We start from the raw sequence: 57,671 nt of genomic DNA on the forward strand, positions 1-57,671 counted from the left end.
CCTTGCTCACGTTCTTCACTTCTTCGGCGACGTTCGCGGACGTTTCGAAGCCGACGAACGAGTAGTAGGCAAGCAACGCAGCTGCCAACACTGCGAGTGCGGGTGATCGGCTGTCGTCGAATTCGACGACGCGGCTGAGGGTTCCGCCGCCGTGCCCGAGAACTATGCAGGCAAGGACCACAACCAGGACAAGGCCGGTGACCTCGACGACTGTCATGACGACGTTGGCGCGCATCGACTCCTTGATGCCTCTCGCATTGAGAAGTCCCACCAGTAGAAGGAAGACGAGCGCTGCCGGAACGGTCGGGACGTCGATGAACGCTTTGAGATAGTCGCCCGAGAATGCGAGAGCGAGTCCCGCTGCACTCGTGACACCGGCCGCCAGCATCGAGAAGCCGACGAGGAACGAGATCAGTGGTTTCCCATACGCCCGCTGGGCGAACACGGCAGCACCGCCCGCGCGCGGATATTTGGTGACCAGTTCGGCATACGACGTTGCTGTCAACAACGCCATGACCAGCGCTACGAGCAGCGGGACCCAGACGGCTCCACCCACCTCACCGGCGATGACGCCCACCAATGCGTAGATACCGGCACCCAGAACATCTCCGAGGATGAACACGAAAAGGAGTGGGCCGGTTATCGCCCGGGTGAGAGTGTTCGTACCGCCGCTTTCGTCGCGGCGTGCGGTTTCGTCCACGTTCTCGGCCCTCGCGGCGCGTCGCATGTGCAAGGTTCATCCTGTCTTCATGGTGACGTGCCGCCACCTCAGGAGCAGTCATGTACCCAGTGACCGAAGTTTCAAACGTAGGTCGCCCGCCTTTCCGTGCTTTGCTTGTAGGGGAATCACAGAAGTACTGACTGGAGGACGAAGTGGCCGAAACGACGGTTGCCGCGGTGATGGACGAGTTGGCTGCTCTCGAAGATCCGAAGGCGCGTGCGGTGAACGAGAAGCACGGTGACGATCACGGCGTGAACCTCACAAAGCTGCGCGCTGTTGCGAAGCGATTGAAGACTCAGCAGGAACTCGCACAACAGCTTTGGGCGACGGGTGATACCGCGGCGCGATTGTTGGCCATTTTGATCTGTCGCCCGAAGGCGTTCGAGCGTGACCAGTTGGACGTCATGTTGCGTGAGGCCCGCACTCCCAAGGTGCAGGACTGGCTCGTCAACTACGTGGTGAAGAAGAATCCGCACGCCGACGAGTTGCGGGTGGCCTGGACCGCGGACCCTGATCCTGTGGTCGCGAGCGCCGGGTGGGCTCTGACCACCGAACGTGTCGCGAAGAAGCCTGAGGGACTTGACCTTTCAGGGTTACTCGACGTCATCGAGGCGGAGATGAAGGATGCGCCTGATCGCCTGCAATGGGCGATGAATCACTGCCTGGCTCAGATCGGGATCGAACATGCCGAGTATCGCGCCAGGGCAATCGACATCGGTGAGCGGCTGCGAGTGCTCGAGGATTACCCGACGCCCCCGAACTGCACCTCGCCGTTTGCGCCCATCTGGATCTCGGAGATGGTGCGGCGACAGGCCGCCGAGTAGAGAGGCCAGCTCTTCCCGCGGCGGCCCGGTGACGGCAAGCGTCAGTTACACAACTATCGGTGTTCGGAGCTATCGGGTCGCAAGACTGTTCGGCGTGTTTTCCCTTCCTGTGGCTACCTCGACCGTGAAGCCTTCAGTTCGAGAATCGTTTCGCGGAAAGCGATGTGCAACTACGGAGCCGAGAATCTCCCCTGCACGGACGGCCACGTTCGACAGAAGTGACGCAGTCAGCCCGTGTGTCTTTTCGGTGCCGCCTTGCAGGTAAATGCCCGCCCGGACTTCCGGTTTCGTGGTGAGGCGGTAATCCCGCGCCACTTCCGTCGCCGAATCACCCACGGGTGCGAGGTCACCGAGGATCTCTCGCAGCGGCATCGGCGTGAACCCGGTTGCGAGCACGACAGCGTCGCAGGAAAGCGTGTCGGTGACGCCGTCGAGAGTGCTGCGGACGCTGACGTCGATACCGTCCTGGCCCTCGATCACGTTCGTGATGTACGACGCCTTGCGCATGAACAAGCGCCGCTTGCCGCGGACGATCTCCTGGTATTCGGTCGTGTAGAGCTCGTTGATCAGCTCGATGTCGACTACGGAGTAGTTGGTTCCCTTGTGAAGGGAGAGTAGGCGCTCCCGTTGTTCCGGTGTCGTGGCATGCAATTCGTCGACGGTCGAGGGGTCGAAAATCCGGTTGGCGTACGGGCTGTCGTCGGCGGGGCTGTAGCCGTAGCGAGAGAAGACGCTGTGCACCTCGGCATTCGGATAGTGCCGGTGCAGGTACTGCACTACCTCTGCGGCGCTCTGTCCGGCTCCGAGTACGACGAAACGCTGATGGCGCAGTTCGGGGAGGTTCTGGAGGTGGAACAGGAACTGGTGATTGTGGAAGCACCGGGGTGACGGGGCTGCCCATTCAGGCAGCCGCGCACGCAGACCCGCACCGACCACGACGTTGCGTGTCCGCAGGATCTCGCCCGCGGACGTCTCGACGCTGAACTCGTCGACAGTGCCGCTGGAGGATCTGGATCCGGTGATCCCAGTCACAGTGGCGCCGTATTGGACGTCGGCGTCGACTCGATCGGCCGCCCACCGGAGGTAGTCGTCGAACTCGTGGCGAGTGGGGAAAAAGGTTTGGTGATTGACGAAGTCCACAAGTCGACCCTTGTCGAACAGGTAGGTGAAGAAACTGTAGGAACTCCTGGGGTTCCGAAATGTCACCAGATCCTTCGGGAACGCGATCTGCATCGTTGCTCCGTCGAGGAGCATGCCTGGATGCCAGGCAAAGGCGAGTTGTCGTTCGACGAAGCGGGCGCTGATGCGATCGGCGGGGATACACGTCGCGTTGTGCTCCTCGATCGCAATCGCCAGAGCCAGGTTCGAAGGTCCGAAGCCCACCCCGACGATGTCGAGTGCGCCGGGTGTCGAATCTTCTTTCGCCCGAGTCGAAGTCATGGCATCAGTCCATCCTCGCCGTTGGCGGCGGTACGAATATGTCGTCGGCCCGGTCTCGGCCAAGTAGTAGTGCAGCCTAACCTGATTCTGCGTTGCGGTGGGGTCCGCGTGCTTCGTCCGGTCCGCGTTCCGGAGTCTCGGACGTTTGTCCATGACGGTTTCACGAAAGGCCCTGTGCAGCACGGATTGTCTCTGGCCCTGGGGGTTCGCCGGCGGGCCCGGCAGATCGCACCGCACCGGTCCCATTTGGTGGAATTGCTACAACCCACCGATTGCTTGGGATAGGCTACCCTTCTGAACGTGAATCGAATCATGCTCTCAGGGAAGATCCACCGTGCAACCGTCACACAGGCCGATCTGCACTACGTCGGATCGGTCACGATCGACGTAGATCTCATGGAGGCAGCCGATCTACTCGAGGGGGAACAGGTCCACATAGTCGACATCGACAACGGCGCGCGGCTGGAGACCTATGCGATCGCCGGCGCACGCGGTTCTGGCGTAATCGGCATCAATGGCGCTGCTGCGCACCTTATTTCACCAGGTGACTTGGTGATCATCATGTCCTACCGACACCTCGACGATCGCGAGTTGGCCGATTTCGTGCCCCGAGTAGTGCACGTCGACTCGGCGAACACGATCGTCGAGCTGGGATCGGACCCAGCCGAGCCGGTTCCCGGCGCACAGGACCAGTACGCCAGTCGCTGACAGCCGGGTCGCTGAATCTTTCACGCGGGGTTCGGAATCAAGTCTTTTTCTTTACATTTTCATGGGGATTACGAGGGATCGAAGGGTTGGGCTGTGCAGCGACAGGCGACAGGGATGGACGACGTTCGAGCAGTCGTGGCGGAAGCGATCGGTGTCGCGCCGTCCACAGTCGGTGACCATGTCAATCTCTTCGAGCTCGGCCTCGAATCGCTGGTCGTCATGCGGTTGGTGGGGCGCTGGCGCCGCAGCGGGCTGACCGTGACGTTTGCCGATCTGGCTGAGGTTCCGACTGTTGCACACTGGTCGACGATCCTGACCGAGACGAACGAAGTCGAGACAGCCTCGGCGGCATCGGACGTCCGCGCGGGCAGCGACGCTGCCTTCGATCTCGCAGTCCTACAGCACGCCTACTGGGTGGGCCGCGGTCACGACCAGTTTCTCGGCGGCGTCGCCCCTCACCTTTATACCGAATTCGACGGTCCGATCGTCGATCCAGAACGGCTTCGAAGCGCCTTGGCGACGGTCACCGCGAGGCATGGAATGCTTCGCGCCCGGATTACCGACAACGGGCAGCAGGTAATCCTGCCGAGCCTCGATCGCACCCTGCTCACCGTCGCCGATCTCACGGCAGCTGCTGAGTCCGAGATCGACGCCCACCTCGACGCCACTCGTCATCGACTTTCCCATCAGATGCTCGACATCGAAGCTGGGCAGGTCTTTTCGGCCGAGTTGACCGTCCTGCCTGGTGGCCGGTCGAGATTGCATCTCGACGTCGACATGATCGCCGGAGATGCCGTGAGCTACCGCATCCTTCTCGACGACATCGCCCGGGTGTACGGCGGAGAGACGCTGCCGCCCCTCGGCTACGACTACGGTAACTACCTCGCCGACCGCCCGACGGAGCGCCGCGAATCCCGTTCTGCTGCACAGTCCTACTGGCAGGCACGCCTCGACGATCTGCCGGGTGCGCCGACTCTGCCGCTGGTGGACGGGGATTCCGGTTCCGCCGCTGCGACCCGGATGTCGTTCCACCTCGACGCCGACGGATACGACCGGCTTCGCATTGCTGCCCGAGCCAACGGAGTGACGCCGGCAGTCGCGGTGGCCACGGCGTTCGCCGAGGTAGTCGGCGCGTGGTCTCGTGAATCGCGTTTCCTGTTGAACGTTCCGATGTTCGACCGCGCCGACACCCACCCGGACGTCGCTGCACTGGTCGGCGACTTCTCCAGTTCGGTGATGCTCGACGTCGATCTCACCGAGACCGTGTCCTTCCTCGAACGGGCCAAGGCCGTTCAGGCGACCCTCCATGCGGACGCCGCCCATGCCGACTACTCCGGTGTCGAGGTCCTGCGGGATCTGAGTCGTTCACGGGGAGAGCAGGTTCTGGCACCGGTGGTGTTCACCAGTGCACTGAGTCTGGGGGAACTCTTCCATCGCCGGGTCCGCGAGACGTTCGGCGATCCGGTGTGGATCATCTCCCAAGGCCCTCAAGTGGTTCTGGACGCGCAGATCACCGAACTCGACGGCGGACTCCTCGTCAACTGGGACATCCGCGCCAACGAGTTCCTTCCTGGAGTGCCCGAGGCGATGTTCGGCGCCTTCGAACATCTGGTGTCCTCGATCGTCGACGGAGGGAAATCATTCTGGGACAACGCAGTTCCCGCACAGACTGCGCCTGTCGGCGCCTGGAACTCTGACGTCATGAACTCTGACGTCATAGAGGCGCCGGTACCGGAGGTCCCGAACACGGCCTCGTCGCTGCTGCATGCCGCATTCTTCGAGAGGGCCGCAGCCACCCCGGATGCGATCGCGCTGACGTGGGCGTCGGGCACCACGATGACATACGGCGCGCTCGCCGACAGCGCGCTGCGGATGGCGGCGGCACTCGTCGGGGCCGGAATCGCGGTTGGTGACACCGTCGGAATCACCCTACCCAAGGGTTCTGACCAGGTCGTCGCGGTCCTGGGCGTCCTCGCGGCTGGGGCCGTGTACGTACCGGTGGGCGTGGATCAGCCACACTCGCGCGCAGATCTCATCGCCGACGCCGCAGGATTCCGCACGGTAATCGGGCGGGACTTGTCCGTAGCTGCGGCCCTTGCACACGATCCGATCGCCCAGCCGCATCTCGGATCCCCCGACGACCCGGCGTACATGATCTTCACCTCGGGATCGACCGGTCGCCCCAAGGGCGTCGTGGTTCCTCATGTCGCGGCGATGAACACGATCGGTGACATCGTCGACCGGTACCGCTTGGACGAGTCGTACCGTCCACTGTGCCTGTCCGAGTTGGACTTCGACCTGTGCACCTTCGACTTGTTCTCGTGCCTGTCCGTCGGAGGCACCGCCGTGCTGATCGAGGAACACGAACGGCGCGATCCGCAGCGCTGGGCCCGGATGATCGTCGAGCACCGGGTCAGCGTCCTCAGTTGCGTACCTCCGCTTCTCGACATGATCCTGTCCACCGGCATCGATCTCGGAGCCACGTTGCGAGTGGTGATGCTCGGTGGGGACAAGGTGACAACCGATCTGTACCGTCGGTTGACTGCAGCGATACCTGGATGCCGGTTCGCCGGACTCGGAGGCGCTACCGAGACTGCGATTCACAACAGCATCTGCGAGGTGCGGACTGTCGATCCGCGATGGCGCACGGTCCCTTTCGGAACGCCACTGCGGAACATGAAGTTCCGCGTGGTCGACAGGCACGGGCGTGACGTTCCCCAGTGGGTCGGCGGCGAACTGTGGGTGTCCGGCATCGGCCTGGCCACCGGCTATCTCGACGACCCGCAACGCACGGCAGAACGGTTCGTCCAAGCATTTGGTCGTCGCTGGTACCGCACGGGCGACCTCGTTCGCTACGTCGAGGACGGCATGGTCGAATTCATCGGCCGTATCGACAACCAGGTGAAGATCAACGGTTTCCGGATCGAACTCGGCGAGGTCGAGTCCGTGATGAACCAGGATCCCGATATCGTCTCCGGTGCTGCTGCTCTCGACGTCTCCGGTTCGCCGAGTCTGGTTGCTGCCGTCGTACTCGAGGACGGCGCTACAGCATCGGACGCTACGGCATCCGTCGACATGATTCTGGAGCGTCTGTCCACTGCACTTCCGGCACACATGGTGCCCGACCGGATCGTGGTCACCACTGCGCTGCCGGTCACGATCAACGGCAAGATAGACCGGGACGCAATCGTCGCCGCCGCCCGCACCTTGTCCGACACACAGCGCCGCGCCGCTCACGTAGCTCCCCGTACTCCGTTGGAGGAGAACATCGCCGACGTGTGGCGATCGGTGCTCGGTGTCGACCGTGTCGGTGTCACCGACACCCTCTTCGCGCTCGGTGGAGACTCGGTCCTCGCCACCACGATCGTCGCGCGACTGCGCGATCGTCTGAACACGGACGCGATAACCGTGCGGATGGTGTTCGCGGCGCCCACCGTAGCCGGCCTCGCCGCTCGGATCGACGCATCGGGCGGGCTCGCGGAACGGGCAGCGACAGTCGCATCGGATGCGCCGCTGCTCAGCCTGACCGACGACGATCACGCTGCGATCGCCGACCGGTTCGGCGACGTCGAGGACATCTGGCCACTCTCACCGCTCCAACGTGGGCTGTACTACCAGATCAGCCTCGACCCGGCCGCGGCCCTGCTGTACACGGTGCAGAACGTCGCCGCCCTCGACCGGCACCTCGACGACGCACGCATCAACGCTGCAGTGTCCACCGTGATCTCCGAAAACCCCACCTTGCGAGCGGCATTCACGGTCACCGCCCTCGGCGAACCGGTGCAGGTGATCCGTCGCCGAGTCGACGCCGCCGTCCGTGTGGTCGACCTGACCACACACACCGACGCCGATCGACAGGTGATCCGCGAGCTCGCTGAGGACCGGGCGGCAGGCTACGACGTCGACGCACCGCCACTGTTCCGGGTGACCCTCCTGCATTTGCCCGGCAACGAAGACCGGCTGGTAGTCAACTACTGGTTCGGGGCCTTCGACGGTACCTCGTCGTGGCTGCTGGCAGACCGTATTCTCGATCTCCACGACAACCGCGCCGCGCCGGCACCCGAAACGAGCTACCGAGATCATCTCGCGTGGCTGACACGTCAAGACCGCGCCGCATCGTCGGCGGCGTGGCGAGATATGTTCGCAGACTTCGATTCTCCGACACTCCTTACCAACCGCACCGCTGATCGCGCAGGGGCAGCGTTGCCGCAGCGCCTCGAACGGCTCCTGCCCGGCGCCACCTCGGCTCGTCTGGCCGACATCGCTCGGACCGCCCAGGTCACTCCGTTCACCCTTCTCGCCGCTGCATGGGGAGCGGTCCTGACAGCGGTCACCGGACGCACGGACGTCGTATTCGGCACCGCGCTGTCCGGACGCCCGATCGAGGTCGCCGGCAGTGACCGGACGATCGGCGCCTTCATCGACACTGTTCCGGTGCGCGCGTTCGGTCGTGGATCCGACACTGCGGCGACGCTGGCGAGACGGATCCAGGATCAGCGCCTCGATCTGATGCCTCACGATCACCTCGGGCTCGGCGCCGTCCAGAAGGCGATCGGACTCGGAGAGTTGTTCGACACGCTGCTGGTTCTGCGGAATGCGGCCGCGCAAGATTCGGGTACGACGCCGCGCCTGCGGCATCTGTCGACCGTCGACGGCTCGGAATTCCCGATCTCCATCGCCGTCGACCCCGGTGACCGACTCAATCTCAGCGTCACCTACCTGCCGGATCTGGTCGACGAGTCCACCGCCCGCGATCTGCTCGACCGATTCCACGACGCCCTCGAGACGATCGCCGACGAACCTGATCGGCCGCTCGCCCGGTGGGCAACCCGTCGAATTCCCAGTTACCCGAGCCTGACCGGCACCCCCGACATCACGATTGCCGAACTACTTTCCGAGCGGGCCGAACTCGATCCGGACCGGACCGCGGTAGTTCTGGGCGAGGAGTCGGTGACCTTCGCCGAACTCTCCTCGCGTATCGACTCGTTCGCTGCTGCACTGATCCGCCGGGGAGCCGGGCCCGAACGTATCGTGGCGCTCGCTCTGCCTCGCACCGTGGAGACCGTGGTGGCCTTGTTCGCAGTGCTGCGTACCGGGGCGGCCTATCTGCCGCTCGAACTCGATCACCCCACGGACCGGCTGAACGTGATACTCGCCGACGCACAGCCGAGCATCCTGGTGAGCACCAGTGCCGTCGTGTCGCGGCCGTTTGTCACCGACGCCGATGTAATGGTGATCGACGACGCAGAAACCGTGGCAGAACTACGCGCCGATCGGGTGCTGACGGCCGCCGACCAGGTGGCATTCGCCCCCGGCGTCCCGGGCAGGCTCGAGCATCCCGCGTACGTCATTTACACCTCCGGGTCGACGGGGGCGCCGAAGGGTGTCCTGACGCCCTATCGGGGCCTGACCAACATGCAACTCAACCACCGCAGCAAGATCTTCGAACCCACGATCGCCGCTGGTGGTGGTCGGACATTGCGTATCGCCCACACCGTCTCGTTCTCCTTCGACATGTCGTGGGAGGAACTGCTCTGGCTCGTCGAAGGCCACGAGGTACACATCTGCGACGAGGAACTACGCCGCGACGCACCACGTTTGGCGGCGTACTGTGCGCAACGGAAGATCGACGTCGTCAACGTCACCCCGACCTACGCGCAGCTCCTCCTCGACGAAGGCATCCTCGAGGGTGACCGCAGGATGCCGCTCGTGCTGCTCGGCGGCGAAGCCGTCCCGGACTCGTTGTGGTCCAGGCTTCTTCACGAACCGGGTGTAGAGGGCTACAACCTGTACGGGCCAACCGAGTACACGATCAACGCGCTCGGCGGAGGGACAAGCGACAGCGAGACGGCGACCATCGGTTCGCCGGTCACCGAAACCCACGCCTACGTCCTCGACCCCTGGCTGCGCCCGGTTCCGGAAGGCACGATCGGAGAGCTGTATCTGGCCGGAGCTGGTCTCGCACGCGGATACCTCGGCCGGTTCGGCACCACCGCAGCTCATTTCGTGTCGAACCCGCTGGCGGACGGTGGCCGGATGTATCGGACCGGCGACCTGGTACAGGTGCGTCCGGACGGTCTATTCGACTACTGTGGCCGCGCCGACGACCAGGTCAAGATCCGCGGCTACCGCGTCGAACTCGGCGAAGTCGAGGCGGCGGTCACGTCCTGCCCGGGCGTGGGGTCCGCGGTGGTCCGAGCGATCACCGCACCGGCAACCGGGACTCGCCAACTGACCGCGTACCTCGTCCCTGACGGGAGCGTCGAAGCGGAAGGGCTGTTTGCCTCCGTCCGAGACCGTCTCGCGTCACGGTTGCCGGACTACATGGTGCCGACGTCGTTCGCGTTACTCGATCGAATTCCGATGACCGTCAACGGGAAACTCGACGTCCGTGCCCTGCCGGAACCCGACTCCAGCGGCAGCAACCATCAGCCGCCGCGCAGTCCGGTCGAAACCGTCCTGTGCGAGATCGTCGCCCGCATCCTCGGCGTCGACCGGGTCGGTATCGACGACGACTTCTTCGGGCTGGGTGGGGACAGCATCACTTCCCTCGCCGTGGCATCTGCGGCTCGAAGCGCCGGCATCGGCCTCACCCCTCGCGCGATCATGCAGAAGCGCACGGTGCGACTGTTCGGGACCGAGTTGACCGTCGAAGAGAACTCGGCGGCTGAGGAACGTGCCGCCGTGACGAGCGTCGAGGTGACGGACCTCAGTGCCGACGAACTCGACGAGTTCGAGAACAGCCTGTGAACGCACAAGCCCGGGCCGAAGCCACAGCAGGCCGATCGAAGATCCTCGAAGTCCTGCCGCTGACGGCGCTGCAGACCGGAATGTACCTGCAGTCCAGCCTGGCGGCGCCGGAGAGCGATCCCTACCTCTCCCAGACGGTGGTGACCTTCCGGTCGGCGGTCGACGCCCGGATCGTCACAGCGAGTATCACCGCGATGCTCGACCGCTACCCGCACCTGAAAGCTGTTCTCCGACAACGGAGCAACGGAACCCTCGTATGGGTCGTGCCACGGGCGACGGTGCCACAGATCTCGCTGTCGGCGGCGGGAGCAGACCTCGAGGAAGCCAGAGCGGTCGATCGCGCCGCCGGATTCGAATTCCTGCGGAGCCCGCTGATCCGGTTCACGGTCGCCGATCGTGCACTGGTGATCACCTACCACCACAGTCTGATGGACGGATGGTCGGAAGCGCTGTTCGTTCGCGAACTGCTGAGCGTTTACGAAGCGGGCGGCACGGCCGATCGGCTCGAGCCTGCGGCCGAATTCGGAACCTTCCTCGGGTGGATGGCGAAGCGGGACGCCGACGCTGCCCGTACGGGCTGGGCCGGCTACCTCGACGGTCTGGACGCGCCCACCCTCGTCGCATCCGGCACCGAGGTGGTGGAGAGTACCCCGGTTCGGCTCGACGTCGTTCTCCCACCCGATCTGGGCGAGCGGGTCACGTTGTGTGCCAAGGACGCCGGGGTGACGGTCAATGTGGTGGTCCAGCTCGCCTGGGCACTTGTCCTCTCCTCCTTGACCGGCAGGCGCGACGTCGTGTTCGGGATGGCCGCATCCATCCGTCCGTACGACCTGCCCGGTGCCGCCTCGATCGTCGGTCTGTTACTCAACACCGTCCCGGTGCGCGTGCGGGTCGATCGGACCGTCACTACCCGTGATCTACTCGCCCACATCCAGTCCGGACACCTCGACCTCGACGACCACCGACATCTCGGCCTGTCCGACATCGCCCGCACCGCCGGTCATTCGACGCTGTTCGACACGACAGTGGTCTACCAGAACTATCCCAGCGCAGTCCCGGACGACGGCGCCAGTGTCGACGACGTCACCGTGCTCGGTGCACCGATGAGTTTCCCCCTCGCTCTGGTCGCGGGCCCCGAGCCCTCGCTGTGGGCGTTTGTCGTCTACCGACCCGAATCGATCCCGGCCGACGTCGCATCCACTGTGGCAAAGCTGTTCACGGACCTGCTCGACGAGCTGACTGCCGATTCGGACGTACCCGTGTCGCTGGCGCTTGCGAACGCGCGGACAAGCACAGAGGTCCACGACACAGGCCAGATCGTCGCCGTACCGAGATTGGAACAGCAACTGGCGCACAGGTTCGCGGAGTCCGCGGCCGAGGTGGCGATCGTGTCCGGTGCCGACACCGTGACCTACGCCGAGTTGGCAACCCGGGTCGCTGACTTGTCGGCGGCACTGCGCGATGCCGGGACAGGGCCGGAATCCACTGTTGCAGTCGCTGTCCCACGCGGACCCGACATGGTCGCTGCACTCCTTGCCATCCTCGACGTCGGTGCGGCGGTGGTACCGATCGACATCCGGTACCCGCGGGATCGCATCGAGTACCTTTTGGCCGACGCGAATCCCCACACGATGATCGTCGACCCGGACACCAGCACCCTGCTCAGCGCACTGGTACCCGCGACCACCCGCATCACGACCTCCGAGATCCCTCAGGATTGTGGGCCGGCGCCTTTCGTCTCCGAGTGGACCGGAGATCTGCCCGCGTACCTCGTCTACACATCCGGCTCGACCGGCGCGCCGAAAGGTGTTCTCGGTACCCGAGACGGGCTTGCGAATCGTTTGCACTGGGCCGTGAATCGATGGGGTCAGCCACGTAGCCGTCTGGCCAAGAGTTCCCTGAGCTTCATCGACGGAACCACCGAACTCTTGACCGGTCTACTGGCTGGGCAACGTGTGATCCTGGCCCTCGACGACGAGTTCACCGACGCCTACGCGCTGGCCCGGTTGGCCACCACTCATCGAGCGGAACAGATGACGGCGGTCGGTTCCCTCGCCGCCGCGCTCTGTGATGCAGCTGCAGCCGACGTCGCGACGGTTACCCACTGGATCGTCAGCGGTGAAACGCTGACGTCGGGTGTGATCGAGTCGATCGCAAAAGCCTGCCCTGCAACACATCTGACCAATTCCTACGGGTCTTCTGAAGTGGTCGGCGACGTCGCCACTCATGACGTGTCGATTCCGGGGAACGATTCCCCGGCGGCCAGCGTCGTCGGTGCGGCAGTGCCGAACACGACAATCCGGGTCCTCGACGAGTTTCTCCTTCCCGTTCCTCGCGGTGTGGTGGGCGAGATCTACGTCGCGGGAATTCAACTCGCTCGCGGCTATCACCGGGCGCCGGCGGCGACAGCCACTCGATTCGTTGCCTACCCGGACGGCGCCGCGGGGGAGCGGATGTACCGCACCGGGGACCGCGGGCGACGGCTGCCGGACGGCACCCTCGACATCGTGGGACGCACTGACCGGCAGGTCAAGATCCGGGGACATCGAATCGAGCTCGGGGAGATCGAAGCTGCGACCGCAGCAAGTGGACTCGTCGACGACGTGGCCGTAATTGCCGTATCCGACGCTGCCGGACGACCGCGACTGGCCGGGTTCGTTGTTCCGAGTAGCGGTGAAGCCGAGCGGGGCGCCGAGAAGTCACACGTCGCCGACACGATCGGCGACGAGATCAGCGTGCGATTGCGTCAGACTTTGCCGGAGTACATGATTCCCGCCTCGTGGATGGTATTGGCTGCGCTGCCGGTCACTCCCAACGGAAAGCTGGACCGGCTCGCTTTGGCTCGCATCGAGATCCCCACGACCTCGACGGGCGGCGCCGCGCCGCAGTCTGCGACCGAACTGGCGTTGGCGGTAATCATTGCCGACCTCGTGGGGATCGACGTGGCCGAGATCGCCGCTGCCGACGACTTCTTCGCTCTGGGGGGCGACAGCATCGCGGCCATCACGTTCGTGCGCCATGCTGCCCGTGAGGGGATCGTGCTGAGCACGGCGGACGTATTTGCCAGGCGCACTGTCGCGGCAATCGCTTCGTGCGCGGACGCCGCAGTTCCCCGTAGCGCTCAGCCCGTGGGCAGGGGAGCCGCTCCCCTGATCGAGCTCGACGACACCGAACGTGCGGAACTCGCAGCCTCGGGAACCGATATCGACGACGTTCGTCCAGCGACCGCTTTGCAGCAGGGTATTGTCTTCCAATCGCTGACCGCGGCCGAGGGCTCGGACGAAATATACATAATTGCAACACAATTCGAGATCAACGGTGCGCTCGAGAGTGTCCGACTCGAGGAGGCGTTGCACGCACTCCTCGATCGACATCCGAGTCTGCGATCGACGTTCACGACCCTGCAATCGGGTCGCACGGTCGCCGTACTCCGACCACATCGCGACATTGAGGTGCGCCGATACACCGTCGGCTCGCTCGACGGTCCGAACTCAGAGTCCCTGATCGCAGCAGACCGACGAACCTTCGACGTCGAGGATTCTGTCTTGATCCGCGTCACCGTGCTCGACGAATCACCGGTCCGCCACCGGGTGGTCCTGACGATGCATCATCTGCTCGTCGACGGATGGTCGGTGGGGACCGTCGGCACGGACCTGTTCCGCCTGTACCAGGGTCGAACCCTCACTGCCCCGGCTTCGTTCGACGACTACCTGCGGTGGTTGACCTCTCGCGAGAGCGCTGCGGCGACAACCGCGTGGCGGAAGGTGCTCGGTCGCGATCCCGAGTCACCTGGAAACCCTGTCCGCCCCTGCCTGGTGTCCGACTCCGACGGCCGTGCCTCACGAGTCGCTGCCGAGGAGATCATCGTCGACCTGTCCGAAGCAAGGACCGGGAATCTCAAATCCTTTGCTGCTCAATCCGGGTCGACGCTCAGCGAACTGGTGCACGCGGCCTGGGCCGTGGTACTCGCGGCCGTCACCGGGCAGAACGACGTCGTGTTCGGATCGACGGTCTCGGGTCGACCTGCCGACCTCGACCGCTCGGCCGACATGGTCGGACTCTTCGTCAACACTGTTCCGGTGCGCGTGGATGTTCCTGCTGCCGCGACAGTGTCCGACGTCCTCGGTCGCCTGCGCGAGCAGACCGTGTCCGTCCTGGATCACCACCACGTGGGACTCGCCGACATCCAGCGGATCGGTGGCGTCGGCCGGTTGTTCGACACCCTCGTCGTGTTCGAGAACTTCGCCGAAGCAGACACCGCCGGTATCGATTCCGCCGACTTCACGGTCCGCGTCGGAGATTTTCACACGATGACGCACTATCCGATCACCGTGACCGTCTTTCCCGGAGACCGCTTGCGGATCGTCGTGGAGTTCCGGCCCGATCTGGTGGACACCCGCAGCGCCGCAATGATGAGTGACGCCCTGCATGCGGTCTTGGCGTCGATGCACACCCCCGAAGCCCACCGTGTATCCGACCTGGCGCTCGTCGACGCCGCAGAGCGCCGACGCATCCTTGGTGAGTTCGCCGGAGCCGAATCACACTATCCGGGTGGCACGTTGGTGGAAGTCTTCGATGCGCAGTGCGTCCGAACGCCCGAGCTTGTCGCCGTCACCGATGCCCGGACCACTCTCACGTTCTCCGCGCTCGACATCCTCGCGAACCGTATCGCCCGAGCACTGCTGCGTCTCGGAGTGGGAGCCGAGGACGTCGTCGTCGTACCCGCGACGCGGTCTGCGCTCACTCTTGCCTCCATCGTCGCGGTGATGCGGTCGGGGGCTGCGTACCTGCCGATCGAACCGGATGCGCCCGCCTCACGCACCCAACGCATTGTCGACAGTGCCCGACCCACCGCGATCGTGACGACACCGGACGACCGCGCCGTCGACAATGCCTTGCTCGACGGATCGGTGACACTGGGGGCGTGCATGATCGTCGACACTTCGACGCTCGCCGAATCCGAAGACGACCACCGCGTCGTCACCGACGCCGAACGACGCACCCCGCTGCACGCTGACTCGCCGGCGTACCTGATCTACACCTCCGGCACCACCGGCGTCCCGAAAGGTGTCGTCGTTCCGCATCGGGGGTTGGCGAACCTGTACTTCAGTCATCGGGATCGGGTGCACGATCCAACGGTCGCACGCACCGGACGCTCTCATCTCAACGTCGGTCACGCCTGGTCGCTGGCATTCGACGCCTCCTGGCAGCCGCAGCTGTGGATGTTCGGCGGCCACGCGGTCCACGTGTTCGACCGTGACGCTGCGGCGGATCCGACCGCGCTGCTCCGTGAACTGCGCCGAGTGTCCGCCGATTTCGTCGAAGTGGTGCCATCGGTCCTCGAACACCTGATTCGCGCCGGGCTCGGCTCCGAGATCAGTGCGCTCGGTGTGGGCGGAGAAGCCGTGACCCGGGAGCTCTGGGACAGGATGCGGTCACTGGATTCGGTTGTGCTGCACAACTTCTACGGCCCGACCGAGGTAACCGTCGACGCCGTCCACACCTCGACGGAATGCTCCGGAGAGCCTCTCATCGGACGGCCCGTCGCTGGTCTGCGTGCCTACGTCCTGGATGCCGGCCTGCGTCCGGTGCCCGTCGGGGTGGTGGGCGAGTTGTATCTCGGTGGCCCCGGCGTTGTGCGCGGCTACCGTGCTGCCCCGGCGCTGACAGCCCAGCATTTCCTGCCGGATCCGTTCGCCGCCGACGGGACCAGGATGTACCGCACCGGCGACCTGGTGTCGTGGACGGACCACGGATTGCTCGACTACACCGGTCGCGCCGATCACCAGGTCAAGATCCGCGGGCACCGGGTGGAACTGGGCGAGATCGAACACTGCCTGCGCGCGCTCGACGGAGTGGCCGATGCCCGCGTCGTAGCCCGCACCGATGGCACTGGCACAGAACGGTTGTCGGCGCACGTCGTGCCGGAACCGCGGCGCACGCTGGACATCGGAGAGTTGCGTGCCGGCGTCGCCGGCCGGTTGCCGTCGTACATGGTGCCTGCCAGCTACACGGTCCTCGACCGGTTTCCGTTGCTGTCCAACGGCAAACTGGACCTCGCTGCGTTCCCCGAGGGCAAGGTTCCCGACCGAGTGCCCAGCCCGCCGGAGACCGACCTGGAACACCGGCTGTGCGCCGAGATCTCCGACCTGCTCGGCATCCCCGACATCGGAGTCGACGACGACTTCTTCGATCTCGGCGGCGACAGCATCATGTCGATGGAACTGTCCGCCCGTCTGCGTGCGCGCGGACTGACGGTCTCGCCCCGAGACGTCTCGACGGGGCGCACCGTACGCGCTCTTGCTGTATCTGCCGAGGCATCTGTTGGTGCACAGGTTGATTCGCGCTACTCCTCACTTTCGCCGTACGGCGAAGTGCCGCTCACTCCCATCGTGGCCTGGCTAGCCGGCGTAGACGGGCCGATAGACCAGATCTCGCAAGCGGTGCTGCTTCGGATCCCGGCCGAGTTCACCGAGCAGAGGATCGTCGCGATGATCGACGCGCTCGCGCGGCGGCACCCGATATTGCGGGCACGATTCGACGGTACCCAGTTGGATATTCCTGAACCCGATGGTTTTCCCTCCGAATGGCTTTCGGTACTGGACATCACCGGTGAGCGCGACGATTCCGCCCGGGAGGCGGTTCGTGCTGAGTCGCGGGCAGCAAAGGCACGATTGCGTCCGGCTGACGGGCGCATGATCGACCTGGTGTGGTTCCGGCGTGACGAAGAGCCCGGCGAACTGCTCATCACCTTGCACCACCTGGTGGTGGACGGAGTGTCGTGGCGGGTGCTGTTGCCCGACCTCCACGTCGACGGTTACGGCTCTTCCACGACGCCCGTGGCGGAACCAGCCCCCGACTCGTTCCGGCGGTGGGCGCATGCGGTGCACGATCACGCGCATTCGGCGTCGATCCTCGATGATCTCGACCGGTGGGCAGCCATCGCCGCACCCGGCGCTCGGATACCGCTGATCCGCCCCCTCGATCCCACTGCCGACGTCGGCGCCACGTTGGACCGGGTGTCGTTCACGTTGACCGAGGACGAGACGGCCGCGCTCCTTGCCGGTGTGTCCACCGTGCTCGGGGGGTCGGTGGACGACGTTCTGCTCGGCACGTTCACCGCCGCGCTCGCGGCCTGGTCCGAGGCCGGAACAGAAGGTGCGGACGCCGAATTCGTCGTCGACGTCGAGGGGCACGGCCGCGGAGACGTCGGCAAGAGCTCTGTCGACGGATCGGGGGTCGTGGGTTGGCTCACCGACGTCCATCCGATCAGGATCACCGCACGCACCGATCGATTCGACGCGGTGCTCACCGGTTCGGTTGCCGCGGCGCGTGAACTCGTCGCCGGGGCCAAGCGCGCACGGTCGGCGGTGCCAGGGGAGGGGATGTCCTACGGGGCGTTGCGTTACCTGAATCCGCAAGGGCGGAAGGTACTCGGTGAATACGACTCGGCAGCAGTGGAATTCAACTTCCTGGGTCGATTCGACCTCGGCGGTGACGACGGCGGTGACGACGACGGCGGCAGGTTCAGGGCAAGCCCGCTGCGCGACAGTATGGATTCCGGACTCGGTGACGCCGTGCCGTGTTCTCATCCCGTGGTGGTGGACGGTTACGTGCACGATCGCCGTGGCGTCGGCGGCCTGACCACCTCCATGCTGGGCGCCACCGTGGCCTGGCCGCCTGCGGTGGTGGCTGAGGTGCCACGGTTGGTCGACGCGTGGGCAGCGGCGTTGCGATCCGTCGCCGCGATCGTTTCCGGTGGTGACGGGGGCTAATGAATCTGAGGCAAGGGTAACCTTCGTGCTACGTTAGGCGCCGTCACCCGCTGGGGGTGTATGAGCAGATCGATCGGTCGAGAGGTGTTGGAGTGAAAAGGATTATGGGAAGAGGGCCGTCAGAGCGGCGCAACCGGAGCGGCGGCAAGCGCGTCCGCGGAATGGTAGCTGTACTGGCGGCATGCGGCCTCGTGGTTGGAATGGCAGCCTGCAGCAGCAACGACGACAGCGGTAGCACCGAGACTTCGTCGGCAGCGAATGCCGCGTTCCCGGTGACGATCAAGTCTGCTCTCGGCACGGCCGAGATCAAGGAGGAGCCCAAGCGGGTCGCAACCTGGGGATGGTCCAACCAGGACGCCCTCCTGGCGCTCGGCGTCGTCCCGGTTGCGATGCCCACCTTCGCCGGACCTCAGTACGGGGCCGACGACAAGGGCATTCTGAAGTGGGACGCCGAGGCGCTCGACAAGCTCGGTGGCGAGCAGCCGACCTTGTTGTCGGGTGACGGAACCGGTGAGGCGCCCGTCGAGCAGTTCGCGAAGGCAGAACCGGATCTCATCTTCGCCCCGTACTCCGGTATCACTCAGCAGGAATTCGACGCGCTGTCGAAGATCGCGCCTGTGGTGTCCTTCCCGGACGAGCCGTGGACCGCGTCGTGGCAGGACCAGGTGACCATCGCCGGTCAGGCGTTGGGCAAGCAGGCCGAGGCCACCGCACTCATCGACAAGACCAATGCCGCGATCAGCGCGACAGCTGCGAAGAACCCTGCGCTGCAGGGTAAGACCGTGACCATCGCACTTCCGAACAGCCCGAGCACGTTCGCGGTGAGCAAGGACGCCGACGTGCGCGTCGAGTTCCTCGAACAGCTTGGACTGAAGAACGAGCCGACGATCCAGCAGGCAGATCCGACCAAGGACCCGGAGGCCGTGTACTTCGAGCTGAGCACCGAGCAGGCGCCCCTGATCGCGGCCGACGTGCTGTTCGTGGTCGCTTACGACAAGGACTCTCTCAACGCGTTCCTCGCCGAGCCTTTGGTTGCCGCACAGCCGGTGATCGTCGACGGCCGCACTGCATCCACCAAGGACTTCAGCGTCGACAAGAACTTCGCCTTCGGAGGACTGACGGTCCTGACCATCCCGTACATCCTCGACGACGTCGCCACGGTGCTGAACACCGCCGCAGGCAACGTCAAGGGATAGTCGAGGGACAAGGGCCGGATAACGGCCAGGGAGGAAACACCATGAGCGGCAAGGCTCTACTGCTGGACCTGTCGCCACTGCGCGAGAGCCCACCGTTCCGGAGCATCGTCATCGCACGCACCATCGCGGTGTTCGGAATCGGCATGCTGATCGTCGCAGTGCCCGTGCAGATCTTCGCGTTGACCGGATCGACGGCACACGTCGGATTCGCGTCGACGGTCACGGGCGTCGCCACCCTGGTCGGTCTGCTCACCGGGGGCGTACTCGCCGACCGGTACGACAGACGACGACTGATCGTATGGACCCGAACATTGTGCGGCTTGGCGTTTGTCGGGCTGGCGCTCAACGCGGCGTCGGCGGACCCGAGTGTATGGGCTATCTACGCACTCGGCGCCGTCGACGGCGCGATCGGCGCGATCAGCATCACCGCGCTCCTCGCCGTGACTCCGGCTCTGATCCCGGAGAACTCGTTCGCCGCGGCCGGAGCCATCAACGCACTCACCGTCCAGCTCGGCATGATGGCGGCCCCCGCGCTCGGTGGCGTGGTAATCGCCACCGGTGGGGTGACCTGGAACTACTGGGCTGCCGCAGCAGGCACCCTGCTCACTGTTCCACTTCTGGCGACTCTGCCGGAATTGCGGCCGGACGAGACGGACGAGGAGTCGCCGTGGGCGTCCCTCACCGGAGGGTTCCGGTTCGCGTTGAGCCGGAACATCGTTCGGTCGGTTCTCATCGTCGGAACCATCGCTTTGCTCGGCGGCGGCGTCGGGGTACTGATCCCGGCCTTCGTGGAGCAACGCTTCGACGGAGATCCGCGCACCGCCGGCCTGCTGTATTCGGCCACCGCAGTCGGGGCGGCCCTGGGATCGGTGGCCAGCGGGTGGATCAGCAGGGTGCGGCGCAAAGGCTACGTCCTCGTACTCGCGCTCGCGGCCAGTTTCCTGGCGCTCGCCGGAGTCGGACTGGCACCGATGGTCTGGGTAGCGCTCGTCCTGTTGGCCGTGGCCGGGGCATTCGGTGCCGTTCAGGAGATCGTGGCGTACACCGTGATCCAGACCAACACGCCGGACCGGCTGCTCGGCCGCGCGAACAGTCTGTGGAGCGCACAGAACGTATTCGGACTGTCCGTGGGGTCGGCGGTCGCAGGTTTGATCGGCACCGTGTTCGTCGCCTCCACCGCCTTGATCGTGTACGGCGTCATCATGGTGTCTCTGTCCGTACTCGCACTGATCTCGTTGGCGTCACTACGTGACTACGTGGACCACACCGTCGACCACGCTGTCGGCAACATTGTCGACAACATTGTCGACAGCAGCTCGCCGGGCGTCACACCCGAGCATTCCGGCACAGAATCACTCGAACGCGAGGAACTATGATGACCGCAGAGCTCTCCACGAACATCGACGTCGTACCGTTTTCCGTCGAGCGGGCCCAACGGTACGCCGACGCCGGCTTATGGCGTGGACGTGCCATACCCACGGAATTCGACACTTGGGTTGCCGACCATTCACGTCGCCGAGCCGTCGTCGGTAGCGATGGGGCATTGTCCTATTCCGAGTTGGGAATCCGGGTACGTGCCACCGCTGCCGGCTTCGCCGAACGCGGCGTCAGTGCTGGGGATCGGGTGATTGTTCAACTGCCCAACACACCCTCGTTCGTCGTGGTGCTCTTCGCCTTGCTCGAATGCGGCGCCGTTCCGGTGTTGACCCTGCCCGCCCATCGTGCCCGAGAGATCGTGCACCTCGCCGGCCTGTCCGAGGCGACGGCATACGTGATCGCCGACAGCGACGGGGGTTTCGACTACCGCGACCTCGCCCGTGAGGTCGTCGGGTCAGTTCCTAGTGTGACAACGGTATTCGTCGACGGTGACGCAGCGGAATTCACCTCACTCGCAGATGTTCACGCCGAGCGCCGCGCCTTCGATCGGGCCGATTCACGGGACGTCGCGGTGCTGCTGGTGTCCGGCGGAACCACCGGATTGCCGAAGCTGATTCCCCGCACACACGACGACTACGCGTACAACGCCCGAGCCAGCGCGCAGATATGTGAACTCACCGCAGACGACGTGTATCTCGCGGTCCTTCCCGCGGCTCACAATTTCCCCCTTGCCTGCCCCGGCATTCTCGGTGCGTTCGGTGTCGGCGCCGCCGTGGTCCTGACGCGCGATCCCAGCCCGGACCACACGTTCGGACTGATCGAACAGCACGGCGTCACCGTGACCGCTCTCGTACCGAGTCTGACCCATTTATGGTGTGAAGCAACCGAATGGGAGAGTGCAGATCTCTCCAGCCTTCGGTTGCTGCAGGTCGGGGGAGCCAAGCTCACCCCGGAGGTCGCCAAACTCGTCCGGCCCGCCCTCGGATGCACCCTGCAGCAGGTGTTCGGCATGGCCGAAGGATTGCTGAACTACACGCGCCTCGACGACACCGACGATCTGGTGCTGACCACGCAGGGCCGTCCTCTCTCCGAACTCGACGAGATCCGGATCGTCGACGAGGCCGGTGACGATGTCCTACCGGGCGAGGTGGGGGAACTCCTCACCCGTGGGCCTTACACCATCAACGGCTATTACCGTGCCGCCGAACATAATCGGACCGCGATCACCGCCGACGGGTTCTACCGAAGTGGCGACCAGGTCCGCATGCTCGCGACCGGCCACCTGATCGTCACCGGCCGGATCAAAGACGTCATCACCCGGGGCGGCGAAAATGTCGCCGCAGACGCTCTCGAAGACCTGTTGCTCACCCACCCGGCGGTGTCCAGGGTCGCGGTGGTCGGCATCCCGGACCGTGATCTCGGAGAGAGCGTGTGCGCGGTGATCGTCACCCGCACAACCGAACCCACACTGGGGGAGTTGCGATCCTTCCTCGTCGGTCTCGGATGCGCCGCAAACACCCTTCCCGATCGTGTGGTCACTCGCCCGTCGCTGCCGATGACCGCAGTCGGGAAGATCGACAAGAACGCGTTGGTCGCTGCCGTCGGGAGCCGTTCGTGACATCATCGACCGTCGACGATCTCGACACCGATCTCGATCCTTCCCGTCTTACGGCAGGGAACCTACTCGACCGAGACCTCGCCAAGGTCGTCGCCTTTGCCGAATCCGGCCTGTTCGAGGAATACGTGGTCTACGAGAACCACGGGGACTGGGTGATCGCGGCAGGCATTCTCGGCTCCGTGGTGATGACAGGCCGGACCGTGACCACCACCTGGGACGGCGTCGACAGCGTGTCCGATTGGTCGGACGACCCGGCGCTCGCGCTGCAGGACTCCCTCGCGGCGCTCCCGGTTCAGCACTGGAATGCCTACGGCTGGGTGAGTTTCGAGTTCTCGGCGTACACCCATTGTGTGCCGGCCGGCCGGCCGCTGGGCGAGTCCACCCTGGCGCACCTGATCATCCCGCGCGTCGAAATCACCTTCGGCCGATCCCTGGGCGACGACATCGTCGTGACCGGCGGTACGCCCGCCGACGCGGCCGCGCTCACCGACGTCCTCCGGCGTGTCACCGCCGTGGTACCACCTTCGTCAGGTGCCGTCGACGTCTTCACCGACACCGATAGCTACCGAGAACGCGCCGCCGCGGCGATCGACGAAGTGCGTCGTGGCGACTACACGAAAGTCATTCTCTCCCGGACTGTTCCGGTCACTTTCGACGTCGACCTGCCCAATACCTACCGTGTCGGGCGACTCGCCAACACGCCGGCCCGCTCCTTTCTGTTGAACCTCGGAGACATCGCAGCGGCAGGATTCAGCCCCGAACTCGTCGTCGCCGTCGACGGCCGGAGACGCGTCTCGGCCGAACCGCTCGCCGGGACCCGTGCCCTCGGTGTGGGACCGGAGGCGGACGCGGCAGCACGCAATGATCTGGAGGAGGACCCGAAAGAGATTGCCGAACATGCAGTATCGGTCCGCACCGCGTTCCGGGAGGTCGCCTCCGTCTCTACCGGCGACTCGACCACGGTCACCGACTTCATGAGTGTTCGTGAACGTGGCAGTGTGCAGCACCTCGCCTCGACCGTGCGCGGCCTGTTGCGCGACGACCTCTCACCCTGGGATGCGTTCGCGGCCGTCTTTCCCGCCGTCACCGCGTCGGGAATCCCTAAACGCGAGTCGATCGACGCGATCGCACGTCTCGACAACGGCGAACGCGGCCTGTACTCGGGGGCGGTGGTTCGGGCCTCGTCGACCGGGACGCTTGAAGCCGCCCTCGTTCTCCGGGCCGTCTACCAGCAGCAAGGACGCACGTGGTTGCGTGCCGGGGCAGGGATCGTCGCGCAGTCCACTCCGGACCGAGAGTTCGACGAGACCTGTGAGAAGCTCACGAGCGTTGCACCGTATCTGATTCGGCGGCAGCATCCCAGTGCTGTCGAAGTGAGCGGCACCGAAGTGAGCGGCGCCGACGCATTCGATGTAAGCGCATTCGACGTAGAAGGGTAATAGCGACACATGGCCAGATCCCACCGGCAACAGTTGGTGCACCCCGAGGTGATCCGGCGTGCCACGGTCGTCGAGACGTCCGACATCGACGCCGGGATGCGACGCATCGTCCTGCGCGGCCCGGAACTTGTCGCGTTCGAGAAGGATGGGTTCGAGTTCCCGGCGCTGTGCAGTTCCGGATTCGACGACTTCGTGAGACTGTTCTTTCCCACCGAGTCCGGCGAAGTGGTGCTTCCGCAGCAGCGCGCACGCACGGTCGAGTGGCCACGCGACCCCAAGCCCGTCACCCGCAACTACACCGTGCGCAAGTTCGATCCCGCTGCCGCCGAGTTGACTCTCGATTTTGTCACCCACGAGACCGGAATCGCGTCCACCTGGGGACGACGGTGCCTGCCGGGCGACTCCATCGACCTCCTTGGTCCGGTTCGTTCGGGGCGTGCGCCGGAAGATGTGGACTGGGTACTCGTCGTCGGAGACGAAACTGCGATACCGGCAATCGCGCGTTGGCTCGAAGAGATGCCCGCCGGTCTGGACGCTCGCGTCGTTGTCGAGGTCACTTCAGCCGAGCACACTCTCGATCTGCCCAGCGCGGCTTCGGTCTCGCTCACTCGGGTAGGCCGAGACGACCGTCCGGCCGGTGAACTGTCAGCGCTCGAGCAGGCCGTGCGCTCCGTACCGTGGCGTGACGGCACCGTGTTCGCCTGGGTAGCCGGAGAATCCACCTCGCTCAAGGGGATTCGTCGGTATCTGCGTGAAGAGCGTCAGTTGCCGGCGGAGATGGTGGACATCACCGGCTATTGGCGGCGTGCCGAGGTCGTCACTCTCGCCGACGATCCCGCCGTGCCCGATCTCGCGGCCGCGACGACCGAACCGTTCGACAAGCTCGCCGAGCGGGCAGAGATCGTCTCCCCGTTCGCGATCAGGGCGGCAAACACTCTGCGTATTCCTCACCACGTTGCCGAAGGTGCCGACAATCTGGGCGAGTTGGCCTCTCGCACCGGAACCGACTCTCGAGCCTTGGCGAAGTTCGTCCGCTACCTGATCGCCACCGAGGTTCTCGTCCGGGGAGCAGGGGAGACGCTGACCCTCGGCGAAGTGGGTGAGGCGATGCTGGGCGACGAGTGGGTCTCGAACTGGCTCGACCTCGAGGGAATCGAGGCACGGGTCGAGTTGTCCATCACCGGGTTGGTCGGCGCCGTTCGATCCGGAACGGCCGCGATCAGTGCCGTTACCGGCCGCACCCTCGACGAAGACTTGGACGCCCATCCACTGCTGGCCGACAAGCATCACCATCACATCGCCGACGAGGCAGCATTTCTGGGATCGGCCCTCGCAGCCGAATATCCCCTCAGCGACGTCACGCGCATCCTGGTCGCGGGCAGCGGTTCCGGGGTCGTGATGAACGCCGTGCTCGGTGCCGAACAGCACCTCGCGGCAACGGTCCTCGGTTTGCCCAGTGAACTCGAACGGATCGACAAGGACGTCGACCCCGCGGTGTCGGACCGGATCAGCCATCTGACGCAGAGTGTTCTCGCGCCGGTGACTGCCCACCCGTTCGACGCGTACCTCCTCCTCGAAGCGACTGGGCGTCTTCCGGACAACGACCTGAGCCTGCTGCTTCGTACAGCCAGTGATGCTGTTGTGCCCGGTGGCAAGATCATCGTTGTCGAGCGGTTGCTCGACGAAGGTGCCGCCGGAACCTCGATCAGTGAGGACGCTGCCGAATTCGATCTGCTGATGCTCTGTATGCACGGCACCGGAATACGTACCGAATCCGAGTTCGCAGCTGTCGCGGAAGATGCAGGTCTGGTCGTGTCTGCATCACGACTCGTCGGCTGGGGAATCGCAGTTCTGGACCTGCGCCGCCAGCTCTGAACTTGGCTGCGACCTTCGCCGGCTTGACCTTGACACAGTGACAAGGACTCCAATGGTCGACGAAGGAGGTGGTTGTCGTGAACACAACCAACCACGGTGGACAGAATGCTCACCTCGTCGACGCATTGGCCGCAGCTGATCCCTCGGTTCGGCTGCGCGCCGCGCTGGCCGCCGGCACACGCCCGGACCCTGAGCTGACGGTTGCCCTGGTCGATCGGTGTGCCGTCGAGCCGGATTTCTTCGTCCGCGACATGTTGACCTGGGCGTTGTGCCGCCTGCCGGGCGAAATCACGGTGCCTAAGCTGATCCGTGAGCTCGGGTCCGATGGTTCGCAAGCCCGCAGTCAGGCGCTCCACACCTTGTCCAAGATCGGCGATCCGATCGCTTGGCCCGAGGTCTCTGCGCTGGTTCACGACCAGGACGACGAGGTCGTGCGCAGTGCGTGGCGTGCGGCTGTAGCCCTCGTGCCGTCAGGAGACGAGGGCGCGCTCGCGGCCGAGTTGGCCACCGAACTCGGGCGAGGCGAACTCCAGATGCAGCTCAGTCTCAGTCGAGCTCTGACAGGACTCGGCGAGGCTGTACTCCCGGTGCTCGACGCGGCCGGTGCAAGCCTGAATCCGCGTGTTCGGGCGCATGCTGATGCTACAAAGCAACTCTGGCACGACCCCGACGGTGGGTTCGCTCTCTCACACGAGTTGGCGAGGCGCGTCGCGGCAATCGGCCCGGACGCGTAGGAAGGGGAGACGGATGTTGATCGGCGAGGTGTCGCGGCGTTGTGGTGTCAGCACACGGATGCTGCGTCACTACGACACGTTGGGACTGGTGAAGCCGACGGGCCGCACGTCCGGCGGTTACCGCGAGTACTCCGCCGACGACATCCGTCGACTCTTCCACGTCGAGAGCCTGAGGACGTTGGGGCTTTCGCTGAACGAGGCCAAGCGTGCACTGGACGAGCCCGACTTCGCCCCGGCCGATTTGGTGGGTGAACTCATGCAACACACTCGGCAACGGATCGCGGCGGAGGAAGAATTACTGACCAAACTCGAAAGGGTCGACGCCTCCGCCCCTTCGGAGTGGGACGACGTCCTGCGCATGGTTTCACTGTTGCGTGCACTCGAATCCGAGTTCGCTGCCCACCGTCAGCAAGCGATCCTGTCGCAGGAGCTGAATGCAGCGTTGCCCGTCGACGCACTCGTCGAGGCCATCCTGTCGGAGAAGGATGCCAACGTGGCCGGAGCGTTGCAATGGGCGTTGGCGAGGACCGAAGGTGCGGGGCTTGCAGGTCTCGCGAAGGGGCTCGAATCGGAGGACGTCGAGGTGCGGCGCCGCGCGATGTCCGCCATCTCCGGGATCCACACCGAGGAGGCAACTCGGTGTTTGAAGCGAGCTCTCGATGATTCGGACGGGATAGTCCGCGCCGACGCCGCTCTCACCCTCGGAACTCGCGGAGAGGCCATCTCGATGCCCGCTCTTCTCGAGATGGTCGCCGACGGGCGACGCGACGTCGAGGCCGGCGAGGTATTGGGTCTTCTGGCGGAGTGCTCACCCGCAAGCGGCGAAGTCGTCGCGGCAGTGCAGGACAGGCTCGACAACACCGCCGACGCGCCGACGCGGCTGCGAATCACTCAGGCGCTCGCCGAGATTCCCGGCGCGGCAGCACACGAAGCGCTCGCCCGGCTCACCCACGACGACGACAAGACGGTCGCGTCAACGGCAGCCGCGATCCTCGAGATGCGGGACCGTGGACCACGCCGACGCGAACGACCGCGCATCGGGAACTGAAATCGGAGAACGAGGGCACGTCTGACAACTGCGGCCCAGGCTGTCAATGCCGCAACGATTTTGCTGCGGCGTTGCCCTTCAACGCCGCACAGAGCAGGACGACGAGCACTGCTAGAAACACGACCGTTGAAGTGACAGCCGAGCCCACAGATCCGAAACCCGTCACGACACCGATCGCGACCTGCGTGCAGAGTCCCACTACGGCTGTCCACACCGTCCGGCGCAGAAGCGGCCGCGCAATCCGATGGGCCAATTGCCACGCCTCGGGGCTCGAGATCGTTGCCTTCGTTCGTATGCCGACAACGGGATTCGGTTCATCACCGACCAGTCGCGGCATGAGCCCAGCAACGAAGGCGAGGATAAGCGTCGACGACGACAGTGAGGCCGTCAGACCCAGCAAATCAGGCGATCCCATCCGTCCAGCCCCTATCGGCAGATTTTGACACAGCGGACATTCCAGTCTGGGGTGCCGCTGGGACATACCCGACTGTATGCGAACGAATACATGTACGGCTGTGTGGGTGACGCACTTTCAGGCTTTGCCGGATGAGCAGCGGACTCGATCTCGGACTGGTTGTCAGGCAGACCCTAATGCGGATCACCTACGCAGAAAAGGTTTCCCGCCGGATCCGCCAACACGTCCCAAATTGATTCGCCCGACTCATGGCGCTCGACGTGGGCTGCTCCTGCCGCGACGAAGGTCGCGACGACCTGGTCCCGCGGAGGATCCTGCGGTTCGAGGTCGAAGTCGAGGTGAACCGTATTCCTTTGGCTGCGAGCCTGATCGATCCGTTGGAAACCGAGAGTGAGTGGAAGGTCCGGGGCCGTCACCGTCAGGAAATCTTCGTCACCATCGATACTCGCCTCGCTGAATCGCTCCGACCACCAGGTGGCAAGTGATCGGGCATCCGTTGCATCGAACGTAACCATGGCCAATCGCACCATCGCACACCAACCTCTTTACACGTGACTGCCTTTCGATCGATCTTAGGCAAAGCCCTGCAACTGATGCGCACCCGCTGCGCAGTGATCAACGGATATGGTTTCTCACGTGGTGGATCAACGGCGAATGAGTTTGCGACGCAGGTACCTGAGCCTCGGTCTTGGCGAACTGGCCGCCGCGGGAGTGTTTGCCGCTGTGGCTGTCAGCGTCGTGGTGCCTCGGCTCGAAGGTCCGCACGACTCCGCGGCGCTGTGGTCGGCGCTGGCCCCACTGCTCGTGGTTCTCGTGCAAGCGGGTGTCTATTGGCTGCTTGCCCGAGGCTGGGTCGAGCAGGCGCCGATGCCGGCCCGCCTCGCGGCGCTCTACCGTGTGTTTCGGGTCCTCGACATTGTGGTCTTGGCGGTCGGTCTCCTCGGCGTGCTCATTTGGCTACCAGATCATTTCGTCACTGCGGCGGCCATTATGGTGGTGTGGGCTTTCGGGGTCGTCGAATACGTCAATTACTTCGTGGCCCGTCTCGCTTATCCGCTGCGGCGGTGGCCGTTCGAGGTCGGCCGGTGGCGGACACCTCAACTTGTGCGCGACCTGCATTCGGCGCGGTGATACCGGCAGTAAAGCCGGCCTTTGCCGCAACGGCAAAATTTGATGCGGGATCGGCGTGAGTTCGGAAGGATCGGTACTGCCTATCCAGGAATGAAGCCTCTTCGTCGTTCCTCACCGAGGAAGGAGACCCACCATGGCAACGTCGGGTCGGAGCCGCCGTGATGTCCCACCACCCCGGACAGGGATTAGCGAGACCGATACGCTGCGCGCGTTTCTCGGCTACCTGCGTGATTCGATCGCTGCCAAGGTTGAAGGTGCTCCGGAACCTCAGGTGCGCACCACAATTGTTCGGTCGGGAACAACCTTGCTCGGGCTGGTCAATCATTTGAACCTTTGTCGAACGATCGATGTTTCTCGCCGAAAACGTGACGGATTGGAAAGCGACGTTTCAGCGAAGAGACCGGGCGCCATGCCGGGCACGCTGACATCCTCCGCGAGCTGATCGACGATTCGACCGGTCGGTGACATCGCAACATCGATCACAACAGTGGTTCGAAGTCGTCCATCTCGCCGACAGCTTCCGCGCTTCATCGAGGCGAATGTCCACGACTGAAATCGGGGCCCACAGGTATCGGGTCGGTCGCTCCGTCGGGAGTTGTTACTTCCCAGTGCAGTTCGGATGCAGTCGGGGGAACGAGCGCGCCGATCCACTCGGCGACGACACCGACGATAACTTCCTCGAGTTCCGTGCGTGACCACTCTCGCGGACGAGTGGGAACCGGTGGCTCCCAGCCTTCCTCACCCCAGATCACGCTGAAAAGCTCCCGCTCGTCGCCGATCTGCTGATTCAAACTGAACGCATCAGGGTCGTCGAATCGCGCCCAGACGCCGAAAGTGCCCTCGCCGTCCTGGTCCACGGAGACGTCGATGACAATGCCTTCGGTTTGTGCTGTCGCTGCGGCGCGCATCGCCGCCAGCCGGCTTTCGACTACCGACGATGCGGTGTCGAGGACGGACCTCAGCGCGTCACGGTACTCGGCAGGTTCCATCGGCACAGGATATAGAATTTCAGGCAATCGACTTCGAAGTCAGTGCCCCCGACATGGCAGCCCATTGAAGAAGAATGACCGTCTTACCGTCGACGATCTCTCCGCCGGCGACCATGTCGAGTGCCGTGTCGAACGGCAACTCCAGGACTTCGATGTCCTCGCCTTCGTCTGGCACCCCGCCACCGCTTCCGGTTCTGTCCGCCGGACTGTATCGAGCGGCGTAGAAATGCACTCTCTCGGTGACGGATCCGGGGCTCATGTACAGATCGAACAGATGCTGCACCTCACCGATCGCGACGCCAATCTCTTCGCTCGTCTCTCGCCGAATGGCTACTTCCGGCGTGTCGTCGTCGAGCAAACCGGCTGCGGTCTCGATCAACATTCCGTCGGGGTGTGCGTTGACGTAAGCGGGAAAGCGGAATTGCTTCGTCAACAGGACGGTGCGCCGTTCGGGGTCGTACAGCAAGATCGTCGCGCCGTTCCCGCGGTCGTAGGTTTCACGTTGCTGCGTCTCGAGAGTCCCGTCCCGTCGCCGGTACGTGAAGGTGCTGCGACGCAACACATGCCAACCGTCTGAGGTGACCTCGACTCGTTCGACTTCGACATCAGGATTACCGTGCAGCCCGAAGCCTGTTCGGTCGAGGCCGGTGCGACCCCGGCTGTCCGGAATGTCGACGCCGGCGCAACCCGCCGTTGCAGTTGGGTGTATCAGACGGTCGCTGTCAGGTTCGGTCATGTCATCCACCGTAGCGAAGATCGGCACCTCGCCGTTATTGGGCAACAACAGTTTCAGAGGTTGAGCGCTGTAATGACAGAACCTTCTCAGCCCAACTGAGAAGTCCCGCCCCCGTCCGGAGACGGGAGCGGGACTCGGGTATCAGCGAATTCGGCAGCTCGTCAGACAGCTTCCTTGCTCGCCTGCGCCGCAAGGGTGAGCGCGATGTCGACGATCATGTCCTCCTGGCCACCCACCAGACGGCGACGTCCGGCTTCGAGCAGCAGTGTGCGAACGTCGATTCCGTAGCGCTCCGACGCAGCCTCGGCGTGGCGCAGGAAGCTCGAGTACACGCCTGCGTAGCCCAGTGTGAGGGTCTCTCGATCGACGCGGACCGGTCGGTCCTGCAGCGGACGGACGATGTCGTCGGCAGCATCTTGCAAGGCGAACAGGTCGCAGCCGTGCTCCCACTCCTCGATGTTCGCAACGGCGATGAATGCTTCGAGGGGGCAGTTGCCGGCTCCGGCACCGTGTCCGGCCAAGGAAGCGTCGACGCGGGTGACGCCGTTCTGCACGGCCACAACAGAATTGGCGACCGAGAGTGAAAGGTTCTCGTGGGCGTGGATACCGATTTCGGTACCCTCGTCGAGAATGTCGCGGTATGCGCGAACACGATCCGCGACGTCGTTCATCACCAGGCGCCCACCCGAGTCGGTGACGTAGACGCAGTGCGCGCCATACGATTCCATCAGCTTGGCCTGCTTCGCCAACTCCTCGGCCGGTGCCATGTGGCTCATCATCAGGAAGCCCGAGACGTCCATGCCGATCTCGCGGGCGGTCTCGATGTGCTGCGCGGAGACGTCGGCCTCGGTGCAGTGGGTGGCAACGCGAACTGAACGTACACCCAGGTCGTAGGCATGCTTGAGTTCACTGATCGTGCCGACACCGGGCAGAAGCAGCGTGGTGAGGCGAGCGTGCTCGAGTACCTCGGCTGCTGCTTCGATCCATTCCCAGTCGGTGTTGGAGCCGGGACCGTAGTTGAGCGAGCCACCAGCGAGGCCGTCACCGTGCGCAACTTCGATCGCGTCGACGCCGGCAGCGTCGAGAGCTGTGACGATCCGCTTGACGTCGGTCGGCGAAATGCGGTGGCGAACAGCGTGCATGCCGTCGCGAAGGGTGACGTCCTGGACGAAGATCTTGCGGTTGCTCACTTGGTTGCTTCCTTCTGCTGGGCGATGCGCTCCGCGATCTGCATTCCGGCGGACGTCATGATGTCGAGATTGCCGGCGTACGCGGGCAGGTAGTGCGCAGCACCTTCGACCTCGAGGAATACCGACACCTGGTGGGTAGGGCGATTGCCGTCGACGAGCAACGTCTCGACCGGCTGGTCGGCCGGGATCTCGGTGATCTGGACTTCCTGCTTGAGGCGGTAGCCCGGGACGTATGCCGAGACGTCGCCGACCATTTTCTCGATCGACTGACGGATCTCGTCGTGGACAGCCGGATCCGGCGCGTCGACGAGGCAGAAGACCGTGTCGCGCATGATGAGCGGCGGCTCAGCGGGGTTGAGGATGATGATGGCCTTGCCGCGACGAGCGCCGCCGACTGCCACGATCGCCTCGGACGTGGTTTCGGTGAACTCGTCGATGTTGGCGCGCGTTCCGGGACCGGCCGACTTGGAGGCGATGGACGCGACGATCTCCGCGTACGCCACCGGAACCACCCGAGAAACAGCGGCAACCATCGGGATGGTGGCCTGGCCGCCACACGTCACCATGTTGACGTTGGGCGCGTCCAGGTGCTCGTCCGCGTTGACAGCCGGTACGACGTACGGTCCGATCGCGGCAGGCGTCAGGTCGATCATGCGCTTGCCGAGGGGAGCCAGCCGCGCGTTGTTGGCCACGTGAGCCTTTGCCGAGGTGGCGTCGAAGACGATCTCGATCTCGTCGAAGTTCGGCAGACCGACCAGGCCTTCGACGCCTTCTGCCGTGATCGGCACGTTCAGACGCGCCGCGCGAGCGAGGCCGTCCGACGCGGGGTCGATACCGACCATCGCGCCCATCTCCAGGTAATCGGAGTTACGCAGCACCTTGATCATCAGATCCGTGCCGATGTTGCCCGATCCGATGATCGCGACCTTGACCTTGCTCATGCGTTGTCCTCTTCGCTGGAAAAACTGGTGGTGACGGAACCGAGCCCGGAGACGGTCACGGTGACTTCGTTGCCTGCGGTGACCGGCGCCATTGGGCCGAGTGCGCCGGACAGGATCACCTGGCCTGCGGTCAGCGGCTGCCCCAACTCGCGCGCCGTGCGGGCGAGCCAGACGACGGCTTCGATCGGATCGCCCAGGCAGGCGGTTCCGACGCCGGTGGAGACCTCGGTGCCGTCGACGGACATCGACATGACGACGCCCGCGGGTTCCACCTCGTCGAGGGTGCGGCGTTCGGTTCCGAGGACGTAGACGCCCGAGGACGCATTGTCGGCGACCGTGTCACCGAACTTGATGTCCCACGACTCGATGCGGCTGTCGCAGATCTCGATCGCCGCGATGGCGTAGTCGATCGCGCCGCGGACCTGGGCGCTGTCCAGTGGCCCGTCCACAAGGTCGGCGCCGAGCACGAAGGCCACTTCCGCTTCGACCTTGGGCTGGATCAAACGGCTCATGGGGATGACGTCGCCCGCCGGGAACTCCATGTCGGCGTACAGCACGCCGAGGTCGGGCTGGTCGACGCCGAGCTGCTGCTGGACTGCCACCGAGGTCAGGCCGATCTTGCGGCCTACGACCACGGCCCCGCCCTGCCGACGGATTTCGTCGACGCGACGCTGGACGGCGTAGGCGGCGACGAGGTCGTCGGCGCCGATCAGATCGCGCACTGGCGCGCAGGGAGTACCGCTCGCGATGGCGGCTGCGAGGCGGTCCGCAGCAGCTGCGATGTCGGTCTCGCTAGCTGTACTGGTATTCGTGGGCTGGCTCATGGCCACTACTTTCGCCGCGGCACCGAGATTGCGCCAGGGAACTGTCTCACTCAGCGATACGCTGGGGAGGTGACTGGCAGCGCAAACCTCGACACCGTGCTCGGCAAGGCGGTGACGATCCTGCGCGCCTTCCGGGCCGACGACCACGTGTTGCCTCTGGCCGCCCTGGTCCAGCGGACGGGCCTGCACAAGGCAACCGTGCACCGCCTGGCCAACGAACTGGTTGCGAACCGATTACTCGACCGACTCGACGGTGGTTACCGACTCAGCGGTGGCCTCTTCGAACTCGGCATGCTCGCCTCTCTCGAACGGAGCCTTCTGGAGATGGCGATGCCGTTCCTCCAGGACTTGTACGAGCGGACCCACGAAACAGTCCACCTGGGGGTCCGTGACGGCCACGACGTCGTCTATGTCGCGAAGATCGGCGGCCATCGACAAGCCAACTCCCCTTCTCGGACCGGCGGCCGGATACCGCTGTATTGCACCGCAATCGGGAAGGCGCTCCTTGCTTTCTCCGACAACGAATTTCGCCGCGAAGTGTTGTCGGAACCGATGACGCGCCGAACCCCGCACACGATTGTCGCGCCCGGCATTCTCAACACCCAACTGAACAGAGTGGTCGAGACCGGCATTGCGTTCGAGCGCGAGGAATCGGCGCCGGGTCTTGCGTGTGTCGCGGCACCGGTCTTCGGAACCAATGACAAACCAGTCGCGGCCATCAGTGTCACCGGTCCCACCAGTCGCTTCGTCCCCGAGAGCCAGGTGTCCTACGTGCGCGCTGCTGCCGAAGGCCTACACAGCACGATCGCTCGTCGCGAACGGTTGCGGTGACCTCGCCGTCCCGACCCGGGCGAGTCCGGTCAGGGCCTGCGGCAACGAACCCTCGTGCAAGACGCCCAGACGTTGAGTGGCGCGGGTGAGGGCGACATAGAGTTCCGACGCACCGCGCGGGCCGTCGGCAATGATCCGCTCCGGTTCCACGACAAGCACGGCATCGAACTCCAAACCCTTCGTTTCCGAAACCGGCACAGCACCTGGCACATCCGCAGGTCCGATGACGATGCTCGTACCTTCGCGTCCGTCCTCGTCCTGATTGAATTCGTTGACGGCGGACGCCAGTTCGTCGGCGGAGATTCGCTTGGACCACGGTTGGACCCCGCAGGCGCGAACGGACTCGGGTGGTTGGACTCCCGGCGCGAACTCGGCGAGCAAGGCGGCGGCGACGCTCATGATCTCGGCCGGAGTGCGGTAGTTCACCGACAGTGATCGGTAGATCCAGCGACCGGGGACATACGGCTCCATCATCGTCGCCCACGAGCGGGCACCTGCGGGTGAACGTCGTTGCGCGAGATCGCCTACCACCGTGAATGACCGGTCCGGGCAACGGCGCATCAGGACCCGCCAGTCCATCTCGGACAGTTCTTGTGCCTCGTCGACGACGATATGCCGGTACGTCCAGTCTCTGTCTGCAGCAGCGCGTTCGGCGAGTTCCCGGGTGTCACGTTCGACGAAACGGTCGGCCAGGTCCTCGGCGTACAGCATGTCCTGGGCGAGAAGATGGTCTTCGTCGTCCATCAGGTCTTCGCGACTGATCATCATGTCCAGCACACCCGCCGCATACGCGGCCTCGTCCTGGCGTTCGCGTTCGGCGCTCTGATCCACAGGCTTGTCCCGGCCGAGCATGTCCACCAATTCGTCGAGAAGAGGAACGTCGGACACCGTCCAGGCATCGCCATCTCGGCGCAACAGTCTCTCGTCCGCACCTGCCGCCCGTAGGCGTTCCGGAGAAGTAAACAGCTGTGTCAGTAGCTCTTTCGGTGTCAGGATCGGCCAGAGTGCGTCGAGCGCTGCGGCAAACGCGTCATTCTCCGCCAACTCTGCGGTCAGATCTGCGCGCACTTGCTCCCACGCTTCACGGTCACTGCGGGTCAACCATCCCTTTCCGATGCGCGCTATCGCCCGTTCGGTCAGTGCCCAGGTGAGGATTTCGGTGAACACCGTGCGAGCGTCGTTGTGGGGGAGCTTGCTGGCGCGGGCTTCTTCTCGGGCCCACTCCGCGGTTTCGGCGTCGATCCGCACTGTGACGTCCGCCAGTTCGATCGACAGCGGGCTCTCGGGCAGTCGCTGCTGATCGGCGATCGCCGCGCTGAGCACATCCAGGATCTTCAGTGAACCCTTGAGTTCAGCGGCGCCCGGGATGTCCTCGGCGGTGACGCGTAGGCCGGGGACAAGATCACCGGTGGTCATGAAGACCACGTCGGACTCGCCCAGTGAGGGCAGTACGCGGCCGATGTGGTTCAAGAACGCCGGGTTGGGCCCGACCACGAGAACTCCGTGACGTTCCATACGTTCTCGCTGCGTGTAGAGAAGGTAGGCGACGCGGTGCAAGGCGACGACGGTCTTCCCGGTGCCCGGGCCACCTTCGATCACCAACACTCCAGGGTGCTCGAGACGGACGATGTCGTCCTGCTCGGCCTGGATCGTGGCCACGATGTCCCGCATGCCCTCACCTCGCGGTGCGTTGACCGCCGCGAGCAGGGCGGAGTCCCCGCGTGCGTCGCGTTCACCACCCTCGGGGCGCCCGAGTACCTCGTCGGTGAAATCGACCACGCGTCGACTCCGTGTGTGGAACTGACGGCGTCGACGCATGTTCTCCGGGTTCGCAGCGGTGGCGACGTAGAACGGGCGAGATGCCGGCGCCCGCCAATCGAGCAGAACCGGTTCGTAATCGTTGTCCGCGTCCAGAAGGCCGATTCGCCCGATGTACGAAGTCTCACCCGACAGCGAATCCAACCGGCCGAAACACAGTCCGTTGTCGGCTACATCCAGCCTTTTCACCTCTTTGGCAAGCGCGCGTACCTCTGCATCGCGTTCCATGAGTGCTTGGCCGTCTCCGCGCAGAGCGGTGCTGTACCGACCCTTGACTCGGGCCCGTTCGGCGTCGAGTCGCGCGTAGAGCGCCTCCACATAGTTCCGCTCGGATTGCAGTTCGTCTTCGTATCCCTGGATTGGCACATGCCCTCACTTCCGCTGGCTGTTCCGATCCGGTAGTCGGTCGTACGGGATCGGAAGAGCCATTCTGCGGCACTACCCGGGCCTTGCCGCAAGCCCCCCGGTGGGCTATATATTGGTAGTGGAAGGGAGTGTCGATCCTCCCCCGCTTTCCCACAAATCCTCTCGCGACCCCCCAGACTGATGCACGGCTCCCAGCCTGGTCGATGTTTGGACCCCGAGTGCCACGGGTACAAATCCAGTGACCGGTGTTCCAAAATCGGTTCCCCTCATGAACTTACGTGGATCGAGGGATTGTGAAGGCGATACTGGCAACGGCCGCGAGCATCCTTCTGGTGGTTGCCTTGGCCGTCGCCGTCTTGCTTCTCCTTTCCGGATCACCGCGCGAAGGTACTTCGCACGAACTCGCCGACACGGTTCACACGATCGGCGGGCAACCGACAACCTGTACCGAATTGTTCGGTGAAACATGCAGCTTTACTTTGCAGTCCGACTACAACCAGTGGGGACAAAACCTCGAGAGTTTTGTCAATGCCGGGACTCTCGGACCTTTCGCCCGCAGCATCGGCTTCGTGGCGGAGGCGAAGCTGAGCTTGCAGGCATGCGAGGTCAGCGCTACCGCGGGTAGGACGATCCTCGATTTCTACAATCTTGCGGGGATCGACCACCCCACGGCCACCACCACCGACCTCTTTCCCTTCTGGAACGAGTCACGCCAATTCTTGTGCCCGGTAAACAGTTTCTGAGACTGTTGTTTGCTACTTGAGACCGGACTGGACGAACGCGTCGCGCACGTAGCGCTGAAGGAACAGATAGATCAGGAAGATCGGCAGACACGCCAGTCCGGACGCCGCCATGATGGCACCCCAATTGTTCCCTTCGGCACCGAGGAAGCTGCGGATACCGATCTGTAGCACCGAATTCGACTGGCGCATGATGAGCGCGGGCCAGAGATATTCGTTCCAAGCAGAGATGAACAGCATGATTCCCAGCGCCGCGAGAGCAGGCTTCATGTTGGGCAGCACAACCTTCCACAGCGTTGCCCACGAGTTCTGTCCGTCGATCTGACTGGCGTCCAGTAGCTCCCGCGGAAACGCCTCCATATGCTGTCGCATCAGCAGGACTCCGAAGGCCGAGCACAAGTTCGGGATCACGATGCCTGCAACGGTGTTGAGCAAGCCCATCTGGGAGATCAGCAGGTAGTTGGGGATCATCGTGACCTGAAACGGAACCAACCACGACCCGACGAAGAGTAGGAACAGCGCTTGCTTGCCGAAGAAGTTCCACCGGGCAAACCCATAGGCGGCGAGGATTGCGACGAACAGCTGGCTGACCGACATGGCCAACGCCATGGTGAAGGTATTCACCATCATCGACGCCATCGGGATCGTGTTCCACACGTATCGGAAGTTCTCGAGGCTGAAGGGCGAGGGGAGCGGGCTCGCCGACAGCGAATCGTCAGGGCGACGAAAGGCCGTGGCAAACAGCCAGTAGATCGGAAAAATGCTGAACACGGTCACGGCCGCGAGGACAACGTGCCCGACCACCCGTCGCGTTCGAGACCGGGACCGTACCGGTCCGTCGTTGCTCTCACTCCGGGCGTTGAGGTGCTCCACCACCGGGATCGCATCGGAACCACGTGGATGGCCGGGTGCGTCGACCAGAACAAATGCCATGTCAGTTCCTAATTGTCGTAGAAGCTCAGCCGGTCCGACAGGCGGACGAAGATGACTGCGATGATTCCGAAGCCGAGGAAGAAGAGAGTGCCTGCGGCAGCTGACAGTCCGGCGTCGAAGTTCTGGAAACCGAACTGGTACAACAGGTAATAGATGTTCGTGGACGCGCCGCTCGGTCCACCCTGGGTGAGAATGTCGATCACGGGATACGCCCACTGCGCACCCAACAGGATCGTCATGAGGGCCAGGAACACCAGCGTCGGGGAGAGTAGCGGCAGTGTGATCTTTCGGGTGATCGTCGCCTCGGACGCCCCGTCGAGTGATGCCGCAGAAGCATAGTCCGGATTGATGCCCGCCAGCCCAGCTGAAATGACCAGCACCCCGAAGCCGAGCATTTGCCATCCGACGATCACGACCACACCGAGTAGAGCGAACTTCGGATCACGAAAGATGTTGCCCATCTCGATTCCCCACGTTGCGGCCACCCTCGGGACAGCGCCGCCGTCGGGATTGAAGAGCCAACGCCACACGGCACTGCCCGCGATCGGTGTCACCAGGAACGGGACGAAGATCAGAGCCTGATAAATCGTCTTCGACCGTCCGGATATCCGTTTGGACACCAACGCGATGAGGATCGGCAGCAACAGCGAGAACAGCATGAAGGCGAGTGTGTAGACCACGGTGTTCCGCAGCGCCTGATGCAACTCGGGCAACGAGAGAACTCGCGTGTAATTATCCAGTCCTACCGACACTTTGGGAGTGGTAGGTACCATGTTCCACTTGTAGAACGACAGGTTGACAGTCTCGCCGAGCGGTTTGTAGATCCACACGATCAACAGCACCACTGCCGGCAACAGGTACAGGTATGGCACCCAGACACGGGGTGCCCACCCGGAACGGGCCGGGCGCGCCGCTATGGCACGCTCCGACCCGACGGTACTTGGAACTTCGACAAACATGTTCGTGGCTCAATTCGCCGATGCAGTGACTGAGCTGGACGACTTGAACGCTGGAACGAGCTTGTCTATCGCCTCCTGAAGGTGATCAGTGCTCATCTCGTACACAGTCGCCGACTCCTCCACTGGAACTACCGTGTGCAGTACTCGATCTCGGTAGACATGGACCATGTTGAATGCCTGTGCACCGTTTTGGCCACGCAGAATACCTGCGCCCGCGAGAACATCCTGTGTGTAGCAGGAAGCCGAGGCGACCGAGACGGGAATTCCTGCGAACGTGCAGGTGGTCGAGTAGTGCAGGTGGCCACCGAGGATGCCGCGGACATCGGTGCCCTCGAGTACCGCGGCAAGTTTGTTCTGTTCCTTGAGTTCTACCAAAGAGAGCACATCCAGAACCGACGGGACTGGCGGATGGTGCAGTGCCAGAAGGGTGCCGTGTGGTGCCGGTACGGCAAGAACCTCTTCGAGCCAAGCGAGCTGTTCGTCGGTGATCAACCCGTGATGGCTTCCGGGAACAGTGCTGTCCAACACGATGATACGGAGACCGTTCACTTCGACCACCGAGTCGACGGATTCCTGGGTCGGAGCGGTATCCAGCAGGCCGCTGCGGAATGCCGGGCGCGCGTCGTGATTGCCCATGACCCAGATCACCTTTGCGCCGAGCCGTTCGGCTGCCGGCTCGACGATCCGGCGCAGTCGGACGTATGCATCGGGTTCTCCCACGTCGGCCAGATCGCCGGTGAAGACGATAGCCTCCGGACGCTGGCCAGTCCTTTCCAGTCGCTCGAAGATGCGTGCCAGATTGGCGTCGCTGTCCACGGAACCGTGGAGAAGATCACCGTCGGTGACAAAGTGAGTGTCGCTGAGGTGCAGGATGTAGTGATCGGGTTCGCCGTACTGGGACATGAATAATTCTCCTGTGAAGTATGGGTTAGTTGACCAGTGCAAGGTGTAGGCGATCGAGTTCTGCAGAGCTCAATCCATGGGCAAGAAGGTATTCGGAGGCGCCGCCGTACGAGTCGTCGATGGACTGCAGACTTGCCCGCATGAGCGCAGCCGGGCTTGCCCCGACCAGTTGGGCGACGTCCGCCCCGCCTATGCCGTATTGGCGCATCTTGACGGCCATCGCCGACACCCATTCGCCGGCCAACATGACCTCGGAGAGCGAATAGTCTGCGACGATGTCGCGGTTGTCCACGCCGACCGCCGCCAGTGCAAGCGCGATGACAAGACCGGTGCGGTCTTTGCCTGCCGTGCAGTGCACCAGTACTGCCCGATCGTCGGATTCAGCGATGGTTCGCACTGCGCGAGTCAACCGGGTGCCGCACTGGTCGATGACCTTTGTATAGATTGCCGCGAGGTCCAAACTGGTTTCGCGGGTGTTTATTTCACCCTCGAAGATGGGTAGATGATGCTGCTCGAGCGTCAGACCTTCGAGTGCGTTCGGCGCCGTGTCCAACTCCTCCTGCTCGCGTAGGTCGACGACGACTGCCAGCCCTCGGCCGCGGAGATCCTCACGGTCCGTTTGGTTGAGGCGGTGAAGAGCGTCTGAGCGAAATAGTTTGTTCCACTTGGTGGTCAACCCTCCGCGAGCAGCGTAGCCGCCGACATCGCGAAAGTTGTAGGTACCGTTCAGGTCGAGCCGACGATTGGCTCGCTGATCCGGAAGAGCAGTACTCATAGTTGTTCCCGATCCGGAAGTTGTGTTCGCTGGAATTGGATTGGACTGTGTCAGCCGATCAAGTCCTGAGCCCGTTGCTGTGCGGCCTGCATCGTCGACTTCGGGTCCTTGCCGTAGAACACGGATTCTTCGATGGCTTGCGCGAGAATGTCGTCGACCTGGACATAGCTGTTACCGGGGTACGACTGCCAGGGCTGGAGCGAGTCGAGTTGCTTGAGATTGGGTGCCAGCAGTGGGTTGCCGTCTGCCCACGGCTTGAGTGCAGCAGGATCCTGCGTCAGCGACGAACGAAGGGGTAGGTATCCGATCTTGGTGGAGATCTGCGTGTACGCGTGGTCGCTTGTCATGAATTTGATCAATTCCCAAGCCGCGCGTGCCTTGGCCGGATCCTGCGAGAAGACGGACAGGACCGAACCTGAATTCGTGGGAACCGCTGCATGTCCGTCGAAGGCAGGCATAGCGGTCGCCCGCAGGTCCCAACCGGCCTTCGCCGCTGAACCGACAAACATTCCCTGCAGTGCAGACGTGTTGAGGTCGATGGCGATGTCACCCTTCGCGAAGCTCTCGTACTGCGTCGCCGCATCCGCATTGACCAGGACCCCGTCTTCGTAGAGTCCGCGGAGCATGGTGACAGCCGAAACCGATTCGGGCTCACCGAATTCGATGGTCTTGCGATCTTCGGACAGCACACCGCCGCCGGCCGACTTGAAGAGGGCCTGCATGCACCAGTTGCCACCCTTGACCGAACAGCTGATCCCGAGCGACGGCTTCCCTGACTTGGCGGTCACTGCCTTCGCGGCAGCGGCAACCTTGCTCCAGGTCGAGAGGTCGGTGTCTGCCGGGAGTCCGGCCTCGATCAGTGCAGTGGAGTTGTAGAACAATGTGGGAGTGGAGAACACATACGGAACGCCGTAGGTGTCGCCATTCCAGTCGCCGAGTGTGGCAGCTCTGGGGTGGAAGGGATGGTCTCCGCCGAAGTTTGCCTGGACTGAGTCCTTGCCGACCAGTTCGTCGAGATTTCTTGCTTTCAGCGCCGTGACTGCGAAATCGAGAGTGTCGAAGGTCAATTGAGCGACATCGGGTGGTGACCCGGCGAGCATTTGTGTCTGCACGCTGCTTGCGGTGCCGGAGCCGGCCGCGCCACCGCTTTGCGGCGGCTGTGCTTTGACGTGAATGTTCGGGTGGGCGGCCTCGAAGTCGGAGATGAGACCGGTGATGGTGTCTGTCCACAAACCGGCCTGGGCAAGGTTGTAGGACTCGAAGACGATGTCGACCTGCTGGTTCGGGTCGAGTTCCGGCACCTGTTCCGCGGAATCCGAGCCGCCGGTGGTGGCGCCGCCCGTGGCACAGCCTGCAAGGGCGAGGGATGCCGCCAACGCTATGGCGATCTTCCATCGTGTTTTGCGCATGACAAAGCTCCTCGTGATGAAATTTTCGTGTGAGAGGGCGAACTGAAGGTTCAGCTGAGAACTGATGAATCGAGATTCAATGTTGCTGGTATGTCCAGCCATTCGAGGCGACGCCCGCTGGCTCGGTCGAAGAGGTGAAGGTGGCGCAGCTCGGCGGACAGTACCGCGGGCTGTCCTTCGTGGAGGGCGATCGGTCGCGGAGCGCGCACGCAGATCGTGGTCGAACCGACCAGGCAGTAGGCCACCTGCTCGCTTCCGAGATTCTCGACCGACGTGACATCGACCGTGATACGTGCGCCGGGGCCGGAATCCGTGCCTGGATGGATCGGTGTGAGATGTTCGGGACGAATGCCGAGTACGACGTCGCGGGAATCGGACTCTCCTGGCCAGAGTGAGGCTTCGATGCCTTCGGCCGTAACCCTCACGCTCCCGCCGGACGAAAATACCCTTGCATCAACAAGATTCATTGCAGGGCTGCCCAGAAATCCTGCAACGAATACTGATGCCGGGCGATCGTAGACATCCTCGGGGGTGCCGAGTTGCTCGAGTCCGCCGTTGTTGAGCAGCGCGATACGCGTCGCCATTGTCATAGCCTCGACCTGGTCGTGGGTGACGTAGACGAAGGTGGCGCCCAACCTTCGGTGGAGGTCGGTGAGTTCACGACGAGTTGCTGTTCGGAGCTTCGCATCGAGGTTGGAGAGTGGCTCGTCCATCAAGAACGCCTTCGGATTTCGGACGATCGCTCGGCCCACCGCTACGCGCTGACGCTGACCACCCGACAGCTCCTTGGGCTTGCGCTCCAGCAGATGTGCGATCTCCAGTTGCTGTGCTACTTCCTCGACACGTGCTACTGCCGACGCCTTGTCGATCTTTTTGACCTTCAAAGGGAAACCGAGGTTCTTCGCGACGGAAAGGTGCGGGTAGAGGGCATAGTTCTGAAACACCATGGCGACGTCTCGCCGACGGGCGGGAGCCGTAGTGATGTCTTCGTCGTCGAGCAGTATTCGGCCACTTGTCGGCTCGAGGAGACCGGCGAGCATCCTGAGCAACGTAGTTTTCCCGCAGCCGCTCGGTCCGAGGAGGACCAGAAAATCCCCGTCACGAACATCGATGTCGATGTTGTCGACTGCGGTGACATCTGCGAATTTCCGACTCAGATTCTCTATTCGAATCCTGCCCATTGGCTTCTCCCGATGAAATGACGTTACCCAATCGCGTCGGATTGGGGATTTTCGTTACATCAGAAGTTAGCCAGTCGAAGATGAACGGTGACCGAACGCCGTCGTAATTGTCCGTAATTCTCAGGGCAACTATTCGAACCGAAACGTGCGACGAACCCGAATTTCAGGTGGTGGAACCGTGATTGAGGATTCCGATGACGTGTTCGAGGGTCTGAGCTGCAGCTTCGGCTGACCCGCCACGGCGTTCACTGACCGCGATCTGGAGACCGATCAGAAAGGTCAGTTGAATGACGGTCGCGGAGGCGCCGTGTGCGCCCCACGGCCCGGTTCCGCCACCGAGAACCAACCCCATGTCGGCCAGTTCCACCAGCGGGGAACGCGCGTAGCCGGTGACGCCGATGACGGTTGCGCCGGCGTCTTTTGCAGCTTGGGCGGGCTGGAGAGTCAGTGAGTTGAGCCCACTGTCACTGATCGCCAGACAAACGTCGCGCGAAGTGAGGTGCCGGGCTGTGAGTTGCTGCATCACTGCATCAGTGGGCGCTTCAGCTGTGCGGCCGTTCAGTATGAACCGAACAGCCACTGCAGATGCCGACGGCCCGGACACCCCGTTTCCCACAACGAGTACGCGTTCGGCGTCGGCAATTGCTTCGACAGCCCGGTCGAAAGCGTCGCGATCCAGAGGTGTGAGTGCGGCGCCGAGATCGGCCGCCACTTCGCCGAGTACTGCCTGCAGCAGTCCGTTGCTGTCCTTGGTGTGCGCCGCGTCCTGCACCCGTGATTCTGCTGCGCCGAGATCTCTGAGCAGCAGCATGCGCAGATGCTGAAATCCTTTGAATCCGAGATTCTGACAAGCCCGAATGACAGTTGCCGTCGACGTGGACGCGTGCTCGGCCACATCTGCCGCCGACCACCAGGCAAACTCATTGGGCCTGGCGATGCAGATGTCGGCGACACGTCGCTCGCTCGGGGCCAGGGTGGGCGCAAGCGCGCGAATCGTGGACAGGGTTCCGCCCACGGGGGGATCGGTCTGTAACTGGCTCATCTGCACTGAATAACACACGAGAGTGAACGACACTCCCCTCGGCAGTCGGTGCATGTCTGTGCCACGTGTTGTCGATGCGCGAATGTTTATGCGAATTACGACCGGGTAGGGCTTCTGTGTGGGAATCCTGCGCGGCAGGAATCTCGAGCGCGAATCCGAAACGACCTGGAGGAACAACGTGACAGATGACAAGAGCGGCCCCAGCGAGGGCATCAAAGGCGTCGTAGAGGACGTCAAGGGTAAGGCCAAGGAAGCCGTTGGTGCGGTCTCCGGGAACGACAGTTTGACCCGAGAGGGTCGCGCCCAGCAGGACAAGGCCGAGAGCCAGCGAGAAGTGGCGAAGAAAGAGGCAGAAGCCGAGAAGGCTCGCGCGGAAGCTGCTGCGGACGAAGCGCGGCAGAAGTCCGAGCAATAGCCCCGACGCACTCGTCGCCCTCGGCCTGGGATTGATCCCAGTCCGGGGGTGAGTCGTGGCTCCGCGTTCAGAGAAAATCTCTACTTCCTTACGGCGTAACAGAATTCGTGCGCCCAGCATCACGATCAAGAGGAGCTGTTCGATGCCTTCATCCCAGTCCGTCCCAGGTGCACCGGCCCCGAAAACGCCGGACCTGACAGAGCCGGTCAAGCCTCGACAGCCGTTGCCTCCCAAGGACGACCAGAGGCAGCCGGAAGTGCGTACCGTAGCGGGTGCCGAGGAAAAGGTGAAGGGAAACGGTCGCGGCCAGCGGGGTGAGTACCTCACCACCGCAACCGGAACGCGACTCTACGAAACCGACCACTCGCTCACTGCGGGTGAGCGGGGACCGACTCTTCTTCAAGACCACCACCTTCGTGAGAAGATCACGCATTTTGATCACGAGCGAATTCCGGAGCGAGTCGTCCACGCTCGCGGCGCGGCCGCACACGGTACGTTCCTGGCAAACGGAGCAGCCGAAAACATCTGTAAGGCTTCGCTTTTCGCTTCAGGTGCGCGAACACCCGTATTCGTGCGATTCTCGACGGTTCTGGGTTCACGCGGTTCGGCGGACACCGTCCGTGACACACGCGGGTTCGCCACCAAGTTCTACACCGATGAAGGTGTCTTCGATCTGGTCGGCAACAACATCCCGGTGTTCTTCATCCAGGACGGAATCAAATTCCCGGACATCATCCATGCCGCGAAACCTCACCCGGACCGCGAGATTCCGCAGGCACAGAGCGCTCACGACACCTTCTGGGACTTCGTGTCGCTACACACCGAGGCCACCGCGCACACATTGTGGAACATGTCCGATCGAGGCATCCCGCGCTCCTATCGCATGATGGAGGGCTTCGGCATTCACACATTCAGGCTCGTCAACGCCGACGGCGAGACGAATCTTGTTAAATTCCACTGGAAGCCGGCAGCCGGAGTGCATTCACTAGTGTGGGAGGAAGCTCAGATCGCAGGCGGTGTGGATCCAGACTTCCACCGACGCGATCTTGCCGACGCCATCGAGGCAGGTGCATATCCGTCCTGGGATCTGGGCGTGCAGGTATTCCCCGATACCGAAGACGAAATGTTCGAAGGCATAGATCTTTTGGATCCCACCAAAATTGTGCCCGAAGAGCTCGCGCCGGTTCAGGTCATCGGAACGATGACGCTCGATGCCAATCCGACCAACTTCTTCGCCGAGACCGAACAGGTGGCATTCCATCCAGGCCACTTGGTTCCGGGCGTCGACATCACCAATGATCGGCTCCTGCAGGCACGATTGTTCTCCTACCTCGACACCCAGATCACGCGACTCGGCGGTCCCAATTTCGATCAGATCCCGATCAACCGTCCTCACTCGCCCGTCAACGACATGCTTCGCGACGGCTTCCACCAGGACGGTGTGCATACCGGGATCGCGCCGTACCATCCCAATTCGTTGGACGGTGGCTGCCCCTTCTTGGCCTCGGCAGACAGTGCCGCCTATATCGAGGTGCCCGAGGAAGTTTCAGGGCGCAAGGTGAGGCAGGCGCCGGCATCGTTCGACGATCACTTCTCGCAAGCTCGACTCTTCTATCGCAGTCTCTCCCCTGTCGAACAGGAGCACGTCGCGCAGGCGTACACCTTCGAATTGGGGAAGTGCTGCGAGGAGAACATCAAGATACGGAATCTGGGCGTTTTGGCCAACATCGATGCGGCTCTCGTATCGATCGTCGCAGGCGGGCTTGGCCTTCCGGTCCCTGAACCGACTGAGCCGTTGAGCGATCCTGAGCCCAGCCCGGCACTGTCCCAGGTGGGTGAGGAATGGCCCGTCGAGGGAAGGATCATTGCACTACTGGTCGACGAGAACTCCGATCTCGACACGGTTGTCGCCGTTCGAGACAAGATCTTCGACGCCGGTATGGTGCCGCTGATCCTCGGCCCGCACGGCGGAACCATCGGGGACGGTGACGACGCGGTGACGGTGCAGCGGACTTACCTCACAGCTCGTTCGATCGAATTCGATGCAATCCTGCTGAGCGGCGACGTTTCTCGGATCGGCGAGGGCAAGGTGGATCCACGGGTGGAGACTCTGCTGAACGAAATGTATCGTCACAGCAAGGCGATTGGTGGTTGGGGTGAGAGCATGAGTGCGCTGGCCGCGGCCGGTATCGACGAGTCTGCATTGGGAGTCGTCGTCGATGCCGACGCGGAAGGAGCCCTCGCCTCACTGGCTCAGCTTCTGAAGACGCACCGCGTGTGGGGGCGTTTCGAGGTGCCGCCCACATCCTGAGTGCCGACGTACGTTCGAACTTGCGGTGTGGCCGAATTGCCAGTTCGGCTACACCGTCGGAGTGAAGACGAGTGAAGGGACGAACAGTGGCTCGCAAGGACTCACAACCTCAACTCAAGGATCAAGAACTCTACGAAGAGTTACGGGAGAAGGGCGATTCCAAGGAAAAGGCGGCCCGAATCTCCAATGCAGCCGCCAATCGAGGGCGGTCGAATGTCGCCAAGTCCGGTGGTCAATCCTCACCGTACGAGGAGTGGACGGTGGACGACCTGAAGAAGCGCGCCAAGGAACTCGATCTGCACGGCTATTCGAAGCTGAACAAGGGCGAGCTGATCGAGAAACTCCGCAATCACTGAGCTGTATTCTGCTCGAGTCGTACTCTGCGTGTGCAGAATACGACTCGAGCGTTCGGTTCAGTGCCCTTCTTGATCGAAGAGTTCCTGACCTTCCAGTCGCTTGACCCGACGGTGTTCCATCAAGATGGCCAGCGTTCCGACGATGAAGGACACCACGCACACGACGCCGGCAATGACTGCCCATCCACGAAATCCGTAACCTGCTGCCACCAAGGTCAATCCGAGAGTTGCCAGGCCCAGCCCGATCAGCAGGTATCCGGGATAGTTGCGGCCGTCGCTGATTGCCTCCCCGACATGCGATCGATTGGTGTGTTCGTCATCTACCGGTGAACTTCCGCTCGCGTTTGTCACGGCACACTCCGTCCTGAGTTCGTGAAGACCTGCGATTTGCCGCTTGTCGTCGGCTCACAGGGCACTACCCGATCGGTGAGTGGGTGAAACCGATGGCGTAGTGCCGAAAGGCGAAGAAGGTCGTAGGCTCGAAGTACCGGATGTGGAGGAACACCGGTGCAAGGAAGTGCGATGAATGCGAAGCCGACTCCCGACCTGTTCTCCGTAGGTACACCGACTCTCGGTGTGGAGGAAGAGTTCTTGCTCTGCGATCCGCAGACCGGGCATCCGAGTCTGCGCAACGTCGAAGTTGCGGCCGCCGGGCGAGAACTCGGTATCTCGCTGCAACTCGAACTCACGCGCTGTCAGGTGGAGACGTCCACGTCGATCGGTAGTCATATTCGTGATCTTCGTGATCAACTCTGTGAATCTCGTGCCGTCACCGCCGATGCCGCTGCTCGCGTGGGTTGTCAGCTCATTGCAGTCGGGACGCCGTTCTTCGATCCGCCGGTCGACGAGATCACTCAGAAGTCGCGATATCAGCGGATGGCCGGACAGTTCGGTGCGATCACCGAAGGTGTGATGTGTGGCTGTCACATTCATGTGGGTGTGGAAGATCGAGAACGATCGGTCCAGATCGTCAATCATCTGCGCGCGTGGTTACCGACCTTGCTGGCGTTGACGGCGAACTCCCCGATCAGCAGTGGGCGCGATACCGGCTATGCGAGTTGGCGTTACGTTCTGTTCGGCCGATGGCCCAGTTCCGGCCCGCCGCCTTACTTCGAGTCCGTGGGGCACTACGAAGATGCTGTAGCCGCGATGCTGGAGACAGGGGTCATTCTCGATCCACACATGGTCTATTGGGACGTGCGCATGTCGGATCACCTTCCCACCGTGGAGATTCGGATCAGCGACGTGCCGGCCACCGTTGAGGAGACGCTGACTCTGGCCACGTTGGTCCAGGCTCTTGTCGGCACCGCATCCGCCGCGATCACCAAAGGTGAGGTGGCGCCCGCTGTGGATCATGAGTTACTCCGGGCGGCTTGCTGGCGGGCGGCACGCGACGGACTCGACGGGAGGTCGCTGGACGTGGAATCCGTGCGTTTGCTGACCGCTCACCAGGCGGTTCGGCGATTGGTGGATCATGTCGAACCTGCTCTGACCGCATTCGGCGAGTTCGAGCAGGTCACGGCTTCCTTGGACAAGGTCTTCAGCAATGGAAACGGAGCGATCGTGCAGCGCCGACAACTCGCGCGTCGGTCACGTGTGGCTGATGTGATCGACGAGTGTGCCCGACGCACTTTCGAAGGATGCAGTTCGCAAGGGGGGAGTGAGCTGTAGGCAACAGGGACAGGCAACGGGGAGGCGTTGACTTCCAATTTTGTGCCGAGTTCACTGGAAATGAGAACTTGTCGACTCCCCTGTGCAGAAATCATCCCGTCTGTAGGCCGCGTCGCGAGTTGCATGATGGCGAAGGGTTAGTCATGAAAAACGAATCTGGCGAACGGGCGTCCGAAGAACCTCAGTCTGCGCGTGGAGCCCCGGGCTCCCGAGGCACAGGCTCGAATGAACCCGGAGGCGGTCCGGTGGATCGCCCTTCCGGCGCGTTCGGCGACGAGGAGACGATCTCGGGGGTAGAAGGAACCGAGACAACTCCCGCCGAGCCCACTGCATCCGAACCGGCCGTGCCGCCGTACGAGGGACGTCAGGAGGCCGCAAAGAAGTCGGCATTCAAGGAGGCGGAGAGTTCTGGTGGACCGAATACGGGAGGGGCCGGCAAACCCGTCGTCGATTCGGGGCTCAAGGCACGACCGGCGGAAGAGACTCCTGGTGGACGAACTGCATCCCCTGCAGACGAGCAACCCGCCGCGGAGACGACTGAATCGGCTTCCAGCGAAAGCGGAGTGGGGCCGGCACATCAAACCGGCGTAGGGAGGAGCGAAGACAAGAGGGACAATATATGAGTGACGATCCACGTACGGAGCTTCCGTCGGACAACAACCTCGACGCGCTGTGCAGTCGACTGGCTACCTTGGTCGAAGAGCGCGGCCTGACAGTCGCTACGGCGGAATCGCTGACTGCCGGGAATATCGCCGCGCACCTGGGGAAGGCACCGAACGCCGGATCGTGGTTTTGTGGTGGGATCGTCGCGTACACCCGAGCGGTCAAGCATTCCCTACTCCATGTTCCGGACGGCCCAGTGGTCTGTGAGGAAGCTGCCCGGGTCATGGCACACAGCACTGCCACGCTGATGGGCGCGACTTTGACGCTGGCCGTCACCGGCGAAGCCGGACCGGATACACAGGAGAACGATCCACCCGGAACTGTGTGGTTCGGGGTCGTGGACCACGGGACCGCTGAAACGGAAAAGCAGGTGTTTTCAGGTGCCCCCGAAGCCGTCCTGGGAGCAACTGTCGAGCACGCGATCCAACTACTTCTGCGTCACGCATCCGGTCGTCACACGCCGAGTACGAGAGTTGTGAACTAGTCGAGTATTCAACTCTTCGAACGGTTCTTCTTGTGACGACCCGTGTGTTTCGCAGGTGCCTGCGCGGTTGGAACCAGATGACCGTCGGCTGTGTATTTTTCGACTACGAGGTTCTTGCTGACTCCTCGGTTGGCATCCACTGCGCAAGTGATTGCTTCCGTGTCGGAGTTGAAAGGTTCCTCGGTCGAAGAGCCGTCGGGCATCGTGATCTTGTACCGATCCATACATCGACTATTGCGGGTTGATTCGCCTCCGACAACCCGAGCTCACGGAAATACCGGTCTGACGGATCCTGCGGATCAGCGAGTCCAATAGTCTTCGGGCCTTTTACCTGAACGGAATCCGTAGTGCTCGAGCATCGCTGTCGCTTCTGGGAAGTTGGCTGCCAGAGCTTCGGGCACATGGGCATCGCTTCCGAATGTCACCGCTTTGCCTCCCTCCTCGCTCCACCACTGGGGTATCCAAGGCCACAGCCGACGGGTATTCATCTCGAGAGCTCGGCCGCTGTCAGCGATGGCGCGCATGGCATTTCGGAATCCGCCCTCGAATCGGCGGGGATCGAAAGGTCCGGCGCTTTCGGTCGGCCATGCGCGCACCGCGTAGTCGATGTGGGTGAACACTTCGAAGACGCGGGAACGCGCGACCATGCGCGGAATCTCTTCCAGGTACGCCCACATGACCTCGTCAGCGCCCCAAATTCGGAACAGGGTGTTCGGTTCACTCCGATCTTCGCCGACTTCTAGCGTGTGCAAGGAACCCACTACTCGGTCGATGTCGCCGAGATCGAGAAATTGCGACGCGTGCGCTTCGTGTATGTGGGGTTGTCCGAACTCGACTCCGGTGAGTATCCGCAATTCAGGAAAACGGTGTCGGCATCGTTCGATGCTGTCGAGATAGCCGTCGACGTCGAGGACCGGTGCGTGAACGTAGCCGTCAGCGGTGAGGAGGTGACGTTGGTGGGGCATCAGGTCAGCGGCGTTTGTACGCCAGCGGTCGTCGAAGTCGAGATGCTCGGTGAACACCAACGCCGGCAATCCGATTGCTTCGGCACGAGCGCAAGTCTGTTGCATTCGCCCGGAAGCGTCGGACTGTGGTCCGCCGGTGTCCCACGACCACTCGCTGTGAACATGACTGTCCGCGGGTAGATGCATGTTCAGTTCGTACCAGAGCCCGGGAGTTCTGGTGTGATTACAGTTCGGACTGGCGTACGAAGTCGCTCTGTGCGTGGGTGCCCCAAATTTCGGAGGACTGAGTCTCGGGTTCGCTGTCCAGCTTTCGAACGTCGTGAATGAACTCCGCACCGCGCAGTTCGTCGGACGGAACCGACAGAAGCTTGCATGTGGTGCTGACGAAGAATCGCTGGACATCTTCCAACTCGAGACGCCCACCGGGCCGGTACCAGTGCGCGACCCCGGTGCACATCTCGAGTATCGCGAGTCGGCTCAATGCAAGATCTTCTATGTCGAAGGCACCCACGCGTTGGCCGCGTTCGAGGATCTGTCCGAATAGTTGCTCGTACTCGTCGCGCAGCGTCTGCAACTCGATGCGGTTGTCTCCGGTCAACCCGCGCATCTCGTACTCGGCGACGCGGGCGGTCAGTTGGTTGACGGCGGTAATGCCGACGTGTGACGACACCAGGCCGGCGAGCTGGACTACGGGGTCGGCGCTGCGGCGCATTGCCCGCTCTCCCGACTGCGTCAACTCGTCGAGGCACGACCGAATGATCGAAGCCAACAGCGACTCTTTGCTGCCGACGTAGTGGTACAGCGTTGCCGAGTTGATGCCGGCTTCGGCTCCGAGTTCACGAATGCCGGTGGCGGCGAACCCCTTCGTCGCGAACAGCGTGACTGCCGCCCGTTGTACGCGCCCCAGGTCCATGATCCTCATTTCGATTGGTTGCCCAATCATGCTAGCATCGCCGCCGAAATCGATTGGTAGTCAATCAATTGATTGATAGCTACCTGTGTACTGGCAAATTGCAGTCATATTCATCAATCGATCGATTGAAAAAAGCTTGACTGTGCCCTGGGTCACTGCATAGGGTCCTAGTCGAGCCTCGCTCTCGGTGCGCGAGCTAACAGGGCACTCCATACAAGGAGCAATGACATGAACGACGCGAATCCTCCATCTCCCGCAACTGTCGACAGGCCTGCCCTGCGGCGGGTGGCCGGATCAGTTCTGGTCGGTACCACGATCGAGTGGTACGACTTTCAGATCTACGGTGCCTCCGCCGCTTTGGTCTTTGCGCCGCTGTTCTTTTCGGGCGCAGATCCCGCGCTCGCGACGATTCTCTCCTTCGCCACCTTCGCGGTCGGCTTCCTGGCGCGGCCGCTCGGTGGCGTTGTGATGGGCCACTTCGGGGACCGAATCGGACGCAAGAAGGTCTTGGTTCTTGCACTTCTTCTGATGGGAGCCGCGACGTTCCTGGTCGGTGTCCTTCCGACGTCCAACCAGATCGGTGTGTGGGCCCCGATTCTTCTCGTATTGCTGAGGCTGATCCAAGGCTTCGGTGTCGGCGGTGAGTGGGGCGGCGCAGTTCTGACTGCTGTGGAATACGCGCCGAAGAATCGCCGAGGCTTCTACGGCAGCATGCCGCAGGTCGGTGTGCCGGCCGGTCTGCTGCTGGCAACGGCCGTCATGTTCGGCACCAAGGCGCTCACCGGAGACCAATTCCTGGTGTGGGGGTGGAGAATTCCCTTCCTGCTCAGTATCGCGTTGGTCGCCGTGGGACTTTACATTCGCACCGCGTTGGAAGAGACTCCCGCATTCGCTCGCGTGAAGCAACAGAACACCGCGGTCAAGATTCCGATGGTCGACGCGTTCAAGAACTATCCTCGTCAGATCATTCTTGCCGCAGGTTCGATGATCAGCACAGGCGCTTACTTCTACATCCTCAACACGTACAGCCTGACGTACGCCGACCAGTTCGATCTGCTGTCCGGAAACCTCATGCTCGGCGCGGTCATGGTGTCCGCACTCGTGGCGGTCATCTTCATTCCGATCTTCGGCCAGCTGTCCGAGAAATTCGGCCGACGCCGGATCCTGATGGTCGGCATCACCGGCATGGGTGTGTGGGTCTTTGTTGCCTTTGCCGCAATAGATACCGGCAACTTCTGGATCACCACCGGGGCACTGGCCGTCGGCGCCTTCATGCTCAGCATCTCCTACGGGCCGCAGGCGACGTTCATCGCCGAATTGTTCGACGCTCGGGTGCGGTACAGCGCAGCGTCCATCGCTTTTCAAATCGGTGTGCTCTTGGGTGGTGCAATCGCGCCGATGGTTGCCGCCATGTTGGTCCGCGCAACCGGCGGATCGTTTGCGGTCGCTGTGTATATCGCTGCCTTGTCGGTCATTTCGCTGATCAGCGTCTACTTCGTCCGTGACTCGGACCTCGACGAAGGAAGCCGCGACATGTACATCGATGACAACGGGGCCTATCTGCCGCCAGTCGATCAACGCTCCACGGTCGTCAACTAATAGAGGAAACTTCAATGATCACAAAGAGTTTCGAAGAGATCTCTGTCGGAGACATTGCGGTAACGGACCCGCGGGTCGTCACCGAAGACTATGTGCGAAGCTTCGCCGACCTCACTTGGGACCGTCATCCCCTTCATCTCGACCCCGACTATGCACAGCAAACACGCTTCGGTCGCCAGATCGCCCACGGCGCTCTCATGCTGTCCACTTTGCTCGGTCTCGTGGAGTTGGATCCTCGTTACCTCCAGTGCTTCTACGGACTTGACCAAGTCAGGTTCCACCGGCCGACGTACCTGGGTGACTCGGTGCACGCAGTGTCGGAAGTGCTGTCGGTCCGCCCTCGCTCGGACGGTGAGACCGCGATCGTGACGTCCAAGGGCTCACTCGTCAACCAAGATGGAGACCTTGTGTTCTCGGGCGACTTCTCTTTTCTGGTAGGCGCAACGCATTCGCTCGACCTCGAAGTGGGTGCTCGGTGAGCTCTCGGCCGCACTTGTCCTGGTGGCAGGACCTCGAGGCAGAACACTTCGAATGGTCTGTGCCAGAGCACTTCAACATCGCGCACGCATGTGTCGATGTACAGAATCCCGATGACCTGGCCCTCGTCGTAGACACCGGTGGACACTGGGCACGGTACACATTCGGTGAAGTCGCCACGATGAGCCGAAAGTTCGCAACCGTGCTCGCGGATCTCGGCCTGGTCTCAGGCGATCGCGTCGGTGTGATGGTCCCACAGGGTATCGAGGTTCTCGCGACACATCTGGGCGCCTTCCGATCCGGAATGGTTACCGTTCCGCTCTCGGTCAAGTTCGGGTCCGACGCATTGGTGCATCGAATGCGTGACTCCGGTGCGAAAGTTCTTGTGATCGAGAAGGACTGCTATGAAAGAGTTGCCGACGGAATCGGTGAGATCCCGGGTCTCGAAGCCGTAATCGTTGTCGGAAGGCTCGATCAGCTCTCCGATTCGATGCCCGTGCAAATCCTCGATTTCCACAGCATCGTCGACGATGCCGCAGAAAGTAGTGAACTGGTAGCCACGGGCCCCGATTCACATGCCATCATCATCTACACCTCGGGAACGACCGGGAATCCGAAAGGCGCGCTCCACGGGCACCGAATCCTTTTGGCGCACATGCCCGGTATGCGGACGGCATTCGACAATGCGCCGCAGCGGGGAGACGTCTTCTGGACGCCTGCAGACTGGGCCTGGATCGGTGGTCTGTTCGACGTGCTGTTCCCCGCACTTGCGTTGGGGTGTCCCGTCGTTGCGACACCCGACAAATTCACGCCGGCGCGTGCGGTCGAGATTCTGAGCCGTCACAAGGTGACGGGCGCCTTCATTCCGCCCACTGCGCTCAAGCAGATGCGAAGCATCGGCGTCGACAAGACTGCTGCGCGTGGTATTCAGCTGCGGGCATTGGGAACTGGTGGTGAGGCACTCGGTGACGCCCTGCAAGCCTGGGTTGCAAGCACTCTCGGCGTAGCTGTCAACGAGTTCTACGGGCAGACGGAAATGAATCTGACCATCGGCACGTCGCGGTCGAAGTGGAGTCCCGCCAGCGGCTCGATGGGTCGCGCCTTCCCCGGCTTCGAAGTCACCCTCCTCGATCCGCTCGGCGAGCTGGTCGAGATTGGTGAGGTAGGCGAGATCTGTGTGAAGGCCGGCAATCCCGGACAGTTTCTCGGATATTGGAATCAGCCGTCGAAGACCGATGAAAAGGTGTACGACGGTTGGATTCACACCGGCGATCTGGGTCGGACTGATGACGCCGGGAACTTCTGGTACCAGGGACGTGCCGATGACGTCATTTCGTCCGCGGGGTACCGAATCGGCCCCGGAGAGATCGAAGAGTGCCTGCTCTCGCACGACGAGGTAGCCATGGCAGGCGTCATCGGTGTTCCGGATCCGTTGCGCGGCGAGGCGGTTCACGCTTTTGTCGTACTGTCCGAGGGATCGAACTCCTCGGAGGAGCTCCGTCAGGAGTTGCAGACCCACGTGAAAAGTCGCCTTGCTTTCTACCAGTACCCCAGGGAGATCACCTTCATCGACAGCTTGCCGCTCACGACTACCGGCAAGATCCTCCGACGTGAACTCCGAGTGTTGGCCACTGCCGCGAACGGACTTGGCTAGCAGAGGGCTACATGTTGGGTAGGACAACTACGAAGAACCAGCCGCTCAGTGCCAGACCGATGAATCCGGTGAAGAGGCCGACTATCGCATCCCACGGCAGCTGGCGGGCATTCGAGAGCAGATGCCCGCCAGACTTCTTCGGGTGACGGCGGAGCGCGAAGATTCCTGTTGTAATCGCGCCGACGCCCAGCAGGATGCCGAAGCCGAAAGCCCAGAACAGGAGCACCGACAGTGCGCCGAGCATCTCCGATCTTTCACTCCAGCGCGCGACGCGCTGTGTTTCGGTCGGGGGAGGCCACTTGTGAGAAGGCGTCAGCGCTGCTCCGAAACGGCGGGTGCGGCGACGGATCGACTGGTCGCTGAGAAACATTCTTCACCACCGCAGGAGTTGAGTTGATGAGCTCGGTCGATGAGCCGTTGGTATCTACTCGTCTACCCCGTCTTGGCGGATGTATGCCGCTGAATTTAGGGCTAGGTGGTTGGCGCTTCTTCCCAGGAGTTTCCGTTCCACACGATGGAGATGGGGTATTCGTTGTTGACGCCGTTTTCCCAGTAGTCGATGACGCCGTGGCGCTCCGATTCGAGTTCGATCCAGCCGATGCTGAATCCCCCACGGAGGACGCGTTGAGCCCGCCGGTCGATGTTGTCCAGCGAACTGCAGAGCCCTCGGACTCGGGAATCGATCCAGTCTGCAGAGGGGTCGGGGACGGTGATCTCCAAGATGCTCGCGTCGCTCAACGGAATCTCGATCAGAAGCTCTCCGGAATCTCGTACCTCTCGGGTCGACCGATTCTCGTAGGCGTGCAACAGCTCTCGCGGCTCGTACAACGAGGGGTTGCCACCGGACCGTCGAGACCAACCGAAGCGCAGCACGGACGTATTGTCTCCCACGAATTGCAGGAATGTCATTCGATGTGAACAAGGCCCTCCAGGGCGTCCAGGACCCGGTCCAGTCCGAACTCCCACGCCGCCTCGGGGCTGTACGGGGTGTTCTTGGCCTCGCCGGCCGCGCCGCCGACTCGCTGCGCCAACGGGAAGTCGTCGTCGAGGTAAGCGGCCAGACGCTGGTTCCAGGACGACCACACCTCGGCCATGTCGGCTGCTCGAGGGTCGGGGCGACGCGCTTGCGCCGAGGATCGGGCGAAGTCGGCCACGAATGTCAGGGCGGAGTCCCGGTCGATGTCGGTCAGTCCCGTGTCGTCGAAGGCATGAAGTTCGTGGTCGTATTTCGCGATCGTGCCCGGTCCTAACGCGGCGCGCTGGTCGGCGATGTCGAGGAGCCACCAATGCTCCGCATAGAGGGCAAGTTCTTCCTCGGCGACCCGGCGCACCCGTTGGCGCCAGGTCATGCTTCCGTACGGCAGGCGGGGGCTGTTTCCGTGCACGGCGTCGACCATCAGTACCAGCAGATCGTCGCGCGATCCGACGTGGGTGTAGAGCGCCATTCCCGAGATGCCGAGGTCGGTGGCGAGGCG

Annotated in this window: 47 protein-coding genes and 1 pseudogene (1 of these 48 running past the window's edge); 25 read left to right on the forward strand and 23 right to left on the reverse strand. The window is 63.0% G+C overall.

From position 1 onward, the window contains the following. On the reverse strand, positions 1 to 727 hold a 727-nt coding region (locus ACFQ6H_RS02245; RefSeq protein ID WP_378643428.1), incomplete at its 3' end, for an APC family permease. A 146-nt stretch (positions 728 to 873) separates the two neighbouring features. On the opposite strand from ACFQ6H_RS02245, the gene ACFQ6H_RS02250 reads away from it, so the two are divergent. Further along, the gene (locus ACFQ6H_RS02250) at positions 874 to 1,545 is read left to right on the forward strand and encodes a DNA alkylation repair protein (protein ID WP_378643432.1); all 672 of its coding nucleotides are present in this window, start codon (positions 874 to 876) and stop codon (positions 1,543 to 1,545) included. Between the two features lie 69 nt (positions 1,546 to 1,614). Here ACFQ6H_RS02250 and ACFQ6H_RS02255 read toward each other — a convergent pair whose 3' ends face one another. Further along, entirely contained in the window at positions 1,615 to 2,985 is a 1,371-nt protein-coding gene (locus ACFQ6H_RS02255; protein WP_378643437.1) for a lysine N(6)-hydroxylase/L-ornithine N(5)-oxygenase family protein, read from the reverse strand. Between the two features lie 312 nt (positions 2,986 to 3,297). Between ACFQ6H_RS02255 and panD the strand changes: the two genes are divergently transcribed. The 10 genes from panD to ACFQ6H_RS02305 all read left to right on the forward strand — a co-directional run bounded on the left by panD (position 3,298) and on the right by ACFQ6H_RS02305 (position 27,505). Continuing rightward, complete coding sequence (gene panD, locus ACFQ6H_RS02260; protein WP_378532694.1) at positions 3,298 to 3,693, forward strand: aspartate 1-decarboxylase; 396 nt, start codon at positions 3,298 to 3,300, stop codon at positions 3,691 to 3,693. Between the two features lie 114 nt (positions 3,694 to 3,807). Continuing rightward, positions 3,808 to 10,443, forward strand: a complete 6,636-nt coding sequence (locus tag ACFQ6H_RS02265; RefSeq protein ID WP_378643440.1) for an amino acid adenylation domain-containing protein — start codon at positions 3,808 to 3,810, stop codon at positions 10,441 to 10,443. Continuing rightward, a complete protein-coding gene (locus tag ACFQ6H_RS02270) occupies positions 10,440 to 18,218 on the forward strand; it encodes an amino acid adenylation domain-containing protein (protein WP_378643445.1) in 7,779 nt (2,592 codons plus the stop codon). The genes ACFQ6H_RS02265 and ACFQ6H_RS02270 overlap by 4 nt, the downstream gene beginning before the upstream one ends. A 161-nt stretch (positions 18,219 to 18,379) precedes the next feature. Next, complete coding sequence (locus ACFQ6H_RS02275; RefSeq protein ID WP_378541535.1) at positions 18,380 to 19,414, forward strand: iron-siderophore ABC transporter substrate-binding protein; 1,035 nt, start codon at positions 18,380 to 18,382, stop codon at positions 19,412 to 19,414. A 41-nt stretch (positions 19,415 to 19,455) separates the two neighbouring features. Next, complete coding sequence (entS, locus tag ACFQ6H_RS02280; protein WP_378643449.1) at positions 19,456 to 20,790, forward strand: enterobactin transporter EntS; 1,335 nt, start codon at positions 19,456 to 19,458, stop codon at positions 20,788 to 20,790. Then, a complete protein-coding gene (locus ACFQ6H_RS02285) occupies positions 20,790 to 22,409 on the forward strand; it encodes a (2,3-dihydroxybenzoyl)adenylate synthase (RefSeq protein WP_378627538.1) in 1,620 nt (539 codons plus the stop codon). The genes entS and ACFQ6H_RS02285 overlap by 1 nt, the downstream gene beginning before the upstream one ends. Further along, positions 22,406 to 23,848 carry a salicylate synthase gene (locus ACFQ6H_RS02290; RefSeq protein WP_378643454.1) on the forward strand — a complete coding sequence of 481 codons (1,443 nt, stop codon included), beginning with the start codon at positions 22,406 to 22,408 and terminating at the stop codon, positions 23,846 to 23,848. Before ACFQ6H_RS02285 ends, ACFQ6H_RS02290 begins: the two co-directional genes overlap by 4 nt. Positions 23,849 to 23,857: 9 nt before the next feature. Beyond that, positions 23,858 to 25,723 (forward strand): SIP domain-containing protein, encoded by a 1,866-nt coding sequence (locus ACFQ6H_RS02295; RefSeq protein WP_378643458.1) that lies wholly within the window; start codon positions 23,858 to 23,860, stop codon positions 25,721 to 25,723. A 68-nt stretch (positions 25,724 to 25,791) separates the two neighbouring features. Beyond that, the gene (locus ACFQ6H_RS02300; RefSeq protein WP_378643462.1) at positions 25,792 to 26,457 is read left to right on the forward strand and encodes a HEAT repeat domain-containing protein; all 666 of its coding nucleotides are present in this window, start codon (positions 25,792 to 25,794) and stop codon (positions 26,455 to 26,457) included. A gap of 13 nt (positions 26,458 to 26,470) precedes the next feature. Beyond that, positions 26,471 to 27,505 carry a MerR family transcriptional regulator gene (locus tag ACFQ6H_RS02305; protein ID WP_378643465.1) on the forward strand — a complete coding sequence of 345 codons (1,035 nt, stop codon included), beginning with the start codon at positions 26,471 to 26,473 and terminating at the stop codon, positions 27,503 to 27,505. Between the two features lie 43 nt (positions 27,506 to 27,548). Here the strand turns inward: ACFQ6H_RS02305 and ACFQ6H_RS02310 are convergent, their stop codons facing one another. Both ACFQ6H_RS02310 and ACFQ6H_RS02315 read right to left on the reverse strand, forming a co-directional pair. Then, positions 27,549 to 27,920, reverse strand: coding sequence for an SdpI family protein (locus ACFQ6H_RS02310; protein ID WP_378643470.1), 372 nt, complete (start codon positions 27,918 to 27,920; stop codon positions 27,549 to 27,551). Positions 27,921 to 28,093: 173 nt separating this feature from the next. Beyond that, a complete protein-coding gene (locus ACFQ6H_RS02315; RefSeq protein ID WP_378643475.1) occupies positions 28,094 to 28,435 on the reverse strand; it encodes a VOC family protein in 342 nt (113 codons plus the stop codon). A 139-nt stretch (positions 28,436 to 28,574) separates the two neighbouring features. Between ACFQ6H_RS02315 and ACFQ6H_RS02320 the strand changes: the two genes are divergently transcribed. The 3 genes and pseudogenes from ACFQ6H_RS02320 (at position 28,575) to ACFQ6H_RS02330 (ending at position 29,516) form a co-directional block, all read left to right on the forward strand. Next, on the forward strand, positions 28,575 to 29,051 hold the full coding sequence (locus ACFQ6H_RS02320) for a hypothetical protein (RefSeq protein WP_378643480.1): 477 nt from the start codon (positions 28,575 to 28,577) through the stop codon (positions 29,049 to 29,051). A gap of 133 nt (positions 29,052 to 29,184) precedes the next feature. After that, a pseudogene (locus ACFQ6H_RS02325) lies at positions 29,185 to 29,322 on the forward strand (mini-circle protein); the annotation flags it as partial. Positions 29,323 to 29,423: 101 nt separating this feature from the next. Further along, positions 29,424 to 29,516 (forward strand): DUF664 domain-containing protein, encoded by a 93-nt coding sequence (locus ACFQ6H_RS02330; protein ID WP_378644012.1) that lies wholly within the window; start codon positions 29,424 to 29,426, stop codon positions 29,514 to 29,516. A 62-nt stretch (positions 29,517 to 29,578) separates the two neighbouring features. On the opposite strand, the gene ACFQ6H_RS02335 is transcribed toward ACFQ6H_RS02330, so the two are convergent. The 5 genes from ACFQ6H_RS02335 to ACFQ6H_RS02355 form a co-directional block, all read right to left on the reverse strand. Further along, positions 29,579 to 30,040, reverse strand: a complete 462-nt coding sequence (locus tag ACFQ6H_RS02335) for a DUF6389 family protein (RefSeq protein ID WP_378643485.1) — start codon at positions 30,038 to 30,040, stop codon at positions 29,579 to 29,581. Positions 30,041 to 30,059: 19 nt separating this feature from the next. Further along, a complete protein-coding gene (locus ACFQ6H_RS02340; RefSeq protein ID WP_378643490.1) occupies positions 30,060 to 30,776 on the reverse strand; it encodes an NUDIX domain-containing protein in 717 nt (238 codons plus the stop codon). A gap of 161 nt (positions 30,777 to 30,937) precedes the next feature. Beyond that, a complete protein-coding gene (dmpG, locus tag ACFQ6H_RS02345; RefSeq protein WP_030537431.1) occupies positions 30,938 to 31,966 on the reverse strand; it encodes a 4-hydroxy-2-oxovalerate aldolase in 1,029 nt (342 codons plus the stop codon). Then, positions 31,963 to 32,907: an acetaldehyde dehydrogenase (acetylating) gene (locus ACFQ6H_RS02350; protein WP_003943168.1), complete on the reverse strand. Its 945-nt coding sequence runs from the start codon at positions 32,905 to 32,907 to the stop codon at positions 31,963 to 31,965. Before ACFQ6H_RS02350 ends, dmpG begins: the two co-directional genes overlap by 4 nt. Next, positions 32,904 to 33,731: a 2-keto-4-pentenoate hydratase gene (locus tag ACFQ6H_RS02355; RefSeq protein ID WP_378643496.1), complete on the reverse strand. Its 828-nt coding sequence runs from the start codon at positions 33,729 to 33,731 to the stop codon at positions 32,904 to 32,906. The genes ACFQ6H_RS02350 and ACFQ6H_RS02355 overlap by 4 nt, the downstream gene beginning before the upstream one ends. Positions 33,732 to 33,800: 69 nt before the next feature. Here ACFQ6H_RS02355 and ACFQ6H_RS02360 point away from each other — a divergent pair, with 69 nt between their 5' ends. Next, positions 33,801 to 34,562, forward strand: coding sequence for an IclR family transcriptional regulator (locus tag ACFQ6H_RS02360; RefSeq protein ID WP_378448369.1), 762 nt, complete (start codon positions 33,801 to 33,803; stop codon positions 34,560 to 34,562). Here the strand turns inward: ACFQ6H_RS02360 and helR are convergent. After that, positions 34,524 to 36,746, reverse strand: a complete 2,223-nt coding sequence (gene helR / locus ACFQ6H_RS02365) for an RNA polymerase recycling motor ATPase HelR (protein ID WP_378643501.1) — start codon at positions 36,744 to 36,746, stop codon at positions 34,524 to 34,526. The genes ACFQ6H_RS02360 and helR overlap by 39 nt on opposite strands. Positions 36,747 to 37,024: 278 nt before the next feature. Between helR and ACFQ6H_RS02370 the strand changes: the two genes are divergently transcribed. Then, the gene (locus ACFQ6H_RS02370; protein WP_378541565.1) at positions 37,025 to 37,489 is read left to right on the forward strand and encodes a hypothetical protein; all 465 of its coding nucleotides are present in this window, start codon (positions 37,025 to 37,027) and stop codon (positions 37,487 to 37,489) included. Between the two features lie 12 nt (positions 37,490 to 37,501). On the opposite strand, the gene ACFQ6H_RS02375 is transcribed toward ACFQ6H_RS02370, so the two are convergent. From ACFQ6H_RS02375 to ACFQ6H_RS02405, 7 genes are all read right to left on the reverse strand, one after another. After that, complete coding sequence (locus tag ACFQ6H_RS02375) at positions 37,502 to 38,419, reverse strand: carbohydrate ABC transporter permease (RefSeq protein WP_378530360.1); 918 nt, start codon at positions 38,417 to 38,419, stop codon at positions 37,502 to 37,504. Positions 38,420 to 38,427: 8 nt separating this feature from the next. Further along, on the reverse strand, positions 38,428 to 39,378 hold the full coding sequence (locus tag ACFQ6H_RS02380; protein WP_378643505.1) for a carbohydrate ABC transporter permease: 951 nt from the start codon (positions 39,376 to 39,378) through the stop codon (positions 38,428 to 38,430). 9 nt (positions 39,379 to 39,387) lie between these two features. Further along, positions 39,388 to 40,281, reverse strand: coding sequence for a phosphodiesterase (locus ACFQ6H_RS02385; protein WP_378643510.1), 894 nt, complete (start codon positions 40,279 to 40,281; stop codon positions 39,388 to 39,390). 25 nt (positions 40,282 to 40,306) lie between these two features. Further along, positions 40,307 to 41,056, reverse strand: coding sequence for a tyrosine-protein phosphatase (locus ACFQ6H_RS02390; RefSeq protein WP_378643513.1), 750 nt, complete (start codon positions 41,054 to 41,056; stop codon positions 40,307 to 40,309). 50 nt (positions 41,057 to 41,106) lie between these two features. Continuing rightward, on the reverse strand, positions 41,107 to 42,465 hold the full coding sequence (locus tag ACFQ6H_RS02395; RefSeq protein WP_378643518.1) for an extracellular solute-binding protein: 1,359 nt from the start codon (positions 42,463 to 42,465) through the stop codon (positions 41,107 to 41,109). 50 nt (positions 42,466 to 42,515) lie between these two features. Then, positions 42,516 to 43,646, reverse strand: a complete 1,131-nt coding sequence (locus tag ACFQ6H_RS02400; protein WP_378643522.1) for an ABC transporter ATP-binding protein — start codon at positions 43,644 to 43,646, stop codon at positions 42,516 to 42,518. Positions 43,647 to 43,809: 163 nt separating this feature from the next. Beyond that, positions 43,810 to 44,688: a MurR/RpiR family transcriptional regulator gene (locus ACFQ6H_RS02405; protein WP_378643527.1), complete on the reverse strand. Its 879-nt coding sequence runs from the start codon at positions 44,686 to 44,688 to the stop codon at positions 43,810 to 43,812. A gap of 178 nt (positions 44,689 to 44,866) precedes the next feature. Here ACFQ6H_RS02405 and ACFQ6H_RS02410 point away from each other — a divergent pair, with 178 nt between their 5' ends. From ACFQ6H_RS02410 to ACFQ6H_RS02420, 3 genes are all read left to right on the forward strand, one after another. After that, positions 44,867 to 45,103: a CsbD family protein gene (locus ACFQ6H_RS02410; RefSeq protein WP_283306332.1), complete on the forward strand. Its 237-nt coding sequence runs from the start codon at positions 44,867 to 44,869 to the stop codon at positions 45,101 to 45,103. A 142-nt stretch (positions 45,104 to 45,245) separates the two neighbouring features. Continuing rightward, positions 45,246 to 47,414: a catalase gene (locus ACFQ6H_RS02415; protein WP_378643530.1), complete on the forward strand. Its 2,169-nt coding sequence runs from the start codon at positions 45,246 to 45,248 to the stop codon at positions 47,412 to 47,414. Between the two features lie 86 nt (positions 47,415 to 47,500). Beyond that, the gene (locus ACFQ6H_RS02420; RefSeq protein WP_378643534.1) at positions 47,501 to 47,770 is read left to right on the forward strand and encodes a Rho termination factor N-terminal domain-containing protein; all 270 of its coding nucleotides are present in this window, start codon (positions 47,501 to 47,503) and stop codon (positions 47,768 to 47,770) included. Between the two features lie 57 nt (positions 47,771 to 47,827). Here the strand turns inward: ACFQ6H_RS02420 and ACFQ6H_RS02425 are convergent, their stop codons facing one another. Then, positions 47,828 to 48,121: a hypothetical protein gene (locus ACFQ6H_RS02425; protein WP_378541583.1), complete on the reverse strand. Its 294-nt coding sequence runs from the start codon at positions 48,119 to 48,121 to the stop codon at positions 47,828 to 47,830. 171 nt (positions 48,122 to 48,292) lie between these two features. Between ACFQ6H_RS02425 and ACFQ6H_RS02430 the strand changes: the two genes are divergently transcribed. The 3 genes from ACFQ6H_RS02430 (at position 48,293) to ACFQ6H_RS02440 (ending at position 50,588) form a co-directional block, all read left to right on the forward strand. Then, positions 48,293 to 49,441 carry a glutamate--cysteine ligase gene (locus tag ACFQ6H_RS02430; protein WP_378643539.1) on the forward strand — a complete coding sequence of 383 codons (1,149 nt, stop codon included), beginning with the start codon at positions 48,293 to 48,295 and terminating at the stop codon, positions 49,439 to 49,441. Between the two features lie 245 nt (positions 49,442 to 49,686). After that, complete coding sequence (locus ACFQ6H_RS02435) at positions 49,687 to 50,064, forward strand: hypothetical protein (protein WP_378530387.1); 378 nt, start codon at positions 49,687 to 49,689, stop codon at positions 50,062 to 50,064. Continuing rightward, the gene (locus ACFQ6H_RS02440) at positions 50,061 to 50,588 is read left to right on the forward strand and encodes a CinA family protein (RefSeq protein WP_378643544.1); all 528 of its coding nucleotides are present in this window, start codon (positions 50,061 to 50,063) and stop codon (positions 50,586 to 50,588) included. Before ACFQ6H_RS02435 ends, ACFQ6H_RS02440 begins: the two co-directional genes overlap by 4 nt. Positions 50,589 to 50,887: 299 nt before the next feature. Here the strand turns inward: ACFQ6H_RS02440 and ACFQ6H_RS02445 are convergent, their stop codons facing one another. Together ACFQ6H_RS02445 and ACFQ6H_RS02450 are read right to left on the reverse strand one after the other, a co-directional pair. Then, positions 50,888 to 51,739: a PHP domain-containing protein gene (locus tag ACFQ6H_RS02445; protein WP_378643547.1), complete on the reverse strand. Its 852-nt coding sequence runs from the start codon at positions 51,737 to 51,739 to the stop codon at positions 50,888 to 50,890. A gap of 37 nt (positions 51,740 to 51,776) precedes the next feature. Further along, on the reverse strand, positions 51,777 to 52,475 hold the full coding sequence (locus tag ACFQ6H_RS02450; RefSeq protein WP_378530393.1) for a TetR/AcrR family transcriptional regulator: 699 nt from the start codon (positions 52,473 to 52,475) through the stop codon (positions 51,777 to 51,779). A gap of 219 nt (positions 52,476 to 52,694) precedes the next feature. Between ACFQ6H_RS02450 and ACFQ6H_RS02455 the strand changes: the two genes are divergently transcribed. Genes ACFQ6H_RS02455 through ACFQ6H_RS02465 form a run of 3 tightly spaced genes read left to right on the forward strand, consistent with a single transcriptional unit; the run spans position 52,695 to position 56,196 of the window. Further along, complete coding sequence (locus tag ACFQ6H_RS02455; RefSeq protein WP_378530395.1) at positions 52,695 to 54,065, forward strand: MFS transporter; 1,371 nt, start codon at positions 52,695 to 52,697, stop codon at positions 54,063 to 54,065. A gap of 14 nt (positions 54,066 to 54,079) precedes the next feature. Continuing rightward, complete coding sequence (locus tag ACFQ6H_RS02460) at positions 54,080 to 54,544, forward strand: MaoC family dehydratase (RefSeq protein ID WP_378530399.1); 465 nt, start codon at positions 54,080 to 54,082, stop codon at positions 54,542 to 54,544. Between the two features lie 14 nt (positions 54,545 to 54,558). After that, positions 54,559 to 56,196, forward strand: coding sequence for an AMP-binding protein (locus ACFQ6H_RS02465; protein WP_378644014.1), 1,638 nt, complete (start codon positions 54,559 to 54,561; stop codon positions 56,194 to 56,196). 7 nt (positions 56,197 to 56,203) lie between these two features. Here the strand turns inward: ACFQ6H_RS02465 and ACFQ6H_RS02470 are convergent, their stop codons facing one another. The 3 genes from ACFQ6H_RS02470 to ACFQ6H_RS02480 all read right to left on the reverse strand — a co-directional run. Then, positions 56,204 to 56,566 carry a hypothetical protein gene (locus tag ACFQ6H_RS02470; RefSeq protein ID WP_378530401.1) on the reverse strand — a complete coding sequence of 121 codons (363 nt, stop codon included), beginning with the start codon at positions 56,564 to 56,566 and terminating at the stop codon, positions 56,204 to 56,206. Positions 56,567 to 56,667: 101 nt separating this feature from the next. Further along, complete coding sequence (locus ACFQ6H_RS02475; RefSeq protein WP_378643551.1) at positions 56,668 to 57,105, reverse strand: hypothetical protein; 438 nt, start codon at positions 57,103 to 57,105, stop codon at positions 56,668 to 56,670. Then, on the reverse strand, positions 57,102 to 57,671 hold the 3' portion of the coding sequence (locus ACFQ6H_RS02480) for a TetR/AcrR family transcriptional regulator (protein ID WP_378643553.1). Its footprint extends 156 nt past the window's final position; 570 of the gene's 726 nt are visible here — the last part of the coding sequence; its start codon lies off the right edge, out of view — the gene reads right to left on this strand; the stop codon is at positions 57,102 to 57,104. The genes ACFQ6H_RS02475 and ACFQ6H_RS02480 overlap by 4 nt, the downstream gene beginning before the upstream one ends.

It is taken from the genome of Rhodococcus sp. NPDC056506 (assembly GCF_042794945.1).
GTDB lineage: Bacteria > Actinomycetota > Actinomycetes > Mycobacteriales > Mycobacteriaceae > Rhodococcus_F.

What these genes read in the sequence shown, in the direction of transcription:
- ACFQ6H_RS02265 (WP_378643440.1), top strand. Translation starts at nt 3,808, where the DNA reads ATGGACGACGTTCGAGCAGTCGTGGCGGAAGCGATCGGTGTCGCGCCG.
- ACFQ6H_RS02375 (WP_378530360.1), bottom strand. Translation starts at nt 38,419, where the DNA reads ATGGCATTTGTTCTGGTCGACGCACCCGGCCATCCACGTGGTTCCGAT.
- ACFQ6H_RS02400 (WP_378643522.1), bottom strand. Translation starts at nt 43,646, where the DNA reads ATGGGCAGGATTCGAATAGAGAATCTGAGTCGGAAATTCGCAGATGTC.
- ACFQ6H_RS02440 (WP_378643544.1), top strand. Translation starts at nt 50,061, where the DNA reads ATGAGTGACGATCCACGTACGGAGCTTCCGTCGGACAACAACCTCGAC.
- ACFQ6H_RS02390 (WP_378643513.1), bottom strand. Translation starts at nt 41,056, where the DNA reads ATGAGTACTGCTCTTCCGGATCAGCGAGCCAATCGTCGGCTCGACCTG.
- ACFQ6H_RS02455 (WP_378530395.1), top strand. Translation starts at nt 52,695, where the DNA reads ATGAACGACGCGAATCCTCCATCTCCCGCAACTGTCGACAGGCCTGCC.
- ACFQ6H_RS02285 (WP_378627538.1), top strand. Translation starts at nt 20,790, where the DNA reads ATGACCGCAGAGCTCTCCACGAACATCGACGTCGTACCGTTTTCCGTC.
- ACFQ6H_RS02350 (WP_003943168.1), bottom strand. Translation starts at nt 32,907, where the DNA reads ATGAGCAAGGTCAAGGTCGCGATCATCGGATCGGGCAACATCGGCACG.
- ACFQ6H_RS02445 (WP_378643547.1), bottom strand. Translation starts at nt 51,739, where the DNA reads ATGCATCTACCCGCGGACAGTCATGTTCACAGCGAGTGGTCGTGGGAC.
- ACFQ6H_RS02305 (WP_378643465.1), top strand. Translation starts at nt 26,471, where the DNA reads ATGTTGATCGGCGAGGTGTCGCGGCGTTGTGGTGTCAGCACACGGATG.
- ACFQ6H_RS02395 (WP_378643518.1), bottom strand. Translation starts at nt 42,465, where the DNA reads ATGCGCAAAACACGATGGAAGATCGCCATAGCGTTGGCGGCATCCCTC.
- ACFQ6H_RS02335 (WP_378643485.1), bottom strand. Translation starts at nt 30,040, where the DNA reads ATGGAACCTGCCGAGTACCGTGACGCGCTGAGGTCCGTCCTCGACACC.
- ACFQ6H_RS02275 (WP_378541535.1), top strand. Translation starts at nt 18,380, where the DNA reads ATGGTAGCTGTACTGGCGGCATGCGGCCTCGTGGTTGGAATGGCAGCC.
- ACFQ6H_RS02315 (WP_378643475.1), bottom strand. Translation starts at nt 28,435, where the DNA reads ATGGTTACGTTCGATGCAACGGATGCCCGATCACTTGCCACCTGGTGG.
- ACFQ6H_RS02475 (WP_378643551.1), bottom strand. Translation starts at nt 57,105, where the DNA reads ATGACATTCCTGCAATTCGTGGGAGACAATACGTCCGTGCTGCGCTTC.
- panD (WP_378532694.1), top strand. Translation starts at nt 3,298, where the DNA reads ATGCTCTCAGGGAAGATCCACCGTGCAACCGTCACACAGGCCGATCTG.
- ACFQ6H_RS02295 (WP_378643458.1), top strand. Translation starts at nt 23,858, where the DNA reads ATGGCCAGATCCCACCGGCAACAGTTGGTGCACCCCGAGGTGATCCGG.
- entS (WP_378643449.1), top strand. Translation starts at nt 19,456, where the DNA reads ATGAGCGGCAAGGCTCTACTGCTGGACCTGTCGCCACTGCGCGAGAGC.
- ACFQ6H_RS02385 (WP_378643510.1), bottom strand. Translation starts at nt 40,281, where the DNA reads ATGTCCCAGTACGGCGAACCCGATCACTACATCCTGCACCTCAGCGAC.
- ACFQ6H_RS02355 (WP_378643496.1), bottom strand. Translation starts at nt 33,731, where the DNA reads ATGAGCCAGCCCACGAATACCAGTACAGCTAGCGAGACCGACATCGCA.
- ACFQ6H_RS02430 (WP_378643539.1), top strand. Translation starts at nt 48,293, where the DNA reads ATGAATGCGAAGCCGACTCCCGACCTGTTCTCCGTAGGTACACCGACT.
- ACFQ6H_RS02320 (WP_378643480.1), top strand. Translation starts at nt 28,575, where the DNA reads ATGAGTTTGCGACGCAGGTACCTGAGCCTCGGTCTTGGCGAACTGGCC.
- ACFQ6H_RS02450 (WP_378530393.1), bottom strand. Translation starts at nt 52,475, where the DNA reads ATGAGGATCATGGACCTGGGGCGCGTACAACGGGCGGCAGTCACGCTG.
- ACFQ6H_RS02415 (WP_378643530.1), top strand. Translation starts at nt 45,246, where the DNA reads ATGCCTTCATCCCAGTCCGTCCCAGGTGCACCGGCCCCGAAAACGCCG.
- ACFQ6H_RS02255 (WP_378643437.1), bottom strand. Translation starts at nt 2,985, where the DNA reads ATGACTTCGACTCGGGCGAAAGAAGATTCGACACCCGGCGCACTCGAC.
- ACFQ6H_RS02310 (WP_378643470.1), bottom strand. Translation starts at nt 27,920, where the DNA reads ATGGGATCGCCTGATTTGCTGGGTCTGACGGCCTCACTGTCGTCGTCG.
- ACFQ6H_RS02460 (WP_378530399.1), top strand. Translation starts at nt 54,080, where the DNA reads ATGATCACAAAGAGTTTCGAAGAGATCTCTGTCGGAGACATTGCGGTA.
- ACFQ6H_RS02405 (WP_378643527.1), bottom strand. Translation starts at nt 44,688, where the DNA reads ATGAGCCAGTTACAGACCGATCCCCCCGTGGGCGGAACCCTGTCCACG.
- ACFQ6H_RS02470 (WP_378530401.1), bottom strand. Translation starts at nt 56,566, where the DNA reads ATGTTTCTCAGCGACCAGTCGATCCGTCGCCGCACCCGCCGTTTCGGA.
- ACFQ6H_RS02340 (WP_378643490.1), bottom strand. Translation starts at nt 30,776, where the DNA reads ATGACCGAACCTGACAGCGACCGTCTGATACACCCAACTGCAACGGCG.
- ACFQ6H_RS02380 (WP_378643505.1), bottom strand. Translation starts at nt 39,378, where the DNA reads ATGTTTGTCGAAGTTCCAAGTACCGTCGGGTCGGAGCGTGCCATAGCG.